Source organism: Micromonospora sp. CPCC 206171 (assembly GCF_036906755.1).
Classification (GTDB): Bacteria; Actinomycetota; Actinomycetes; order Mycobacteriales; family Micromonosporaceae; genus Micromonospora; species Micromonospora purpureochromogenes.
The window spans coordinates 56608-112991 of the sequence record NZ_JBAKHT010000020.1 but is presented as its reverse complement, the minus strand read 5'-3'; the positions used below and the strand labels follow the sequence as shown (position 1 = coordinate 112991).

The following is a 56384-nucleotide window of genomic DNA, read 5'->3' as shown; positions in this document are numbered from 1 at the left end:
CGCCGCGTAGACGGTGATCGAGGTGTTGACCGCGAGGTTCACCCCGTCCGGGACGTTGACCAGGTCGGTGAAGAACGGGTTCTCCCCGTGGGTCAGCGCGTGCCCGCCGAAGGCGAGCAGCCACTCGAAGAGCGCCTGGTCGCTGGAGTTGACCGTGATCGCCCGGCTGCTCGGGTCGCGCCAGAGGCCGCTGGTCACCCAGACGGCCAGCAGCACGGCGGCCAGCAGCACGCTCAGATCGGCCCGGCGACCCCGGCCGGTGGCGGGTGCGGCGGCGGGCGGCTGGTCGGCGGCCAGGGTCGGCGAGGTCGGCACGGAGCGGACGTTACCAACCGGATCTGGTGGCACCGCTCAGACACGAAAGCCGGTCGGGCGCGGAACCTTGATTACTTGTTGGAAATGACTTCCAATTGCAGAAGTCGCGCCATCGCGCAGATCGCGCGTCAGTGCGCAGATCGGAGGAGCACCATGTCTCTCGACGTACCCACCGCCCTGTTGGAGCGGGCCGAGGCCGGCCGGGTGGACGACGAGGAGTTCGTCGACTGTGTCCGGCGGTCCCTGCCGTACGCCTGGTCGGTGGTCGCCGACGTCGCCGCGCGCGCGGCCGACGGCGGCCGGATGGCCGAACACGCCGTGCCGCCGCCGTCGGAGGCCGAGCGCGGGCAGTTGCTGCGCGCGCTGGCCAGCGACGCCATCCGGGGCGGGCTGGAGCGGCACTTCAACGTGAAGCTGGCCTTCCAGAACTGTCACCGGGTGGCGGCCTTCCCGCCGGCGCTGGTCGGCGGCGACGCCCACCGGCAGTTCGTCTCGCCGCTGGCGCAGATCCGTAACCAGAGCCCGGAGCTGCGCAACTGCTGAGGGGTCGGTCGGGGGTCCGGGGTGCCGGGCCCCCGACCGCCACATCGGCATCGACGAATGTGTGAGCGGCGGCCATGTCGCTGGTCTGAAACACGGACGTAACGTCTCGGCAACTCGGGGGTGACCCAGTTCACACGCCGCAACAGGAGGTCGCCGTGCACCGTTCCTCATCCGTCCTCGCCCGGCTCGCCGGGGCGCTGGCCGGGGCCGTCGTCGCCGCGGCCGCCCTGGTCGCGGTCGCCGTGCCCGCCCAGGCCGCCACGCTGACCCAGGTCACCGGCTTCGGCTCGAACCCGGGCAACCTCGCCATGTACGCCTACCGCCCCGACGGGCTGCCGGCCGACGCGCCGGCCGTGGTGCTGCTGCACGGCTGCACCCAGAACGCCGCCGGCTACTTCGCCAACTCCGGCTGGCAGAAGTACGCCGACCAGTGGAAGTTCGCCCTGATCGTGCCCCAGCAGTCCAGCGCCAACCAGTCGCTGAGCTGCTTCAACTGGTTCGTCGAGGGGGACATCAGCCGGGGCCAGGGCGAGGCGCTGTCGATCAAGCAGATGGTCGACCACGCCAGGACCAACTACGGCCTCGACGGCAACCGGATCTTCGTCAGCGGGCTGTCCGCCGGCGGGGCGATGACCTCGGTCATGCTCGCCAGCTACCCGGACGTCTTCGCCGCCGGCTCGGTCATCGCCGGACTGCCGTACCGCTGCTCGCCGCCGGCGTCGACCAACACCTGCCAGTACACCGGGGTGGACAAGACCCCGGCGGCCTGGGGCGACCTGGTCCGCAACGCCTACTCCGGCTACACCGGCCGCCGCCCCCGGGTCGCCATCTGGCACGGCACCTCGGACACCACCGTGGTGCCGATGAACGCCACCGAGTCCCGCGACCAGTGGACCAATGTGCTCGGTGTGTCACAGACCCCGACCAGCACCGCGTCGCTGACCGGCGGCACCAGCCTGGAGGTGTACGGCAACGACGCCGTCCGGCTCTACCGGGTCTCCGGCATGGGCCACGGCACGCCGGTCGACCCCGGCTCGGCCGCCGACCAGTGCGGCACCGCGACCTCGTACTTCCTGGACACCATCTGCTCGACCTACCGCGACGCCCTCTTCTTCGGCCTCGGCGGCAGCGTCACCCCCACCCCCACCGCGACCGCGTCACCGACCCCGACCACCGCCCCCACCTGCGTCACCGCCAGCAACTACGCCCACGTGACCGCCGGCCGCGCCTACCAGTCCGGCGGCTACGCCTACGCCCTCGGCAGCAACCAGCGCATGGGCCTGTACAACACCTTCAACACCAGCACCCTCAAGCAGACCGCCCCCTCCTACTGGATCATCGGCTGCTGACCCCCGTCCACCCCGTCGATCATGAAGTTGTTGCCCCGCGCACCGGCGGGTCGGGGCAACAACTTCATGATCACCGGCGTGGGTCAGTCGGTGAGCGCCGCGTGCAGGGCGGTGGGGAGGTCGGGGTGGGTGTAGGGGAACTTGGCCTTCGTCAGGACGCCGGGCAGGACGCGGGCGCTGGTCAGGGCCTCCTGGGCGAAGCCGCCCAGGGCGACCTTGAGGGCGAGGGCGGGGATCGGCATGATCGCCGGGCGGTGCAGCTGGCGGGCCAGCTCCCGGGTGAACTCGGCGTTGGTGACCGGGGCCGGACCGACCACGTTGACCGGGCCGCCGATGTCGTCCCGGTCGAGCAGGAATCGCGCGGCGTCCAGCCAGTCCCGCATCGAGATCCACGGCAGCCACTGCCGGCCGCTGCCCAGCTTCCCGGCGACGCCCAACTTGAACGGCAGCAGCTGCGGCTTGAGCAACCCGCCGTCGCGGTGCAGCGGCAGCCCGGTGCGCAGCCGTACCACCCGCACCCCGGCGTCCTCGGCCGGCCGGGTCGCCGCCTCCCAGACCCGGCAGACGTCGGCCAGGAAACCCTCGCCGGCCGGCGAGTCCTCCTCGACCGCCCGGTCACCGGTGTTGCCGTACCAGCCGACGGCGGAGGAGTTGAGCAGCACCATCGGCCGGTCGGTGGCCGGCAGACCGGCGATGGCGATGGCCAGGGTGGTGGTGGTGTCCACCCGGCTGGACCGGATCAGCTTCCGGTAGTCGTCGTTCCAGCGCTTGTCGCCGACGCCCGCGCCGGCCAGGTTGACCACCGCGTCGGCCTCGGCCACCACGGCCGGGTCGAGCTGCGCGGCGGACGGGTTCCACTGTCGCTCGTCGGGGGTACGCGGCGGCCGTCGCACCAGCCGGGTCACCTGGTGCCCGTCGGCGGTGAGGCGGTCGACCAGCCGGGTGCCGAGGAAGCCGGACGCGCCGGCAATGAGGATCCGCATGCTCATATCTTCGGGTACGAGGGCGGGTCCGGATGCGTTCAGCCCGTTTGCGGATCAGCTCGTCGGGACCGGCCCGCGACCCGGCCATCCGCCGGGTCGCGGGCCGCCCCCGGAATCAGGCGACCGGAACCGCGCGCAAATCGCTGAGCAGGCGTTCCACCTCGGCGAACGCCTCAGCCGGCAGCGGTCCGCGGGCGAGGGTGCCGAAGTTCTCCTCGGCCTGCGCGACGGTGCGGCAGCCCGGGATGGGCACCGTCCGTGGGCTGCGGGCGAGCAGCCACCCCAGCGCACCCTGGGCGAGGGTACGACCGTCGGCGGTGAGCGCCTCCCGGATCTCGGCGAGCCGGGCCGTCCACTCCGGTGCCGGGCGGCCGTCGGTGAACCAGACCAGCCACTCCGGTGCCCTCCCGCGCACGTCGTCCGCACCCACCGCCCGGGTCGAGCCGGTGAGCAGGCCCATGGCGAGCGGACCCCGGTTGAGACTGGCCAGGTCGAGCGCGTCGCAGACGGTGAGCAGCTCGGCGTTGTCCTTGAACACCGACTCGTCGTGCTGGATCGCCGCGCAGTGCGGACCGGCCTCGGCGAACGACCGCGCGGACGCCGGGTCGTCGGTGCTCCAGCCGTACGCGCGGATCTTGCCCTGGGCGACCAGGCCCTCCAGGGTGTCGACCAGGTCGAGCGCGGCGGACGCCGGCAGGGCGTTGATGTGCAGTTGGTAGAGGTCGACATGGTCGGTGCCGAGCCGGCGCAGCGACTGCTCCAGGCTGGCCACCGCGTAGGCCGGGCTGCCGTCCTCGCCGGTCCACCGGCGGGTCCGCTCGTCCGCGCGGTTGCCGAACTTGGTGGCGATCACCGCCCGGTCGCGGCGGCCGGCGAGGGCGCGGCCGAGGACCCGCTCGCTGTGCCCGGCGCCGTAGTTGCTGGCCGTGTCGAAGAGCGTGACGCCGAGGTCGAGGGCGCGGTGGATGGTGCGCACCGACTCGTCGTCGTCCACCTCGCCCCAGCCGAACGGCTCTCCGCCCGGGCCCCAGAGCGGTCCACCGATCGCCCAGCACCCCATGCCGAGGGCGCTGACGTCGATCCCGCTGCGGCCCAGTGTCCGTGTCATCGTCATGCGGTCAGCTTTCAACCTGGAGCGCGCTCCAGGTCAAGCCCTAGCATGGCGACATGCGCGGCTACACCCCCTCGGAAGCGGCGACCCGCAGCGGGTTCAGCCTCGACACCCTCCGGTACTACGAGAAGATCGGCCTGCTGAGCGACATCGGCCGCACCTCCGGCGGCCGTCGGGTCTTCACCGACGACGACCTGAGCTGGCTGCTGCTGTTCCGCTGCCTGCGGGACACGGGCATGCCGATCGCCGAGATGTGCCGGTACGCCGAGCTGGCCCGCGACGGTGAGCACACCGCCGGCCAACGGCAGGCCCTGCTGGAGCGGCACGCCGACCGGGTCGAGGAGCAGATGCGCCTGCTGGACCGCCAGTACGCCCATCTCCGCGAGAAGATCCGGTTCTACGAGCGGCTCCCTGGCACGCGCCTCGTCGACCATGGCGGCGACCGCGACGGCCGCACCACCCGTGCCCCCGGTGGGTCCGGCGCCGACGCCGGCGCCGGCCGATCGTGAGTCGTCCACGTCATCAGCTCGACAGCGGCGCGGCGACACCTGCGGCGCCCGGGCGGGAGTCGGCTCGCCGCTGACTCCCGGCCGATCCTGCCGCAGGTCAGGACAGCCGGGCGAGCACCGGCGCCAGCGGTTCGAGGGCGTCCCGGCGTACCACGAAACGGGTGACGCCCCAGCGGCGGCGGTGTTCGGCGACCGCCGCGACGATCTCGTCCGCCGTCCCGATCAGCACGAACGGCGTGGCCAGCACCTCGGCGACGGTCAGGCCGACGTCGCGCGCGGTCTCCGCCGCGGCGGCCTCCGCGTCGTCGGTGACCACCACCTTCTGTACCAGCGCCTCCAGCGCGGGCGGGTCGTCGCGACCGGCCGCGCCGGCCGCGACGTGGTCGAGCTGCGCCTCGATCTGGTCGGTCCGCCAGCGCACGTCGTGGGCATGGCCGTCGACGAGGGTACGCCCGAAGCCGGTCAGCCCGACCACCTCGGCGTGCGCGCCGGCCCAGCGCAGCAGCGTCGAGTTGGCGGTGCCCATGGTCAGCGGAATCCGGTCCTGCACCGGGCGCGGCGCGGTCAGCCGGGCCTCCCGCACCGTCAGCTCGGGGATGTCCACGGTGACCTCGTCGCCGTCGAGCAGGGCGCGGACGGCCTCGGCGACGGCCACGCAGCGTTGTACCCGACCGGCGACGTCCGGGCGGTCGCGGCCGACGGCGCGCCACTCGGCCGGGGTGTGTCCGGCGCCGACGCCGAGCCGGGCCCGGCCACCGGAGACCAGGTCGAGGGTGGCCACGTCGGTGGCGAGCAGCATCGGCTCGCGGACGCCGAGGTTCGACACGTACGAGCCGAGGCCGATCGTCGAGGTCACCGACGCGGCGGCGGCCAGCGCCACGAACGGGGACGTCACGGCTCCGGGGTGGTCGGCGGCGAGCAGCGCGTCGAAGCCGGCGGCCTCGGCGCGGCGGGCCAGGTCCAGCCAGCTCGCCGCGTCGGTGGGGGTGGCCTGGAGGGAGAAGACGGTCACCGGGCCAGCCTGCGCCGTCGGGGACCCCGCGGGCCAGCCCGGACGGGCCGATTCTGCTGACCGGCGAATCCTCACTCGGGCAGCGGCACGCCGAGCAGCTCCTCGGTCGTCCCGTCGCGTACCGCGTTCAGGGCGGCGACCAGCTTCTTCTCCTCGTAGACGAAGTGCGATTCGAGCAGCGCGCTCAGGCCGTCCAGTTCGGCGCGTACCCCGTCGAGGCCGGCCGGGTCGGCGGCCAGCTCCTCGACGCGGCGCAGGACGGCCGCGACCACCTCGTGGTCGGCGGCGAGTTCGTCGAGGACCGGGCGTAGCTGTGGCGCCTGCTCGGCCAGCACCCGGAACGCGCCGCCGTCCTCGCCGGTGTGGTGGCGGGTGAGCGCGGAGCAGAAGGTGAGGCAGTGGGCGCGCAGGTCGCGCGGACCGGTGGGGGAGTCGAGGCCGGCGCGCAGCGCGGCCAGCTCCTCGCGGAGCCAGAGGTGGATCTCGATCAACTGGTTGCCGAGGGCCGTCAGGCGGTGGCTCGGCTCGGTGGAGGGGTGCACGTGGATCCCATGCTGTCCCGCGCCTCCATGCCCTCGGCGGTCTCCTTGCCGGGTGCACTGCGACGCTGCCGGTGATCCTACGTCGAGGTGCCCATCTCGTCCGTCCCGCGCTCCTTCCACCGGGCCCGCCAGGCCGCCTCGTGCGCCTCGTAGGTGGTCTTCTCGTGGAAGACCAGTTCGTGCAGCGCGCGCCGGCCTTCCTCCATGGTCACCACCTCGACCACCACCAACCCGACGCAGATCGCGGTGAGCAGAGTCAAGGTGGCCAGCCCGGGCAGGTGGGAGCCGACCGGGATGCCGAGGGCGAGCAGGAGCACCGCGGCGACCCGGGTCCAGGACAGCGTGCGCAGCGTGCGCAACTGGAAGAGCATGTTCCCGCACAGGTAACAGATCACCCCGCCGAAGAGCAGCGGCACGCTCGGGCCGTGTGCCGGTTCCATGAGGGGCACGGACGGATCGGCGATCTCGTGGACGATCCCCTCCGCGCCCAGGGCGAACAGGATGATCCCGGCGATCATCGGCAGGTAGAGGTAGGCGTACGCGTCCCGCGCCATCGCCACCCGTTCTCGCCCCTCCGCGACGTGCAGGGCGATCCGGGCGGCCGGGCCGATGACGTCGTAGTGGGCCCACCAGAGCGCGGCGGTGAAGAAGATACCCAGCGTCGCCGCCGCGACCGCCGGCCAGGTCGGCGGCTGGCCGAGCAGGTTGCTGCCGACGCCGACCGAGATGACCGATTCGCCCAGCGCGATGATCAGGATGAGTTCGTAGCGCTCCGTCCAGTGCTCGGCCGAGGCCACCCCCCAGCCCCCGGTGCCGCCGAGGATTCCGGACCCGTACTGGAGCAGCACCACGCACAGCCAGAGGCCGTCGCGCACCATCCCCGCCATGTCGAGGTCGTCGATCCGGGTGGGGATCAACGCCGCGCCGAGCAGAAGGAGGGTGCTGAACACCAACTCCGGCGCGAACCGGATCAGCTGCTTGCGTTCCCGTGGGCTGTCCCGCACGACGTGCAGGTAGAGGATGAAGTGCACCGCGCGGATCACCACGTAGGTGACCGCCACGACCACCGGCCCGGCCGCGGCCGCGCGGGGGTCGCCGAACGCCTGCGGCAGGGCCAGCGCGAAGCAGAACAGCGCCGCCATCCCGACGACCATCAGCACCGGCACGAAACCCTCGCCGAGCCGCACCCGGGTGGCCACCACGCTGTGCACCACCCAGGCCCACCAGAGCACCGCCAGCACCAGCATGCCGTGCAGCAACGCCGAACCGGTGATCTGGACGGCGGTGGCCCGGGTGATGATGAAGAACGAGAAGACGAAGACCAGGTCGAAGAAGACCTCGAAGCGGTCCACCCGGGCGCCGGGGGCGACGGAGATGGCGGGCCCCAGCCGTCTGCGCCACCGCCACCGCCCGCTGCCCACCCGTCCACTCTCGCAGCGTCGGGTCGGCCCGGAGGCGATTCCCCTCAGCCTGCCCGGCGGGGCCGCAGACCGTCGCTCAGCAGGCCCAGCAGCCGGCCGGCGAGGTCGCGTTACCTCCGCGCCCTGGTGGGAAAACGCCCGCACCGCGGCGTCCAGCAGCCGCCCGCCCCCGCCTCGGACAAGGATGGATCATGAGCATCAGCACGCCGTTCTCCCGCGAGTCCACCGCCATGGAGGTCGTGCGCGGCATCGACCTCACCGGTCGGCGGGCCGTCGTCACCGGTGGGGCGTCCGGCATCGGCGTGGAGACCGCCCGTGCGCTCGCCGCCGCCGGGGCCGACGTCACCCTCGCCGTACGCAACCTCGACGCCGGCCAGCGGGCCGCGGCGGACATCACGGACACCACCGGCAACGACCGGATCCTCGTCGCCCCGCTCGACCTCGCCGACCAGTCGTCGGTGGCCGGGTTCGTGCGCACCTGGGACGCGCCGCTGCACATCCTGGTCGACAACGCCGGCATCATGGCCTCGCCCGAGATGCGCACCCCGCAGGGCTGGGAGATGCAGTTCGCGACCAACCACCTGGGCCACTTCGCCCTGGCCACCGGGCTGCACCGGGCGCTGGCGGCGGCCGGGGGCGCGCGCGTCGTGTCGGTCAGCTCGGCGGCGCACCTGCGCTCGCCGGTGGTCTTCGACGACATCCACTTCACCCGGCGTCCGTACGACCCGTGGGAGGCCTACGGGCAGTCCAAGACGGCCAACGTGCTCTTCGCGGTGGAGTTGACCAGGCGCTGGACCGACGACGGCATCACCAGCAACGCGTTGATGCCCGGGGCGATCCGGACCAACCTCCAGCGCTACATCAGCGAGGAGGAGCTGAACCGGATGCGCGCGCAGAGCGGCGGCGGCGCGGCCTACTGGAAGAGCACCGAGCAGGGCGCGGCCACCTCTGTGCTGGTCGCCACCTCACCGCTGCTCGACGGCATCGGCGGGCGCTACTTCGAGGACTGCCAGGAGGCCGGGCCGAACCAGCCGGGCACCCGCACCGGCTACGCGCCGTACGCCCGCGACCCGGAGGCGGCGGAGCGGCTCTGGACGGTTTCCGAGGAGACCCTCCAGGCGTGACGCGGGGGTGCGGCACCGATTTCCGGTCGCCGCACCCAGGGCGGAACGGCGCAGGGCGCCCCGGTCGAGGTGACCGGGGCGCCCTGCGGGCGTACGGGAGGATCAGAGACCGAGGTCGGCCTCGAAGTTGCCGGCCTCCAGGCGCTCCTTGACCGCGACCAGGAAACGGGCCGCGTCGGCGCCGTCGATCAGCCGGTGGTCGTAGGAGAGGGCCAGGTAGATCATCGAGCGGACCGCGATGACCTCACCCAGCTCCGGGTCGTTGACCACGACCGGGCGCTTGACCACGGCACCGGTGCCGAGCATCGCCGACTGCGGCGACGGCACGATCGGGGTGTCGAAGAGCGCGCCCCGGCTGCCGGTGTTGGTCAGCGTGAAGGTCGCGCCGGCGATCTCGTCCGGGCTGATCTTGTTGGTCCGGGTGCGCTCGGCCAGGTCGGCGACCCGCTTGGCGATGCCGCCCAGGTTGAGGTCACCGGCGTTGTGGATGACCGGGACCAGGAGACCCCGCTCGGTGTCCACGGCGATGCCCAGGTGCTCGGCGTCCGGGTAGGTGATCGTCCCGGCCTCGAGGTCCATGCTGGCGTTGACGATCGGGTACGCCTGCAGCGCCTCGATGGCCGCCAGCGCGAAGAACGGCAGGAACGACAGCTTGACGCCGTGCCGCTGCTGGAACGACTCCTTGGCCTGCGCCCGCAGCTTGGCGATCTTGGTGACGTCCACCTCGATCACCGTGGTGAGCTGCGCCATCTCGTGCAGCGACTCGTGCATCCGCTTGGCGATGGCCTTGCGGATCCGGGGCAGCTTCTCGGTCGTGCCGCGCTTGCCGCTCGGCTGCGGCTTCGCGGCCGGCTTGGCCGGGGCCGCCGCGGCGGGCTGCGGCGCGGGGGCCGGCGCGGCCTTGGCCGCCTTGGCCTTCTCCGCCGCCTCCAGCACGTCCTGCTTGCGGATCCGGCCGCCGACACCGGTGCCGTTGACCGAGGAGAGGTCGACACCGTGCTCGCCGGCCAGCTTGCGCACCAGCGGGGTCACGTAGCCGGCCGCCTCCTCGCCGCCCTGCGCCGGAGCGGTGGGGCGCTGCGGGATCGGGGTCGGCGCGGAGGGCTGCGCCGCCTGCTCGGCCTTGGCCGGCTCGGCGGCGGTCTCGGCCTCGGCCGCCGGCTCGTTGTACGACAGGCCCGGGGTCGGCTCCTCGACCTTGGGCTCCGGCTTGGCCTCGGCCTTCGGCTCCGGCTTCGGCTCGGGCTTGGCCTCCGCCTTGGGCTCGGGCTTCGGCTCCGGCTTCGGCTGGGCCGGTGCGGCCCCGGCGGCACCGATGATCGCCAGGTCGGCGCCCACCTCGGCGGTCTCGTCCTCGGCGACCTTGATCTCCAGCACGGTGCCGGCGACCGGCGACGGGATCTCCGTGTCGACCTTGTCGGTGGAGACCTCCAGCAGCGGCTCGTCCACCTCGACGGTCTCGCCGACCTGCTTGAGCCAGCGGGTGACCGTACCCTCGGTGACGCTCTCGCCCAGGGCCGGCATCTTCACCGGGGTGCCCTCGCCCGACGGCGCCGGGGCGGCCTCGGCCTGCGGCTGCGGCGCCGCGGGCTGCTCCTGCTCCGGCTCCGGGCCGGCGCCCGCCGCGGCGGCGGTGGGCTCGGCGGCCGGCTCGGCCGCCTGCTGCGGGGCGGCCTCGCCGCCACCGGCCTGCTCGCCCTCACCGGCGATGACGGCCAGCTCGCTGCCCACCTCGGCGGTCTCGTCCTCGCCGACCACGATCCGGCTCAGCACGCCCGCCGCGGGGGACGGGATCTCGGTGTCGACCTTGTCGGTCGACACCTCGAGCAGCGGCTCGTCGACCTCGACGGTGTCGCCCTCCTGCTTGAGCCAGCGGGTGACGGTGCCCTCGGTGACGCTTTCGCCGAGCCGAGGCATGGTGACCGATACCGGCATCTCTTACGACTCCTTCATTCCCCTGGTGCGATCTCGCCCGTCTGCCGCCGGACGCCGCGGAATCAGTTCTTGATCAGGCGTGCGCGTGCAGCGGCTTGCCGGCGAGGGCCAGGTGCGCCTCGCCCAGGGCCTCGTTCTGCGTCGGGTGGGCGTGCACGAGCTGCGCCACCTCGGCCGGGTACGCCTCCCAGTTGTAGATGAGCTGCGCCTCGCCGACGAGCTCACCGACCCGGGCGCCGACCATGTGCACGCCGACCACCGGGCCGTCCTCCACCCGGACCAGCTTCACGAAGCCGGCCGTCTTGAGGATCTGGCTCTTGCCGTTGCCACCCAGGTTGTAGTTGTAGGTCTTGACCTTGTCGGCGCCGTACTGCTCCTTGGCCTTCGTCTCGGTCAGACCCACCGACGCCAGCTCCGGGTCGGAGTAGGTGACCCGCGGGATGCCGGCCTCGTCGATCACGGCAGGGTTCTGGCCGGCGATCTCCTCGGCGACGAAGATGCCCTGCTGGAAGCCGCGGTGGGCGAGCTGGAGGCCGGGCACGATGTCGCCGACCGCGTAGACGTTCGGCACGCTGGTGCGCAGCCGCTCGTCGGTCAGCACGTAGCCGCGGTCCATCTTCACGCCCTGCTCCTCGTACCCGAGGTTGGCGGTGTTCGGGCCGCGCCCGACGGCGACCAGCAGCAGCTCGGCCTCGACGGTCTCGCCACCGGCGATCGTCAGCTTGACGCCGTTGTCGGTCTTCTCGACCTTCTCGAACGGCTTGCCGACCTTGAAGTTGATCTTCCGCTTGCGGAAGGCCCGCTCCAGCGCCTTGGACGACTCCTCGTCCTCGGCGGCGACCAGGCGGGGCAGCGCCTCGACGATCGTGACGTCCACGCCGAAGGACTTCCACACGCTGGCGAACTCGACGCCGATCACGCCGCCGCCGAGCACGATCACCGACGCCGGGACCCGGTCCAGGGTCAGCGCGTGGTCGCTGGTGATGATCCGCTCGCCGTCGATCTCCAGGCCGGGCAGGCTCTTGGCGTACGAGCCGGAGGCCAGGACGACGTTGCGGCCGGTGTAGCGCTTGCCGTCGACCTCGACGACGTTCGTGCCGACCAGCTTGCCGGCGCCGGCCACGAAGGTGATGTTCTTGGCGCTGCCCACCAGGCCCTGCAGGCCCTTGTAGAGGCGGGAGACCACGCCGTCCTTGTACGAGTTGACCCCCGCCATGTCGATGCCGACCAGCTCGGCCTTCACGCCGAACTGCTCCGACTCGCGGGTCTGGTCGGCGATCTCAGCCGCGTGCAGCAGCGCCTTGGTGGGGATGCAGCCGTTGTGCAGGCAGGTGCCGCCGAGCTTCCCCTTCTCGATCAGCGCGACCGAGAGATCCAACTGGGCGGCGCGCAGCGCCGCCGCGTAGCCGCCGCTGCCACCTCCGAGAATGACGATGTCGAAGGTCTCGTTCGGCTCGCTCACGTCCAACTCCCAGGTCGCGTCGCTGCATCGGGGGTCACGGTGGGGCAACAGGGACACACCCCACCTCGGTCATCTTGTCACTAGGGGATGCGCAGCGCGTACCGAGGTGCCCAACGACACGTCGTCGACACGTACTCTTGGCACCGTCTTCGATGACGGACGGGGGAGGAGACAGTCGGTGGGGCTCTTCCGGCGACGCAAGCAGACGGGCGCGGTCAGTCGTGGCCGCCCCGCCGACCGGGCCGATCTGGACCATCTTGAGAACTTCGTCCGGACCCGGCGGGGCGTCGAGGCGTACATCGAGCCGCGGACCACGGTCACCGAGACCACGGTCATCCTGATCGCCGACGACGGGGAGTGGACCCGCCGTCGCGTCGACGGCCCCGAGGGGGCCCGCCGCTTCGCCCACCGGCTGGCCATCCCCATCTACGACGTCCGCCTGATGGGCTACCCTCAGCGGATGCGCGACTACAACGAGCGCCGCAAACGCCGCCCCGAACTCTTCTGAGCCCCCGCCCCCGAGCGGGGTCGCCCCACCCCCACGCCGTGGGCGCATTTTCGTCGTGGGCGCACTTTCACGGAAAGCGTGGCTGTTCCGCGCCGGATAGCCACGCTTTCTCGGAAAGTGCGCGGATTTCGGGCGGGGTGTGGGGTGTGGGGTGGGCCGGGTGGGAATGCGGCGGGGCGCCTCCCGGGTGGGGGAGGCGCCCCGATCGTGGGGTGCGGGTGGGGGTCAGCCGTTGGCGGCCACGTCCTCGACGAGCTGCACGAGGGTGCGGACCGGGACGCCGGTGCCGCCCTTCGTCCAGTAGCCGGTCGCCTCGCCCGAGTGGTAGCCCGGGCCGGCGATGTCGATGTGCGCCCAGGCCACGTCCTCGGTGACGAACTCGCGCAGGAACACGCCGCCCTGCAGCATGTGCCCGGCCCGGTCCATGCCGGCGTTGACCTGGGAGATGTCCGCGACGTCGGAGTCCATGCCCTTGCGCACGTCGTCCGGCAGCGGCATCGGCCAGGCCGGCTCGCCGACGGACTCGCCGACGCTCCTGACCCGCTCGCACAGCTCCGGGGTGCCCATCACGCCGGCGATCCTCTTGCCCAGCGCGATGACCTGCCCACCGGTGAGGGTGGACGTCTCGAAGAGGTAGTCGGTGCCGTCCGCGCAGGCCCGCGCCATCGCGTCGCCCAGGATCATGCGGCCCTCGGCGTCGGTGTTGAGCACCTCGACCTTCTTGCCGTTGAACATGGTGATCACGTCACCCGGCCGGTAGCTGGTGCCCGACGGCATGTTCTCCGCCATCGGCAGGTACGCGGTCACCGCCACCGACGGCTTGACCGCGGCGATCGCCAGCATCGCGGCGCCGACGGCGGCCGCCCCGGCCATGTCCGACTTCATCTCCCACATGCCCTGCGCCGGCTTGATCGAGATGCCGCCGGTGTCGAAGGTGATGCCCTTGCCGACCAGCGCCACCCGCTTGCCGCTGCCGCCACCCGACGGGGTGTACGTGAGCTTGACCAGGCGCGGCGGGGCCTCCGAGCCCTGCCCGACGGCGACGATGCCGCCGTACCCGCCGGCGCGCAGCGCCTCCTCGTCCAGCACCTCGACGCCGAGCCCGGCCGCGCGGGCGGCCGTCGCGACGGCCTCGGCGAAGGCCGGCGGACGCAGCTCGTTCGGGGCGGTGTTCACCCAGTCCCGGCTGGTACGCACCGCGCCGGCCACCGCGGTGGCCCGGTCGATCTCGCCCCGGGCGGTCCCGTCGCCGGCGTCCGGCACGGAGATCAGCACCTCGGCCACCGGCGTGCGCCGGGTCGGCTGCGGCTTGGTCTTGTAGCCGGCGAACCGGTAGCCGCCGAGCAGCGCGCCCTCGGCGACCGCGCGCAGCGCGGCCGGGGCGTCGGCGTCGTCGGGCAGCGGCATGCTGAGCGCCACCCGGGGCGCGCCGGCGAGCGCCCGGACGACGGCGCCGGCGGCCCGGCGCAGCGTCTCCGGGGCCGGGGCGGCACCGGTCGGCTCGGGGCCGAGCCCGACCGCGGCGACGATCGGCGCGGTGACCGTGCCCAGCGTGGCCAGCTTGGTCACCTCGCCCGGAGCGCCGGTCGCGCCGAGCAGCGCCAGTGTCTCGGTCAGCTTGCCGTCGAAGGCGGCGGCGATGCTCTCCGCGCCACTGGCGAGCAGCAGGGTGCCGGCGAGGCCGCTGGTGGCGTCCTGCTCTCCGGTCTGGCTGTGCACGCCGATCACGATCGCGTCGACGGCAAGCTCGGCGGGGTCGGTGTCGACCAGGCTCAGGGTGGTGCTGGGCGATGTCACTGAAGCTACTCCGGGCGGGCCGGGCCGGTCGCGTCGTCGCGTACCGGCGATGAAGGTCTCCGGCGGAACCTACCCGCCGGAAGCTTGGCTGTCCCGCCGTTGGTGGTCGCGGCGGGTCCCGCCGATGCTAACCAGCGGCGGGTACCCCGGTAAGTTGCCACCCATGACGGACGTGACCTCCGACGCCGCCGCGACCCGGCTGCGCCGTTCCCCGCTGCACGAGCGGCACACCGCTCTCGGCGCCAAGTTCGCCCCCTTCGGGGGTTGGGAGATGCCGCTGGAGTACGCCGGCGGCGGTGTGCTGAAGGAACACACGGCGGTGCGGACCGCCGTGGGCGTCTTCGACGTCTCCCACCTGGGCAAGGCGCGGGTCACCGGGCCGGGTGCGGCGGACTTCGTCAACGCCTGCCTCAGCAACGACCTGGGCCGCATCGGCCCGGGCCGGGCGCAGTACACGCTCTGCTGCGACGACGCGACCGGCGGCGTGGTGGACGACATCATCGCCTACCTGCACGCCGACGACCACGTCTTCCTCATCCCGAACGCGGCGAACACCGCCGAGGTGGTGCGCCGGCTGCGCGCCGCCGCGCCGGCCGGGATCACCGTCACCGACGAGCACGAGGCGTACGCGGTGCTGGCCGTGCAGGGCCCGCGCTCGGCGGAGCTGCTCGGCGGGCTGGGCCTGCCGGTGGAGCACGGCTACATGAGCTTCTCCACCGCCGCCCTGGCCGGGGTGGAGCTGACCGTCTGCCGCACCGGCTACACCGGGGAACTGGGCTACGAGCTGGTGGTGCCGGCCGAGCACGCGGTCGCGGTCTGGGACGCGCTGTTCGCCGCCGGTGCGGCGGACGAGCTGCGGGCCTGCGGGCTGGCCGCCCGGGACACGCTGCGCACCGAGATGGGCTACCCGCTGCACGGGCAGGACCTGTCGCTGGAGATCACGCCGGTGCAGGCCCGCTCCGGCTGGGCGGTCGGCTGGGACAAGCCGGCGTTCTGGGGCCGCGACGCGCTGCTCGCCGAGAAGGCCGCCGGCCCGCGGCGTACGCTGCGCGGCCTGGAGGCCGTCGACCGGGCCATCCCGCGCCCCGGCATGACCGTCTACGCCGGCGACACCGAGCTCGGCACGATCACCAGCGGCACGTTCAGCCCGACGAAGAAGCAGGGCATCGCCCTGGCCCTGCTCGACACGGACGCCAAGCTCGCCGACGGCGACCTCGTCGAGGTCGACATCCGCGGCCGCCGCGCCCAGATGCGCGTCACCCGACCCCCCTTCGTAACGCCCTCGGTCAAGTAACCCCTCGCGTCAGCCTGTTGATCAAGAAGTTTGCGTCGGCCCGCGCAGCGGATCCGACGCAAACTTCTTGATCAAGAGGTCGCGGCGGGCGGGGTCAGGCGGTGGGGGGTTCGCCGGCGTCGAGGACGGCCTGGGTCCAGCCGCCCTCGATGACGCCGGTGCCGTCGAGGAGGGCCCAGTCGACCACGTCGGTGGCCTCGACCACGACGGGGGAGCCGATCCGGACGGTGGGGTCGGTGTTGGCGTCGCTGGCGCTGGCGCCGACGAGCCGCTCCGGCACCTCCCACGAGGTCACCCCGGCCCAGACGAACTCGGGGCCCTCGTCACCGGGCAGGCCGTACTTGACCACGAGTTGCGACTCGGGGGGCAGCTTGCCGGCGAGGAACCGGGCCCGGATGTCGTCCAGCCCGGCCCGGGCGGTGGCGATCGCCTTGCTCATCGCGTCACCGGGCCGGGCGTAGCGGACGTCGGGCTGGATGCCGGAGAAGAGCGTCGCGCAGGCGGCGGCGAAGTACTTCCCGGGCGGGCCCGGGTGCCCGGGCGGCGGGCGCAGGCTGAGGAACGAGTCGGCCTCCGGGTCGGTGGCCGGGTCCAGCTCCAGCCGCAGCAGCACCGGGGCCGTCGCGCCGTGCTGCTCCGGATTGCCGTACGCCACCGCGATGTCGTGGCCGGTCACCGTGGCCAGCACGGGGAGCTGCACGAACGCCGGCACCTCCTCGCCGGCCAGCCCGTCGGTCCAGTCCCGCAGCAGCCGCCGGGCGGCCCCGGTCATCACCGCGCCCCAGGCCCGGGTGAGGTGGTCCGGCACGCCCTGGGTCTGCAGCTCCAGCAGGCCGAATCGGCGTAGCCCCTTGGTGGTGAACCAGAGCCCCTCCGCGTCCGAGGAGTAGGGCACCAGCACCCAGTCGACCAGGCGTACCCGGCCCTCGGCGTCCGGCAGCGAGCGCAGCGCGGCCGCCGGGTCGAGGAACTGCAACCCGAACACGTCCACCACGTCGCCGTCGACGGACTCGGCGACCGCGGCGGCCACCGCGCGGGCCGCCCACTCGTGCGCCGGCGGCCAGCCCGGCCGGTACTCGGCCTGCACCACCACCAGGTGGCTGGCCGCGGCCAGCCGACCGAGCTGCGCCTCGGTGGCGCCGAACGCGGCGAGCAGGTCCGGCGGCAGCTGCGGGAACTCGTCGATCGACCGGGTGTCCACCGTCATCAGCGGGCTGTCCAGCATCTGCGTCGCCAGCCCGTGCACCGGCTCGGCCAGCCGGCCCTCCAGCGCCCGGACCGCCGTCTTCGGGCTCACCCGCGGCAGCCCCGCCATCGGCACCAGGTACGTCGCGCTCAGCGACTCCGGCACCGGGATGGGGAGGAAGTCGTCCGTGATGAGCAAGTCGTCCCCCGGAAGGCCGTGCCGGTGCTGTCGGGGCAAACGCTACCCGCCGCCCGGTGCCGCGTTCAGCCGGACAGCACCAGTCCCAGGTAGACCAGCGTGGTGACCACCTCGACGGCGGCGCCGAGCACGTCGCCGGTGACCCCGCCGAGCCGGCGTACCACGTGGCGCAGCAGCCCCACCGCGACGGCGAGCGCCGCCGCGACGGCGAGCGGCCCCTGCCACGGGCGGCCCGGCACCGCCGGCAGCGCCACCAGCGCGACGGCGACCGCGCCGACCGCCGGCGCCACCGGTCCCACCGTCCCGGCGACCAGCGCGCCCAGCCCCTCCGGCCGGGCCGCCGGCACCCCGCGCCGGCAGGCCACCGTCACCGCGAGCCGTCCCGCCGCCGTCGCGGCCACCACGCCCGCGAGCACCGCCGGCCACGACCGCCCCGCCAGCTCCGCGAGGGCCGCCGTCTGGAGCAGGAGTACGACCACCAGCGCGACCACCCCGAACGGCCCCACGTCCGGCTTCTTCATGATCTCCAGCGCCGCCGCCCCCCGCCGGTACGACCCCAGCGCGTCCACGGTGTCGGCCAGCCCGTCCAGGTGCAGCCCCCGGGTGAGCAGGGCGGCGCAGCCGACCGTCACCCCGGCGGCGACCAGCGGGGGAGCGAACGCGGTCAGGAGCAGCAGCACCGCGGCGAGCACCACGCCGAGCAGCGCCCCGACCAGCGGGGCGAGCGCCATCGCGGCGCCCGCCGTGGGACGGTCGATCCGGCCGGCGCGCACCGGCAGCGTGGTGAAGGTGGTCAGCGCCAGCCGCAGGCCGTCGGCGACCCGCGACTCAGCCGGCACGCCAGCCGGACGGGTCCGGCTCCGTGGTCGTCGGCCCCGGGCCGGCGGGCTCCGGCTCGCTGAAGTCGGGCTCGGTGCCGTCCGGCTCCACGGTGGTCGGGCCGGGGCCCGCCGGTTCCGGCTCGGCGAAGTCCGGCTCCTCGGAGTCGGGGTCCCCGCCGCCGAGCCGGGGGTGCGCCGGCAGCGCGGCGGCCAGCGCCAGTACCGAGCGCAGCAGCGGCAGCGCGGTCAGCGCGTTCGCCCCCTCGCCCAGGTCCAGCCGCAGGTCCAGCAGCGGGGTCAGGCCGAGCACGTCGGCGGCGAGCCGGACCGCCGGGTGGCGGCCGTGGTCGGCCAGCACGCACCAGTGCCGGGCCTGCCCGGCCAGGTCGCGGCTGATCATGCCCGCGGCCACGCCGACCGGGCCGTCGAGCATCACCGGCAGCCGGCGGGCGGTCGCGCCGAGCAGCACGCCGGTGGCCACCGCGATGTCGCCGCCGCCCAGCTCGGCCAGCACGTCCTTGGCGTCGCGCGGGGAGCGGCGGGTCCGGTGCAGCGCGTCCCGGACCGCCGCGCAGCGGGTCATCCAGGCCGCGTCGTCGATCTCGCCGCTGGCGGTGATCACCCGGCCGAGCACCGCCGGGGCCTCCGCGCCGGCCGTCGCCGCCAGCACCGCGGCGGCGGCCGCCTCCGTACCGGCGCCGCACGCTCCCAGCACCAGCAGCTGGACGCCCGCGTCGGCGGCCTCCTCGGCCAGCCGCCAGCCGTAGCGCAGGGCCGACTCGACGGCGGCGCCGGCCAGCGCCGGCTCCTGCTCCATCGGTGCCGAGGACGGGGTGTCCACCACCTGGAGGCTGGCGCCGTTCTCGCCGGCCAGCCGGGCCAGCGCGCCCCGGCCGGCCCGCGCCTGCCGGGCCCGCCGCGACGACTCGCCGGGGACCGTGCCGGCGGCGGCGCCGCCCTGGTGGTCTCCGTGCAGCAGCAGCACCCGCACGCTCGCCCACGGGGCCGGGGTCGCGGTGCCCTGGGTGGCGGCGGCGAACCCGACGACCCGTTCCAGCTCGCCGAACCCGGCCCCCGCCACGTCCAACGTGGCGAGCCGGTCGACGGCCTGCGGGCCGGCGTACTCGTCGGGCATGGGCAGCTCCATGCCGGGCTGGATGACCAGGCCGGTGGCGACCATCGGCAGCGCCATGGTCGGCGCCGCCCAGGCGGTCCCGTTGGTCTCCGCGGGCGCGGCGGGCGCGGCGGGTGCGGTCGGGGTCAGCACATCCGGCAGCGGCGCCTCGGCCGGCGCGGCGGCGGTCACGTCGTGGCGGGCCGGGCCGGCCTGGGCGGGCACCCCGGCCGCGCGCGGGGTGACGGCGGGCTTGAGCCAGGCCGGCTGGCCGGCGACCACCAGCACCACGGCGTCGCAGGCGTCCGCGACGGCCCGGTTCGCCGCCCCGAGCGCGTCGGTGAAGGCCCGACCCAGCGGGGTGGTCGGCACCAGCGACAGCCCCACCTCGGGGCTGACCAGCACGATCCGCGCCTCACTGGCACGCACCGCCGCGGCCAGTTCGGCGATGGTGGCCAGGTCGTCGGCGGGCTGGTGCGTCGGGTCGAGCAGCACCGTCACCCAGCCGCCCAGGTCGTCCACCAGCAGCGTCTCGTTCGGCCCGGCGGAGGCGATCACGTCGGCCAGCCGGCGCGGGTCGTCGGCGGTCTCCTCGGTGGTCCAGCTGCCCGGCCGGCGTTCCCGGTGCGCCGCCAGCCGGGCGGCCCACTCGGTGTCGTCCGGGTCCGCGTCCGCGGAGGTCGCCACGTAGCGCACCGTCGGGGCGTCACCCACCAGGGACTCGGCGAACTCCGACTTGCCCGAGCGGATACCGCCGAGCACCAGGACCGTGTTCCAGCCGTCAACGGACATGCCCGTACCTTAAAGCCGCCCGCGCCGCGGTCGCCGCCCGGCCCGGGCTCAGCCGCAGTGCTCGAATCCGCTGGTGTAGCTGGCGCCGCCGGTCGCCCCGCCCCACTTCACGCAGGCCCCACCGGCTCCGGCACGGACCGGGCCGGCGTAGTACTCGAACGCGCCGCTGTCCGTGGCGCGGGTCTTCCCCTGTACCTCCAGGAACGCGGACGCCGTGGTGCGCTCGCCGACCGCGGTCACCTTCATGGTGACCACGCAGTTGGCCTTGGCCGCCTCGTTCCACAGCAGGTAGACCCTGCCCCGCCGGACCCCGTTCGCGGTCAACGAGGCGGAGTCGATCACCTGGTAGCCGCTGCCGCAGACCTGGGCCGGGGTGTACGGGTTGGTCCGCGCCGGCGGGGTGGCGGTCGTCCCCGGCTGCGCAGCGGAGGTGGTGGGGGACGCGCTCGGTCCCGGGCCCGTCGTGCCGGTCGACGCGGCGGTCGGCGTCGCCGAGGCCGACCGGGAGCCGGTGGCGCTCGCGCTGGGCCTCGGCTTCCCGCCCCGGGTGCTGACGCTCGGACCCGGCAGCACCGGTGCCGCCGACTCCGACTCCGCGGTCAGCGCCGGACCGCCCCGGGCGGGCTCGTCCGGCTGGAGCGCCACCACCGCGGCCACGGCGGCCAGCACCGCCACCACCCCGCCCGCCGCGCCGGCCAGGGCGAGCCGGCGCCGTCGGCCCGCGCCGCCGGCCCGGTCCTCCCGGGTCGGGGTGCCCTCCGGTGCGGCGTACCGGCTGGGGTAGCCGGCGGGCGGGGTCGCCTGCTGGCCGGCCACCACGGCCGGGTACCGCCCGCCCGGATACGGCTGCCCGGGGGCCGGCAAGGGCGCGCCAGCCGGGTGCCCGGTCGGAGCGGGTACGCCTCCCGGTGTGGCGGGTGGGCCGCTCTGCTGCCACTGCGGCGCCACGGTCCCGGGGCCGGTGGGCGGGGTGGCGGCCGCAGCGGAAAGCGCCCCGGGCCCCGCGCCGGACGGCGTCGGTCCGGCCGGAAGTGATCCCATGCCGGTCCCCGCGCCGGTGTCCCGCGGCCCGGCGGACGCCGCCCCCGCCGGGTCGCCCGCCGGCCCGGTCGGCGTCGTCGGCCCGGTCGGCGTCGGCAGGGCCGGACCCGCCAGCGCCCACGGCGGACGCGGCGGCACCCGCAGCACGGCCAGCGTGGCGTCCCGGGCGTCCAGGGCGGCATCGGCCAGGGCGGCGGCGCTGGGCCAGCGGTCACCGGGGCTCTTGGCCAGGGCACGCGCGACCACCTCGGCCACCGCCGGCGGGGTGCCCGACGGCAGCGGCGCCGGCTCCTCCTGGGCGTGCCGCAGCGCGACCTGCAACGGGTTCTCCCCGACGAACGGCGGCTGCCCGGTCAGGCAGTAGTAGGCGACCGCCCCGAGCGCGTAGACGTCGGTGGCCGCCGAGACCGGCTGACCCACCGCCTGCTCCGGTGACATGTACGAGGCCGTGCCGAGCACCATGTGCGCGGCGGTCAGCGAGGCCATCGTGCTGGACCGGGCGATGCCGAAGTCGACCAGCACCACCGTCCCGTCCCGCTTCACCAGCAGGTTGCCCGGCTTGACGTCCCGGTGCACGATGCCGGCGGTGTGCGCGGCGTGCAGCGCGGCGGCGGCCTGCGCCACCACCGACATGGTCGACGTCGGGTCGAGCCGGCCGGCGCGCCGGATCCAGGTGACCAGCGGCTCGCCGTCGACGTACTCCATCACCAGGTAGCTGACCTGGCTGCCGTCGGCCAGCGTCGCCGAGCCGAAGTCGTGCACCGCGACGATGCCCGGGTGCCGCAGGGCCGCCATCATCCGGGCCTCGGCGTGGAACCGGCTGGTGAACTCCGGGTCCTCCACCAGCGCCGGGAGCAGCACCTTCACCGCCACCTCGCGGTCCAGCAGGGTGTCGACACACCGCCAGACCGCGCCCATGCCGCCGGTCGCCACCCGTTCGCCCAGCCGGTACCGGTTGCTGAGCACCACTCCTTGAGTCAGCACCGCGCCACCGTACCGGCCCGGGACACTCATGGTGATCACCGGCCGGGCGCCGCCGGGGGTGAGCGTCGGGCCGGCGCGCGGACGGCCGACTACGCTTGCGGGGGTCCGTCCCCGGGGGACGGTGTAGCGGCGAGGGGAGACGCGGCATGGCGTGGAGCTGGCGGTACGAGGGCGCGAACGGCGCGTCGGTCGATGGACCGGCGGAGTCGTTCGGCAGTCAGGCGGACGCCGAATCGTGGATCGGCCAGACCTGGCGGGAGCTCGCGGCGTCCGGCGTCACATCGGTCGCGCTCGTGGAGGACGACCGGGTGGAGTACCGGATGAGCCTGCTCCCGACGGCGGAGTGATGGGCTACGACCGCCCGGGCGGCGAGCCGCTGGTGCTCGGCGTGCCCCGGGCGGCGTTCCGGCCCAGCCCGGTCTTCCTGGCCCTGGTCGCGCTCTTCGTGGCCAGCGGGGTGATGGCCTGGAACCGGTTCGGCAACGTGAAGTTCGACGTGTTCCTCTTCGTGGTCTCGGGCTGGCTGGTCTCACTCTGCCTGCACGAGTACGCCCACGCGGTGGTCGCGTTCCGGGCCGGCGACCGGGACATCGCCCACCGGGGCTACCTGACGTTGAACCCGTTCAAGTACACCCACCCGCTGCTGTCGATCGTGCTGCCGGTGGTGGTGGTGCTGCTCGGCGGCATCGGCCTGCCCGGCGGCGCGGTCTGGGTGGACCGGCACGCGATCCCGGGCCGGCTGCGGCACACCCTGGTCAGCCTCGCCGGCCCGGCCACCAACGTGCTGTTCACGCTGCTGCTGGTGGCGGCGCTGCGGATCGGCACGGGCACCCTCGGCGGGCCGATCGAGTTCTGGGCCGGGGTGGCGCTGCTGGCGTTCCTCCAGCTCACCGCGAGCGTGCTCAACCTGCTCCCGGTGCCCGGCCTGGACGGCGGCAACATGATCCAGCCCTGGCTGAACCCGCAGTGGCGGCGGATGTACGACATGTTCGCCCCGTACGGATTCATCCTGCTCTTCGCGCTGCTGTGGAACCCGCGCATCGGTGGCTGGTTCTTCGACGCGGTCTTCGCGATCGGCGACCTGCTCGGCCTGCCGAGCTGGCTCTACGGCCTGGGGCTGGACCTGATCCGCTTCTGGCAGGGCTGAGTCCGCCGAGCCGCCGCGCAGCGGCGGGGCGGCTCCCGGTCGGCGTACCCGGGGGAGCGTCACGGCCGCTGGGCCGGGCTCTCGGTCTTCGCCGCGTCCCGCTCGGTGACCGGCTCGACGATCTCGTCGATCGCCTTGAGCAGGTCGGCGTCGAGCTTCACGCCGGCCGCCTTGACGTTGTCGTGCACCTGCTCGGGGCGGGACGCCCCGACGATCGCCGACGAGACGTTCGGGTTCTGCAGCACCCAGGCGATGGCGAGCTGCGGCATGGTCAGCCCGGCCTGCTCGGCCAGCGGCTTGAGCCGCTGCACCCGGGTCAGCACCTCGTCGGTCAGCCACTGGGCGATGAACCCGGCGCCGGACTTCTCGTCCGTGGCGCGGGAGCCGGCCGGCGGCGGCTGGCCCGGCAGGTACTTGCCGGAGAGCACACCCTGGGCCATCGGCGACCAGACGATCTGCCCGATGCCCAGCTCCTCGCTGGTGGGGACGACCTCGGTCTCGATGACCCGCCAGAGCATCGAGTACTGCGGCTGGTTGGACACCAGCGGGATGCGCAGCTCGCGGGCGAGCTGGTGGGCCTCGCGGATCTGCGAGGCCTTCCACTCCGAGACGCCGATGTAGTGCGCCTTGCCGGCGTGCACGATGTCGGCGAACGCCGACATCGTCTCCTCCAGCGGGGTGCTGTAGTCGTACCGGTGGGCCTGGTAGAGGTCCACGTAGTCGGTGCGCAGCCGGCGCAGCGAGCCGTCGATCGACTCCATGATGTGCTTGCGGGACAGGCCCCGGTCGTTGCGGCCCGGCCCGGTCGGCCAGTAGACCTTGGTGAACACCTCGAGGCCCGCACGGCGCTCGCCCGCGAGGGCCTTGCCGAGCACCTCCTCGGCGCGGGTGCCGGCATAGACGTCGGCGGTGTCGAAGGTGGTGATGCCGGTGTCCAGGGCGGCGCGGACGCAGGCCAGCGCCGCGTCCTCCTCGACCTGCGACCCGTGGGTGATCCAGTTGCCGTACGAGATCTCGCTGACCATCAGGCCGGAACGGCCCAGGTGTCGGAATTCCATGCCCCCGACCCTAGTCCGCTCCGATCATGACCACCCGGACGGCGCGGCGGCGGGGTGGTTCAGAGCACCGGATGCGCGTCGGTCAGCAGCAGGTCGATCTCGGCGAGCACCGCGTCCGGGCCGGGGTGCACCGGGTCGATGAGCGGCTCGCCGCGCCGGTCCAGCGCGCCCCACCGGCCGGTGCGGTCGTTGGCCAGGAACGCCACCGGGTGGATCACCAGCTCCGGGTGGGCCGGCGCGACCAGCACCCGGCCGGTGCGGTCCACCACACCCCGGAAGCCGCCCAGTTCCACCACGGCCAGCCCCTCGTCGGTGAAGCCGTCGAGCCGGCGGCCGTCGGCCAGCGCGGTGCGGAAGCCGTGATAGCGGGTGGGGACGACCAGCCGGCCGTTGCGGTCCACCGCGCCCCAGCCGCCCCGGCGCACCGCGGCGACCCCGGCGGTGAACGGCCGGGCGTCCTCGAAGCCCGCCGGCACCACCACGGTGTCCTCGGAGTCGATCGCCATCCAGTCCGCCTCGCCGCCGCGCGAGACCCAGGCCAGGCCGTCGGAGAAGGCCCGCACCGCCGCGTACGAGGGGCCGATCAGGGTGCTGCCGGCCTCGTCGATCAGCTCCCAGCCCGGCGTGTCCGGGCGGCGTACCCAGGCCAGGCCCTCGCGGAACGGCTGCGCCTCGGCGTACCGGTAGTCGAGGACCAGCTCACCGTCGGCGTCCGCGTACCCCCACCGGCCCAGGCCGCCGTCGAGCGTGGGCACCGGGGACTTGCGCCCGCGCAGCACCTCCTCCCGGCTGCGGGGGTACGGCCCGAAGCCGCCCCGGGCGGTGGCCCGGGTGTGCACCGCGTCCAGGCAGACCCGGATCCGCTCGGTCAGCTCCGGGTCGTCGGCCCGGCGCAGGTCCAGGGCGCGCTCGAAGTGCTCGCAGGCCTCCATCAGCCGGCCCTGGTCGTAGCAGGAGCGGCCGGCGTGCTCGTGCAGCGCCGCCCGCAGCCGGTCCGGCAGCTCGGCCGAGTTGGCTTCGGCGAAGAGCCGGTCCGCCTCGGCGAACTCGCCCTTGCAGCGCAGCACCTCCGCCAGCCGGGCCCGGGCCAGCGCGGTACGCCGCAGCTCGCCGGTCGCCTCCGCGTAGGTGAGGGCGAGCCGGCCGTCGGCGAGCGCGTCGTCCAGGTCGTGGACGACCCGGGAGACCACCGCGCGCAGGCTGAGCAGCCGCGCCCGGGCCCGGTTGTCCAGGGACGCGCCGAGCTTCTCGGTCAGCCGCCGGCGCAGCGCCCGCAGCTCGTCGGCGTCGTCGACGACCTCGCGCAGCGTCTCGGAATCCAGCCGCCACCGGTACGCGGCCAGGACCTGCTCCGGGTCGGCCGGCGGCTCGGCGGGCGCGGTGGGGGTGGTCTCCGGGGCGGGGGTCTCCGGGGCGGTGGTGGCCGGCGGCGTGGTCACGTCGGTCAGCGGGGTGGCCGTGTCGGCGGGCGGCGTCGTCGGGTCAGCCGGCGGCGTGGCCGCGACGGCGGGATCCGGGTCGGGTGCCGTGGCGGTGGTGGCGGCGACCGGGGGAATCGGAACGAGCCCGGCGGGCTGCTCCGGTGCGGTGGCGGGCGGCGTCGACGCCTCGGGCGAGGTCGGTCCCGCGCCGGTCGGCGACGGCGGAGCCGACACCGGATCGACGGGCTCCTCGGCGGTGTCGGCCCCGGGCGGCGCGGACTCCGGTTCGCCGGACGGGGCCTCGGCCACGGACGACGGGACGTGCGGCGCAGGCGGGGCGGACTGCTCGGGCGGGCCGGCCGGCGGTGCGGAGACGGGTCGGGTCGACGTGCTGACGGCCTCCGGTCCGACCGTTGCGGCCGGATCGGGCTCGGCCGGTGGGGCGGTGACCGGCGGGGCCGGTTCGGGGCCGTCGGGCGCGAGAGATCCGGCGGTCCCCGCCGCCGTGTCCCCGACCGGAGGCTCCAGGGTGTCGGCCGGTGCCGCGGAGACAGGTCGGGCCCGATCCATGGCGTCGGCCGGCGGGGCGGAGACGGGCCGGGCCGGCTCCGTGCCGTCGGGTGCGTCCGACGGCACCGAGTGCGGCGGGACCGCCGCCGCGTCGTGGCGGGCTGCGGGGACCGGTGCCGGCGTGGACACCGGCGGGGCGGGTGACACGGGGACGGCCGGCTCCCCGGCCCTGGACGAGGCCGGCTCGGCGGAGGTCTCCGGCGCGGACGCCGTGGCCTTGGCCGACAGTGGTGCGGCAACCGCGTCGGCGGTGTCCCGCTCCGGCGTCGGAGCGGCGGGCTCGACCGGTGCGGTGGCCGGCTCGGAGACGGGCGCGACCGGAGCCGCCGCCGGTGCCGTGCCGTCGGACGCGGCCTGGTCGGCGACCGGCCGGAACGCCGGCGGCGCGGAGACCGGCCGGTACGGCTCGGCGTCCGGGGACCGCACGGGGGACCGCTCGTCCGAGGGGTGGGTGGCCTCGATCGGCTGCCGAGCCGCCGGCGCGGACGTGCCCGCCGTGCCGGACGGGGCGGACACCGGGCGGTCGTCGGCCTCGTCGTCCGGGTTGGGCCGGGCGGGGCGGAACCACGCCTCGGAACTGTTCGGCTCCGTGCTGCGGGCCACCGGTGGCACGGGAGCGGCGGGCTCCGGCGCCGGCGGGATGTAGCGGCGCGGCTTGTCCGGCGTGATCTCCAGGGACGGGCCGGCGGCCGACGGGCCCGCGCTCGCCGGGGTGGCCGGTGCGGGGGCCGGGCCGGCGGGCCGCTGCGGCGCGACCCGGGCCTCGGGCGGCCCGGAGACCGGCCGGTGGCCGACGGACGGTCCCGGCACGGGCTGGTGCCCGACGGGCGCTCCCGACACCGGACGCCGGTCGGGCGTCGGACCGGGCGTCGGCTGCTGGCCGGGGGACGGCCGGCCGTGCGCCGGCGGCACCCGGTCGTCGACGGGGTACCGGAATCCGGCACCGGGGGCACCGGAGACCGGTCGCCCCTCGGCCGGCGGCGCGGCGGCCGGCCGGTGGTCGGCCGGGCCGGGGCGCTGGGCGGTCGGGCCGGTGTCGCCGGGCGCGGTGGGGCGCGGCGCGCCCTCCTGGCCGGGCCGGAACTCCGGCCGTGGCCGGGCCGCCGGGGGCGACGAGATCGGCGCGTCCCGGTCCGGGCCGGGCGGGGCCGAGGTGGGCCGGTCGTCGCGGGTCCAGCCCGGTGAGCCGCCGGTGGCCGGCGGCGCGGGGCGCGGCGGACCGGAGACCGGGGGCATGGTCCCGGCGAAGGGCGGCGTGCCGGCGGCGCGGGGCGGGAACTGGTCCCGGCCGTGCGGGGCACGCGGGTCGGCGACCGGGCGGACGGGGGCGCCGGAGACCGGCGCGCCCGAGGTGGGGGCGGGGGAGACGGGTGTGGCCGACGCCGGGCCGCCGGAGGACGGCGCTCCGGAGACCGGCGCGGGAGAGACCGGACGCACCGGACCGTGGGCGGCGGGCCGCTCCTCGTGCCAGGAGGGGCGAGCCGGCCGCTGCTCCTGGTGCCGGCCGTATTCCGGGCCGGGCCCGCCCCGGCCGTCGCGGTCCGCGCCGGGCCGGCTCCACTGCTCGCGGTACGCCTCCGCGGGCGGTGTCGCCTCGCGCGGCCGGCGGTCCGGGTACGCCTCGGCGCGGGCGGCCGCCTCGCGCGACGGTCCCCGCTCCTCGGGGTGGCGGCGCTCGTCGTACCCGCGTTGCCAGCGCTCGTCCGATCCTCGCGACGGCGGGCGGTGCCCGTCGTCGTACCCGTTCGGCGCGGGCCGCTGTTCGGCGTACCCGTTCGCTGCGGGCCGCTGTTCGGCGTACCCGTTCGGGGTGGGGCGGTCCGCGTACCCGTTCGGTCCGGGTCGGTGGCCGGCGTGGTCGCGGGCGGGCGGGCGGGCGTCGTATCCGTGCGGCGGGCGCTCCTCGGGGCGCGCCGGGCGGCGCTCGTCCGGCTCGCGGTACCGGCCGGGGGCCTCCTGGTCGGGGCGGGTCCGCCGGTCGGCCGGGAACTGCTCGTGACCGTCCCGCCGGCGGCGGCGGTCGTCGGCCGGGCGGCGGTCGTCGGCCGGGCGGCGGTCGTACCCGGTGCCGGGCCGGCGCGCCGGCGGCGCCTCGTCGGGTTCGGGCACCCAGCCGGGCTCGACGCCACGGGCCGGCTCGTGCCTCGGCCCGGGGGAGACCGGGGCGACGCCCGGGGCGGGGCGCTGCGGACGGCCGTCGTACCGCTCGGGGGCGCCCCGGTCGCGGTGCCACGCCGCCTCGCGCGGCCGGTCGGCACCCTCGCGCGGCCGGTCGGCGACCTCACGGGGCCGGTCGGCGACCTCACGGGGCCGGTCGGCGACCTCGGGGTGGCGGTCGGCCCAGGCGGTACGGGCGGCGCGCGGGGCCGGGGCCTCCGGCTCCGGCCGGCGGCGCTCGCGCTGCCAGGTCAGGTCGGAGGCCGGCCGCCGGTACAGGTCGTCGTCGCGGCGGTACGCCTCGTCGGCGTGGGGCTGCTGTTCGGCGACGGGGTGGCCACCCCAGCGCGGCGGCTCCTCGTCGTGGTCGTCCCAGGACCGCCCGAGGTACGTCCCGTCGGGACGGGTCGGGGCGAGCGGCGGCACCTCGGCCCGGCCGACCACGGCGGCCCGCCCGCGCGGGGGCGGTGCCGGGAGATGCCGGGTGCCGATGTCGCCGGGGTAGCGCTGGCCGGGGAACTGCGGCTGCCACTCGGTGGTCGGCTCGACGACCCAGGAGGGCTCGGCCGGGTCCTGCCAGCGGTCGCGATAGCCGCCCGTCATCGAGGGCCCTCGTCGGCGCCCGTGCGGCGCGGCCCGATGCCCGGCTCGCGTCGCTCGCTCACGGCGGTGTCACCTCGTTGGAAATTGTCGTGCCGGGGCCTCCACCTGCCGGTAGAGTCGCCCGGCCCGGCACGGCATGGCTGCGGATGGAGGGTAACGGCGTGGGCTCGGTCACCGCCACTGTGGCACCGCCCACGGACTCAAACGTTATCCTATGGTTTCGGACATTCGGGGCGATATCCCGTGCCGGCTTCCGACGATACGCCACCTATCGGCAGGCCGCGCTGGCCGGTGCCGTCACCAACTCCGTCTTCGGGTTCCTGCACTGCTACGTGCTGCTCGCGGCGGCCGGGACCGCCGGCAGCGTCGGCGGGTACGACCGGGCCCAGCTCGCCACCTTCGTCTGGGTCGCGCAGGGTCTGCTGGCGGTGATCCTGCTCTGGGGCTGGACCGACCTGGCCGACCGGATCCGCACCGGTGACGTGGCCGGCGACCTGCTCCGCCCGGTGCACCCGGTGACCAGCTACCTCGCCACCGACCTCGGCCGCGCCGGGTACGCCGTGCTGGCCCGCTTCCTGCCGCCGCTGCTCGTCGGCCCGCTCTTCTTCGACGTGTACCTGCCCACCCGCTGGTCGACCCTGCCGCTCTTCGGCGTCTCCGTGGCCACCGCGCTGGTGCTCTGCTTCGGCTGCCGCTACCTGGTCAACGCCACCGCGTACTGGTTGCAGGACGTCCGTGGCCCGATGATCCTCTGGACGCTCGGTTCGGGGGTGCTGGCCGGGCTCTACTTCCCGCTGCGCTTCCTGCCCGAGCCGCTCCAGCTCGCCCTCTGGCTCGGCACCCCCTTCCCGAGCCTGCTGCAGACCCCGCTGGACGTGCTGGTCGAGCGGGACCCGCCGGTCACCCAGCTCGGGCTGGTCGCTCTCCAGCTCTGCTGGGCGGTGCTGATCCTGGCCGCCTGCCGGCTGGTGCAGCGCCGGGCCGAGCGGCGGCTGGTGGTGCAGGGTGGCTGAGGCGGGCGGCGCGGCCACCGCGTACCGGGCGCTGCTGCGGGCGCAGGCGCGGTCGCAGACGGCGTACCGGACGTCGTTCGTGGTGGACCTGCTGGGCAACGTCGGGGCCACCGTCTTCGACGTGGTCACCGTCCTGGTGCTCTACGGGGTGACCCACGAGCTGGGCGGCTTCACCCTTCCCGAGACGCTGGTGATGGTCGGCCTCTCCTCCTGCGCCTTCGCCACCGCCGACCTGCTGGTCGGCAACATCGAGCGGCTGCCCCGGTACGTGCGCACCGGGCTGCTCGACGCGGTGCTGCTGCGACCGCTCGGCGCGCTGCCCCAGCTGCTGCTGATGGACCTGCCGCTGCGCAAGCTGTCCCGGGCGCTGTTCGGCCTGGCCGTGCTGGTGGTGGCGCTGGCCACCGCACCGATCGACTGGACGCCCGGCCGGGTGGCGCTGGCCGTCGTCGCCCCGCTGGCCGGGGTGGTCTTCTTCGGCTCGCTCTTCGTGGCCACCGCCACCGTCTCGTTCTACTGGGTGGAGTCGGGGGAGCTGGCCAACTCGGTCACCTACGGTGGACGGGACTTCACCACGTACCCGGTCACGATCTTCGAGGGCTGGTTCCGCGCGGCCTTCGCGTACGGGCTGGGATTCGCCTTCGTCAGCTACCAGCCGGCGCTGGCGCTGCTCGGCCGGGCCGATCCGCTGGGCCTGCCGGCCTGGGCCGGCTGGGCCGCGCCCGGGGTCGCGCTGGTGGCCGCCGCCGGCGCGGCGGCGGCCTGGCGCGTCGGTGTCCGCCATTACCGGAGTACGGGATCTTGACGTCTTCCACCGCTCACAGGAGCGGGGATCCCCGGGATCACTCCCGAGGTTTCCTGCTTCGGCGAGCCGTGCCAGCGCCGTATGAACGGCTGAGGTCTCACCAGCTCTCGACAGGCGTTTCACCTCTCCGCCAGCCCGGCGGCGAGGATGTTTCGGGCAGCGTTGACGTCGCGATCATGAACGGCTCTGCATTCGCATGTCCACGAGCGCGTGCTCAAGGGCAAGGATTCCCTTACCCTGCCACAGGTCGAACACCTCTTCGACGATGGTTGCCAGCGACCGATGACGAGTACGCGGCGTCCGTACCAGTCTGCCTTGTACTCCAACATGCGGCGCATCTGCCACCACGCAGCGTCCGAGATCCCGCGTGCCAGTCTGTGGTTGCGTTTCATGTTCCGGATGCTGAGATCTTCGATCACGACTGTTTGGTTCTCGCGGACGAGTCGACTGGTCAGCTGGTGGAGATGGTCGCGACGTCGGTCCGCGATCCGGGTCTGGATTCTCGCCACCGAAAGGCGAGCCTTCAGTTGGTTGGCGGATCCGTGCTGTTTTCGCGAGAGACGGCGTTGGGCACGACCCAGTCGTCGCCGCTCGCGGCCTTCATGGCGTGGGTCGGCGATCTTCTCTCCGGTGGAAAGGGTCGCCAAGGTGGTCAGCCCCAGGTCCACACCGACGGCCTGAGTCGTTGGTGGAAGTGGCTGCAGGGACGAGTCTTCGACCAACAGCGAGACGAACCACCGTCCAGCACTGTCGCGAGACACTGTGACGGTCGAGGGCTCGGTTCCAGCCGGCAGCGAACGCGACCACACAACGTTCAGCGGTTGCTTCATCTTCGCCAGGGTCAGGTTTCCGTCCCGCCAACGAAACGCGGATCGGGTGTACTCCGCGGCGGCTCGAGACTTGCGCTTGGACTTGAAGCGCGGGTGTTGAGCCTTCTTCCTCAGGAAGGCGCTGAAGGTGGATTGCAGGTGGCGAAGCGCCTGCTGAAGGGGGACCGACGAAACCTCGTTGAGAAAGGTCAGGTCCGTCCTCTTCCACTGGGTGAGTTCGGCGGAGGTCTCGGTGTAACTCATCGTCCGGCCGTTGGCTCGCCGAAGGCGAATGCACTCTTCGAGTGCTCTATTGAAGACCAAGCGAACACAGCCAAGCGTCCGATTCAGCTGTTCGGCCTGTTCGGGCGTGGGATAGAAGCGGTACTTGAAGCTTCGCTTGATCGCCCGGCCCACAACGATCACTGTAGGGGTCAAGTGTGACAGTATCTCGGAAGGACATGCCGTTTCGCGCGATCCGCCTGGCGTCTGCGCAGTGTAAGGGCGGGTCATGAGCCTGGTGATCGACGCGCAGGGGCTGCGCAAGGAGTTCACGGTCCGGGTCAAGGTCGGCCGGCTGCGCCGCGAGAAGCGGACGGTCACCGCCGTCGACGGCGTGGACCTGCGGGTGGAGCGCGGCGAGACGCTCGGCTACATCGGCCCGAACGGGGCGGGCAAGTCCACCACCCTGAAGATGCTCACCGGCGTGCTGACTCCCTCCGCCGGGCAGGTACGCGTCTGCGGGCTGCGACCGGTCGCCCAGCGCACCCGGCTGGCCCTCGGCATCGGCGTGGTCTTCGGGCAGCGTTCCCAGCTCTGGTGGGACCTGCCGCTGCGCGACTCGCTCGACCTGCTCCGGCACGTCTACCGGGTGCCGGCAGGCGACCACGCGACCCGGCTGCGCCGCTGCCGCGCGCTGCTGGACCTCGACGAGTTCCTGGACACCCCGGTGCGGCAGCTCTCCCTCGGGCAGCGGATGCGCGGCGAACTGACCGCCGCCCTGCTGCACGGCCCGCGGGTGCTCTTCCTCGACGAGCCCACCATCGGCTTGGACGTGGTGAGCAAGCAGGCGGTCCGCGACTTCCTCGGCGAGCTGCGCCGGGCCGGCGACACCACGCTGGTGCTCACCACCCACGACCTGGCCGACATCGAGCGGCTCTGCCGCCGGCTCGTGGTGATCGACCACGGTCGGGTGGTGCACGACGGCTCGATCGCCGCCCTGCACAGCCGGTACGGCTCCCGCCGGATGGTGGTCGCCGAGCTGGACACCGCGCTGGCCACCCCGCCGACGCTGCCCGGCGCGCCGCTGGAACGGGTCGAGGCGGACGGGCGCCGGCTGGTCTACGCCTGCGAGTCGGCCGGTGCGGCGGAGGTGGTGGCCGGGCTGGCCGGTCTGGCCACGCTCCGCGACATCTCGATCGTCGAGCCGGACATCGAGGAGGTGGTGACCCGGCTCTACCGATCCCCGGCGAGCCGGGCGGCCCCGGTCAGCGGCTGAGCCGCCGACCGTCGAAGCCGGCACGGCTCCCCACGCCCGGCCAGCGGCCCGCCGCCTCAGCCGGCACGCTCCCAGAGCTGTCTACCGGCATCGGCGTCAGCTCAGTGAGGGCGCGGGCCAGGAGAAGGCGCTGTGGTTGAGGCGCGCTCCGCCAGCAGCTCAGGGGTGCTCCATGACGAGGACCGCGAAGGTGCCGGGCGCCAGCGCCTCGTACCGGTGCGGCGCGTCCCCCGGGAACGTGGCGTAGTCGCCCGGGCCGAGTTCCACCAGGTCGGACTCCGGGCCGACGCGCATCCGCCCAGCGGCGACCACGATGTGCTCCACGCTGCGGGGGGTGTGCGGCTCGGCGACGCGGACGTCACCCGGTTCCAGCTCCATGACGTAGACGTCGCGCCGGGCGTGTGCCGAGCCGGCGGCGAGCAGGGTGGCGGTGAAGTCGGCGTGCTCCGAGCGGACCCGGGGGCCCTCGCCGGCCCGGATCACCCGGACGCTGGCCGGCGGCGGCTCGACCAGCCGGCTGAACGGTACGCCGAGCGCGACGCCCAGCGCCCAGAGCGTCTCCACGCTGGGGTTGCCCACGCCGGATTCGAGCTGGGACAGGGTGGACTTGGCGATGCCGGCGCGGCGGGCCAGCTCGGTCAACGACAGACCGGCCCGGTCGCGCTCGCGGCGCAGGGCCGCCGCGATGGTGGCCAGCAGGGGAGTGGTGTCCACGGCCTTGTTCGCTCCATCGTTCTTTTTGTTCGGTTTGACGAACGCGTCGAAGGTGTTCATCATAATGGACCATGCGTACGGCTCAGCGAACACCCGACGCCCGGATGCTCCGCGACGTCGCTGCGATCGGCGCGGCGATGATCGCGGTCGGCGCCTCCTTCGGCGCGGTCGCGGTGGCCGCCGGCCTGCCCCCCTGGGCGACCGTCGCGATGTCGGTGGTGGTCTACGCCGGTGGCGCGCAGTTCATGGCGGTGGGCCTGGTAGCCGCTGGCAGCCCGCTCGCCGCGGTCCTGGCCGGCCTGCTGCTCAACGCCCGGCACCTGCCGTTCGGCCTGACCCTGGGCGACAGCCTCGGCCGGCCGCGCTGGCGACGGCTGCTCGGCAGCCACCTGATGACCGACGAGACGACCGCGTTCGCGCTGGCGCGACCGGCCGGCTCCGCGCGCCACCGGGCGTTCTGGCTCGCCGGGACGCTGCTCTTCCTGGCCTGGAACGCCGGCACCCTGCTCGGCGTGCTCGCCGGCGGCGCGGTGGGCGATCCGGCCACCCTGGGGCTGGACGCTGCCTTCCCGGCCGGGCTGATCGCCCTGCTGCTGCCGACCCTGCGCGACCCGGAGACCCGGCGGGTGGCGCTGACCGGCGCGGGCCTGGCGGTGCTGTCGACCCCGGTGCTGCCGGCCGGGCTGCCGGTGCTGCTCGCGCTCGCCGCCTTGGCCCTGCCGGCCCTGCGCAGGCCCCGCCGATCGGCCGCCGATCGGCCCGGCGCCGACCCGTCCGGTGCGCCCGGCAGCGCCGCCCCGTCCGGTGCGCCCGGCGCCACCGGCTCGCCAGCGCGGGGTCGGGGCCGGGTCGGACCCCGGGAAGCCGGGTCGGGGCCGGCCCTCCGGACGGAGGAGAGGGCGTGCTGATCGTGGTGATCCTCGCCCTGGCCGCCGGCACGTACGGCTTCCGGGTCGCCGGAGTGCTGCTGCGGGACCGGCTGGACCTGCCCGAGTGGTCCCGGCGGTTGCTGCCGGTCGGGGCCGCCGCCCTGCTGGCCGCGCTGGCCGCGACCGCCGCACTGACCGAGGCGGGCCGCTTCGCCGGCTACGCCCGGCCGGCGGGCGTGCTGGTCGGGGTGCTGCTCGCCTGGCGGCGGGCACCGTTCGTCCTGGTGGTGGTCGCGGCGGCCGGCACCACGGCCCTGCTGCGCCTGCTCGGGGTGCAGTGACGAAGCCCCTCCCCGCTTACGCCGGGAAGGGGCCAGGTCCGGACCGGGTGGGGGTCAGATCTTGTCGCCGATGTTGACCTGCGGCGCGGGGGCCCGCATCCGGCGGAAGGTGATCGAGCGCATGATCGCGTAGAGGTAGAGCGACCCCATCCGCTCGCCGCTGTTCGGGAAGCGCTCCCGGACCAGCTTCTTGATCTTGCGAGAGATCAGGATCGAGTCGATCACCACACCGAGCGCGAGCGCACCCCAGATGATGTTCGAGGCCAGCCGGATCGCCGGTGGCATGGCCTGGTTGGAGCCGATCAGCACGATCAGCGCGCCACCGAAGAACCAGGTGCCGACGGTACGCCGGGAGTCGACCACGTTGCGGGCCAGCAGCCGCTCCGGGCCGCGGTCGCGCGGGCCGCCCTCGCGGCGGAACTCCGCCGCCGCCTCGGCGCGGGCCAGCCGGCGCTGCTCCCGCGCCTCCTCCTTGGTCAGCGGCTTCGTCGGCCCGGCGGGGCGACGACCGCCGACCGGCCGCTTCGGGGTCTGCAGGCCCAGTTCCTTCTTGCTCGGGGTGTAGCCCCGGGGGCGCGCGGAGGGCTGCTCCTCGGTCGCCACGACGGTGGCGGAGGAGTCGGGGTCGGCGGACTTGCGACGAAACAGCGACGGCACGAGGTGAAGGGTAGCCAAACGACGGCGCCCGGTGCACATCACGGTGCACCGGGCGCTCGTTCCGAGCTCAGGTGAGTTCGGTTACGGCCGCTCGACGTGCGCGCCCAGGCTGGCCAGCTTCGCCTCGAAGTCCTCGTAACCGCGGTTGATCAGGTCCACGCCGTACACCCGGGAGGTGCCCTCGGCGGCGAGCGCCGCGATCAGGTGGCTGAACCCGGCGCGCAGGTCCGGGATGACCAGGTCGGCCGCGTGCAGCTTGCTCGGGCCGGCGATCACCGCGGAGTGCTTGAAGTTGCGCCGGCCGAAGCGGCACGGGGTGCCGCCCAGGCAGTCCCGGTAGACCTGGATGTTGGCGCCCATCGTGTTCAGCGCCTCGGTGTAGCCCAGCCGCTGCTCGTAGACCGTCTCGTGGACGATCGACAGGCCGCGGGCCTGGGTCAGTGCGACGACCAGGGGCTGCTGCCAGTCGGTCATGAAGCCCGGGTGCACGTCGGTCTCCAGCGCCACGGCGTTGAGCTCGCCGCCCGGGTGCCAGAACCGGATGCCGCCCTCCTGGCCCGGGTCGCCGAGCTTCGGCGCGCGGGCGTCGGTCACCTCGTACGCGCCGCCGACCGAGCGGAAGATGTTCAGGAAGGTCATCATGTCGACCTGCTGGGCGCCGAGCACCTCGACGTGCCCGCGGGTGGCCAGCGCCGCCGCCGCCCAGCTCGCCGCCTCGATCCGGTCGGGGATCGGCCGGTGGGTGTAGCCGCTGAGCCGCTTGACGCCCTGGATCTCGATCACCCGGTCGGTGTGGACCTTGATGATCGCGCCCATCTTCTGCAGGATGCAGATCAGGTCGATGATCTCCGGCTCGACGGCGGCGTTGCGCAGCTCGGTGACGCCCTCGGCCATCACCGCGGTGAGCAGCACCTGCTCGGTCGCGCCCACGCTCGGGTACGGCAGCGCGAACTTGGTGCCGTGCAGCCCGTTCGGCGCCGACAGGTGCAGGCCCTCCGGGGTCTTCTCGACCGTCGCGCCGAACTCGCGCAGCGCCTGGAGGTGGAAGTCGATCGGGCGCGGCCCGATGTGGCAGCCGCCCAGGTCCGGGATGAAGGCGTGCCCGAGCCGGTGCAGCAGCGGGCCGCAGAACAGGATCGGGATCCGGCTGGAGCCCGCGTGCACGTTGATCTGGTCGGTGCTGGCGCTCTCGACGTTGGCCGGGTCGAAGACCAGCTCGCCCTCCTCGGCGCCGTCGGTGACCTTGACCCCGTGCAGGCCGAGCAGCCCGCGGACCACCTCGACGTCACGGATGCGCGGCACGTCGAACAGCCGGCTGGGGGTGTCGCCCAGCAGGGCGGCGACCATCGCCTTCGAGACCAGGTTCTTCGCGCCGCGCACGCGGATCCGCCCTTCCAGCGGCGTGCCTCCGTGTACGACCAGGACGTCGTCGGTCAACGCAACCTCCAGCGCGTCGGGTGGTGCTGTGTCGAGGGTGGGTCGAGCTGTCCAGCTCTTGCCGGCTGTTCAGCTACCCGGAATGGGACCGGCGCAAAACGGTCCGCGATGTCGTCGCCCCGGCAGCATAGCCCTCGGTGACGAAAATGGAATCGGTCACATCGCCAGGCACGGAACGAACCGGGGATTCCGGCATGTTTCCGTACCAGCGATGTGACCGTGGGTGATCAGCGGGGCGGCGGGGTGTCCGCGCCCGGCAGGGCGAGCATCTGGTCCAGCGCCACCCGCGCGTGGTGCGCGGTGTCCTCATCGACGGTGATCTGGTTGACCACCCGCCCGGCGACCAGCTCCTCCAGCGCCCAGACCAGGTGCGGCAGGTCGATCCGGTTCATCGTCGAGCAGTAGCAGACCGCCTTGTCCAGGAACATGATCTGCTTGTCCGGGTGGGCCAGCGCCAGCCGGCGGACCAGGTTCAGCTCGGTGCCGACGGCCCAGGCCGAGCCGGCCGGAGCCGCCTCGATGGTCTTGATGATGTACTCCGTCGAGCCGACGTGATCGGCGGCGGTGACCACCTCGTGCCGGCACTCCGGGTGCACCAGCACGTTGACCCCCGGCACCCGCGCGCGCACGTCGTTGACGCTGTCGAGGGTGAACCGGCCGTGCACCGAGCAGTGCCCCCGCCAGAGGATCATCTTCGCGTCGCGCAGCTGCTGCGGGGTGAGCCCGCCGTTCGGCTTGTGCGGGTCGTACAGCACGCAGTCGTCGAGCGAGTAGCCCATCTCCAGCACCGCCGTGTTGCGGCCCAGGTGCTGGTCGGGCAGGAAGAACACCTTCGACCCCTGCTGGTACGCCCAGTCCAGGGCCCGCTTGGCGTTCGACGAGGTGCAGACCACGCCGCCGTTGCGCCCGACGAAGCCCTTGATGTCGGCCGAGGAGTTCATGTACGTCACCGGGACGGTGTCCGCCGCGACGCCCAGCTCGGTCAGCACGTCCCAGGCGGTCTCGACCTGCGACAGCACCGCCATGTCCGCCATCGAGCAGCCGGCGGCCAGGTCGGGCAGGATCACCTTCTGCGCGTCCGAGGTGAGGATGTCCGCGCTCTCGGCCATGAAGTGCACGCCGCAGAAGACGATGTACTCCGCGTCCGGCCGGGCCGCCGCCTCCCGGGCCAGCTTGAACGAGTCGCCGGTCACGTCGGCGAACTGGATCACCTCGTCGCGCTGGTAGTGGTGACCCAGCACGAACACCTTGGTGCCGAGCGCGGCCTTGGCCGCCGCCGCCCGGGCCACCAGGTCAGGGTCGCTCGGCGCCGGCAGGTCGCCCGGACACTCCACGCCACGCTCGGTGGCGGGGTCGCTGCCGCGGCCGAGGAGCAGCAGCGCAGTGGCGGTGTTGGAGGGTTCCACCCAGGTCGAAGTCACGCCTCCCATGGTCCCACAGCGTGGCTGCCGCGCAGCCTCCGCCGGTGTGGGCTGCCACACTGCCAGGCATGCGCGTGCTGCTCTGTCCGGACAAGTTCGCCGGCACCCTCGCCGCCCCGGAGGTCGCCGCCGCCGTCGCCGAGGGCTGGCGGGCCGTCGCCGCCGGCGACGAGCTGCTGATCCGACCGCTCGCCGACGGCGGGCCGGGCTTCGTCGCGGTGCTCGCCGACGCCCTCGGCGGGCGGCGGATCCCGGTGCCGACCGTCGACCCGCTCGGCCGGCCGGCCACCGGTGAGATCCTGGTCACCGACGACGGCACCGCCTACCTGGAGAGCGCCCAGGCCTGCGGGCTGCACCTGCTCTCCGCCGCCGAGCGGGACCCGAAGGCGACCACCTCCTACGGGCTGGGGACGCTGGTCACCGCGGCGGTCGAGCACGGGGCCCGCACGGTGGTCATCGGGCTCGGCGGCTCCGGCACCAACGACGGCGGGGCCGGCCTGCTCACCGCGCTCGGCGCGACGCCGCTGGACGACGCCGGCCGGGCCCTGCCATACGGCGGGGCGGCGCTGGCCGCCGTCGCCACCCTCGACGGCGTGCCCCGGCTGCGCGGGGCCACCCTGGTCGCCGCCACCGACGTGGACAACCCGCTGCTCGGGCTGCACGGGGCGAGCAACGTCTACGGCCCGCAGAAGGGCGCCACCCGCGAGGACGTGCTGCTGCTCGACGCCGCGCTGGAGCGCTGGGCGGCGGTGCTCGAACGGGACCTGCCCGGCTGCCCGCCCGGACTGGGCGCGCTCCCGGGCGGCGGTGCGGCCGGCGGCCTCGGCGCGGCGATCCTCGCCCTGGGCGGGCGCTGCGAATCCGGCATCGACCTGGTGACCCGGGCGATCGGGCTGGACGCCGCGCTCGACGCCACCGACCTGGTGATCACCGGGGAGGGATCCTTCGACCACCAGTCGCTGCGCGGCAAGGTGGTCGCCGGGGTGGCCGGCGCCGCCCGCGACCGGGGAGTGCCCTGCGTGGTGCTGGCGGGACGGGTGAGCACCGGGCGGCGGGAGGCGGCCTCGGCCGGCGTCACCGAGACGTACAGCCTGGTGGAGCACTTCGGCGGGGAGGAACGCGGCGGGGTCGAGGCCGCGATGGGCCGCCCGGCCGAGGGGCTGCGGGCGCTCGGCGCGCGGCTGGCCCGGCAGTGGAGCCGCTGAGCACCCGGCCGGGGGCGGCCGCCGCCGATTCGGTGGCGCCGGCTCCGGTCGCTCCGGTCCGGGGCATGACACCACCCACGAGCGTGATACCTCAGAGGCATATTGATACCTCTGAGGTATCACGCTCGTTCGGTAACGGCCGTGCCGAAGAGACCGGTCGGGATGCCGGGGCGCGCGGCGCGGTGCCGCCCCGCTGCGGACCTGCGGCGCGGGTGACGCCCTTCCGGTCACGCCCCCGGGTCGCGCGGGCCGGGACGGCGTACGATCGGATCTGGACCACACCGGGAATCACTGGACGACGCGTGACGTTGGCCAGTGCGTCCGGACCCATACCGCGCAGGGAGATTTCCACGTGACCACGCCAGCGCAGACCGAGTCGACCGAGGCCCAGGCCCCTACTTCCGTCGTCCTCACCGACGTCGCGGCGCAGAAGGTCAAGGCCCTGATCGAGCAGGAGGGCCGCGACGACCTGCGGCTCCGGGTCGCGGTGCAGCCGGGCGGCTGCTCCGGCCTGCGGTACCAGCTGTTCTTCGACGAGCGGTCGCTCGACGGTGACGTCGTCACCGACTTCGACGGTGTCGAGGTCGTCGTCGACCGGATGAGCGCCCCCTACCTGGCCGGCGCCACCATCGACTTCGCCGACCGGATCGACGCCCAGGGCTTCACCATCGACAACCCCAACGCGGGCAGCTCCTGCGCCTGCGGCGACTCGTTCAGCTGAGTCGACCAGCACCTGCGTACGGCGGGGCCGTCCTTCGGGGCGGCCCCGTCGCCGTCTGTGCGCCGCAGTCGGGGGTGACGTCCGGATCAGCGCCGGGTGGCGCAGTGTCGAGAAGACCCTGGACCGGCTCCCCGGGCGGCCCGGTAGGCTGACCGGCGCCGTGCTCCCGACCCCGAGGGTTGACATGAAGATCGCCGTGACCGGCTCGATCGCGACCGACCACCTGATGAGCTTCCCCGGTCGCTTCGCCGACCAGCTCATCGCCGACCAGCTGCACAAGGTGTCGCTGTCGTTCCTCGTGGACGACCTGGTGCTGCGTCGCGGCGGGGTGGCCGCCAACATCGCCTTCGGCATGGCGCAGCTCGGGCTGCGTCCGGTGCTGCTCGGGGCGGTCGGCGCCGACTTCGCCGACTACCGCTCCTGGCTGGAGCGGCACGGCGTCGACTGCCAGTCGGTGCACGTCAGCGAGGTGGCGCACACCGCCCGGTTCGTCTGCACCACGGACACCGACATGTGCCAGATCGCCTCCTTCTACGCCGGGGCGATGAGCGAGGCCCGCAACATCGAGCTGTCCCCGGTCGCCCAGCGCCTCGGCGGTCTCGACCTGGTGCTGGTCAGCGCCAACGACCCGGAGGCGATGATCCGTCACTCCGCCGAGTGCCGGGAGCGCGGCTACGCCTTCGTCGCCGACCCGTCCCAGCAGCTCGCCCGGATGGACGGCGCGGACGTGATCGGCCTGATCGACGGCGCCGACTACCTGATGACCAACGACTACGAGAAGTCCCTGCTGCAGAGCAAGGCCGGCCTCACCGACGAGCAGCTGCTCGACCGGGTGAAGGTACGGGTCACCACGCTGGGCAAGCACGGCGCGGAGATCGCCGGCCGGGACTTCGGGACGATCCACGTGCCGATCGCCCGGGAGATCCAGGCGGTCGACCCGACCGGCGTCGGCGACGGCTTCCGGGCCGGTTTCTTCGCCGCGCTCTCCTGGGGCCTCGGCCTGGAGCGGGCCGCGCAGGTGGGCTCGCTGCTGGCCACCCTGGTGCTGGAGACCGTCGGCACCCAGGAGTACGAGGTCCGCCGCGACCTGTTCGTCAAGCGCCTGGCCGAGTCGTACGGCGACGCCGCCGCCGAGGACGTGCGGCCGCACCTGCTGCCGTGAGACCCGTCCTGGTCGCGTTCGCCGGCCTGCCGGCGGTGGGCAAGAGCACCCTCGCCCGGCGGCTCGGCGCGGCGCTGGGCGCGCCCGTGCTGCCGGTGGACCCGGTCGAGCGGGCGCTGGCGCAGCACGGGCTGGTCGGCGACGTGCCCGGGATGGCGGCGTACCAGGCGGTGGCGGGGCTGGCCGAGGTGCAGTTGGGGCTCGGCCTGGCCGTGGTGGTCGACGCGGTCAACCCGGTGGCCAGCGCCCGCGGCCTTTGGCACGACCTGGTCGCGCGGGCCGGGGTGCCGCTGCGGCTGATCGAGGTGCACTGCGGCGACGAGGCGGAGCACCGCCGCCGGGTCGAGGCGCGGCTGCCCGCCGAGCCCGACCCGCTGCTCCCCACCTGGGACCAGACCCTGCTCCGCCGCGCCGAGTACGAGCCGATCATCGGCCCCCGCCTGGTGGTCGACACCGCCGTGGACCTGGACCCCCTCCCCGCCATCCTCACCTACCTGACCTGACCCTCCCCGGGTACGCAGTCCCTGCGGGCGCACTTTCCGAGAAAGAGTGGCTATTCGACGTCGAACAGCCACTCTTTCCGTGAACGTGTGCGGATCTGGGGCGCGCGCCCGCGACGTGGGGGAGGGGGGAGGGGTCAGTGGGTGCGGCGGACGTCGTAGGCGGTGGTGTCGGGGTGGGCGGCGACGAATTCCTGGGCGCGCATGCGGCACCAGGCCGGGATGTCGACGGCGGCGGCCGGGTCGTCGGCCAGCACCCGCAGCACCGCGCCCACGGGCAGCTCGGGCAGGCGGCGGGCCAGCGCGATGACCGGCAGCGGGCAGCGCTGGCCCCGGCAGTCGAGCACCTCCGTGGGGTCGGTCACAGCCCCACCACCCCCGCCTCGGCGCGCAGCTCGGCGACGATCCCGGGCAGCTCGGCCAGGAACCGCTCGACGTCCGCCTCGGTCGTCTCCCGGTGCAGCGAGACCCGCACGTTGCCGTGCGAGAGCACCCCCATCGCCTCCAGCACGTGTGACGGGCGCAGCGTCGAGGAGGTGCAGGAGGAGCCGGAGGAGACCGCGAAGCCACGCCGGTCCAGCGCGTGCAGCAGCACCTCGCCGTCGACGTACAGGCAGGAGAAGGTGACCAGGTGGGGGAGCCGGTCGCTGGCGTCGCCGACCACCTCCACGTCCGGCACCTCGGCCGCCACCCGGGTCCGGATCCGGTCCACCAGCGGCGCCAGCCGGGCCGCCTCGGCCGCCGCGTCGGCCGCCGCCGCGCGCAGGCTCGCCGCCGACGCCACCACCGCCGGCAGGTTGATAACCCCCGGGGTACGCCCGGACTCCCGCTCGTCGGCCGGCCAGGGCGACTCCCACCGGGTGCCCTTGCGCACCACCAGCAGTCCCACCCCGGGTGGCCCACCCCACTTGTGCGCGCTGGCGGTCAGCACCGACCAGCCCGCCGGCACCGGCGCCCGCCCCACCACCTGGGCCGCGTCGACGTACAGCGGGACACCGGCGTCGGCGCACTCGGCCGCCGCCCGCGCCACCGGCTGGACGGTGCCCACCTCGTGGCTGGCGGCGATCAGCGCGGCCAGCGCGACCCCGGGGGCCCGTACCGCCTCGGACCAGGCGGACTCCTCGAGCCGGCCGAGCCGGTCCACCGGCACGGCGACCGCCGCGCCGCCACCGGCCACGTGCCGCTCGGCGGCGTGCAGCACCGCGGAGTGCTCGATCGTCGAGTGCACCAGCGTCGCCCCGACCCGCCGTCGACCGGCCAGGCCACCCAGCACCGCCCCGTGCGCCGCGGTCGTACCGCTGGGGGTGAAGGAGAGCTCGTCGGCGCGGACGCCGAGCGTGGCCGCGGTGGCCTCGCGGGCGGCGTCGAGGAGCTGGCGGGCCCGGCGGGCCTGGGTGTACAGCCTGGCCGGGTCGGCCCAGCCGTCGTCGAGGGCGGCCAGCAGCGCCTGCCGGGCGACCGGGTGCAGCGGCGCGGCGGTGGCCGCATCCAGGTAGACGGGGGTAGGGCTCACGACAGCCCACGCTATCGGGTCGGTATGCCCACGAGCCCCCCGATGGGGGCGCACAGTGACCCCAACACGGGCGAGCCCGTCATGGTCGAGTAATCTGCGACCGTCGGTGACGCCTTTGCCGTCGGTGCTTGAGGGAAACCCACCGCGGCGCGCTAGGGAGGCAGGACCAGGTGGTCGCAAGGAGTTCGGAGGTACGGCCCTCGGCCGTACGGCACAGCGCTTCCCCAGGAGCCAATGGGCGCCGGCGGCGTGGTGCTGGTCGACTCGCCGGGCTCGGTCTCGGCGGAGCGGCGCTGCTGGTTCTGCTCACCGGTTGCAACGTCGGCAGCTCGGTCGACGGTTTCGGCTGGCCGCAGGGCGGCATCTCGCCGGAGTCGCACCGGATGTACGACCTGTGGATCGCCTCCTGCATCGCCGCCCTCGCGGTCGGCGTCTTCGTCTGGGGCCTGATCTTCTGGTGCATCGTGCGCTACCGCAAGCGGGGCAACGAGCTGCCGGTGCAGACCCGGTACAACCTGCCGATGGAGTTCCTCTACACCATCGCGCCGATCCTGATCGTCTCCGTGCTCTTCTACTACACGGCGGTCGTGCAGACCGACGTGGTGCGGATCACGAAGAACCCCGACGTGACCGTCGAGGTCGTCGCGTTCAAGTGGAACTGGCAGTTCAACTACCGCGATGGTCAGGGCCCCGAGGCGAACACCGTGGCGTCGGTGCTGGGCACCAGCGAGGTCATCCCGGTGCTGGTCCTGCCGACCGACCGGTCGATCCGGTTCGAGGAGACCAGCCGCGACGTCATCCACTCGTTCTGGGTGCCGGAGCTGCTGTTCAAGCGGGACGTCATGCCGGGCAACGTCCGCAACGTCTTCGAGATCTCCAAGCTCGAGTCCGAGGGCGCGTACGTCGGTCGGTGCGCCGAGCTCTGCGGCAGCTACCACGCCTTCATGAACTTCGAGCTGCGCGTCGTCTCCCCGGAGAAGTACGACCAGTTCCTGGCGGCCAAGCGGGACGGCAAGTCGACGCAGGAGGCGCTCAGCGCCATCGGCGAGGACCCGTACGCGAAGACCACCGCGCCGTTCAAGACGCGGCGCAACGTGGGCACCTTCAACCCCGACAAGTCGCACTCCGACCCGAGGAACTGAGGGAACCGAGATGAAGACCGAGTGGCGTATCTTCCTGGTCATCGCCGCGTTCCTGTTCGGCGCGACGGTGCTCTACGGCGCCTGGACCTGGGGTGACTCGGGCGGCCGGGTCGAGTGGGTCGGCACGGTGGCTCTGCTGCTGTCGTTCCTGCTCTGCACGATGTGCGGTGGCTTCTTCTGGTTCGTGTCCCGCCGGATCGACCTGCGGCCGGAGGACCGGCCGGACGGCGAGATCGCCGACGGCGCCGGCGAGATCGGCTTCTTCAGCCCGGGCAGCTACTGGCCGTTCGGTCTGGCGCTGGCCGCCGCGGTGGCCGGCCTGGGCCTGGTGTACTGGCAGTTCTGGCTGGTGGGCGTCGGCCTGGTCGCGGTCATCTTCGCCGCGTGCGGCCTGCTCTTCGAGTACTACACGGGCACCCGGCGTACCGCCGAGCACTGATCTGACGGCTTCGCCCGCAGGCCCGCGTCCCGCTCCGGGACGCGGGCCTGCGTGTGTTTCCGGCCCCGTGAGTCGTCCACGACATCAGGTCGACAGGACCGGTAGACCGGGCGGTCGCCGGCGGGGCCAACGGCCCGGCGGCACGGCGAGCGGGAGCGCCGCGACGAGGACGGCGCCGCGGGTCAGGCCGCGCGGCGGTCCGACCGGGCGGTCGCCCGCGGGCGCCGGTCGGCCAGGCGCGGGGCGTGGAAGGCGAAGGTGGCGATCAGCACGGCCGCGCCGCAGCCGGTGCAGATCAGCTCGGGGCAGTCGAGGTCGTGACCGTCGACGCAGGGCGGGACCTCGAACGGCTGCACGCCCTCGCAGGTGTCGCAGTAGAGCTCGCGGTCCGACACGGGCGTCTCCTCTCGCTCCGGTGCCCGCCGGCGACCATCGGAGCCATCGGCGGAAAACGGAAAATTACTCCCGTGTAGTTTGGCACGCCCCTCCGACAGTTCCGCCGCGCCACCCGCTCAGCGGGTGCGGCCGCTCAGAGGGTGCGGGCCACCTCGACCCAGCGCTCCAGGGCGGCGGCCGCCGCGCCCGAGTCGATCGACTCGGCGGCCCGGTCCAGCCCGGCCCGCAGCGCCTCGGTCAGGTCGCCGTCCAGCGGCCCCTGGGTGGCCAGCGCGGCGGCGGAGTTGACCAGCACGGCGTCCCGCACCGGGCCGGTCTGCCCGGCCAGCAGCCGGCGGGCCACCCCGGCGTTGTACGCCGCGTCCCCGCCCCGCAGGTCGGCCAGGGTGGACCGGGGTACCCCGAGGTCCGTCGCGTCCAGCACGGCCTCTCTCACGGTGCCCTGCTGGGCCACCCAGACCCGGGTGGGGGCGGCGGTGGTGAACTCGTCCAGGCCGTCCTCGCCGCGCATCACGATCGCCGAGTCGCCCCGCCCGGCGAAGACGGCGGCCATCACCGGCGCCATCCGCGCGTCGAAGCAGCCCACCGCCCCGGCCCGGGGACGGGCCGGGTTGGTCAGCGGGCCGAGGAAGTTGAAGAAGGTGGGTACGCCGATCTCGCGGCGGACCGGGCCGGCGTGCCGCATCCCGGGGTGGAACCGGCCGGCGAAGCAGAACCCGATCCCGGCCTCCTCGACGCAGCGGGCGACCTGCTCGGGCGCCAGGTCCAGCGGCACGCCGAGATACTCCAGCAGGTCGGCGGTGCCGCAGAGCGAGGAGGCGGCACGGTTGCCGTGCTTGACCACCCGGACGCCGGCGCCGGCCACCACCAGCGCGGTCATCGTGGAGATGTTCACCGTGTGGGCGAGGTCACCGCCGGTGCCGACCACGTCCAGCGCGGTGCGCCGCAGCTCCTCGGGCAGCTCGACCGGCACCGCCCGGCCGAGCATCGCCTGCACCAGGCCGGCCAGCTCGGCGGGGGTCTCGCCCTTGGCCCGCAACGCCACCGCGAAGCCGGCGACCTGGGACGGGGCGGCGGCGCCGGTCATGATCTCGTCCATCGCCCACGCGGTGTCCGCGGTGGAGAGCTCGTCGCCGCGCAGCAGCGCGTTGAGCAGGTGCGGCCAGGTCCGTTCGCCCATGGTGGGCCTCCCGAGCGGGCGTGGGTGCGGGTGGGACGGGGTCGGCGCCCGTCAGCCCGGGCGCCGGAGGCGCCGCCGAGCGCGCGGACTCAGGCGGCGGCGTGCGTACGCAGCAGTTCGGCGACCGTGGTGCCGGTGGTCACCGGGTCGAGCGGGTGCACCAGCGTGGCGTCGACCTGCGCGTACGCGGCGAGCCATCGGTCGGCGGAGCGGGCGATGACCACGCAGGTGGGCGGGGCGTCGTCCCGGTCGTCCTTGATCTGGCGGGCGATGCCGATGCCGCCGCCCGGGCTGGCCTCGCCGTCGAGCAGCATGAGGTCGATCTCGTAGTCGTCGACCAGTCGGATGCACTCGGCGTACGTGGCGGCCTCGACGAACTCGATCTCGAGGCCGGGCGCCGGGCGGGTGCCGACGGCCAGCCGCATCCGGTCACGGACCTGCGGGTCGTCGCTGTAGAGCAGGACGGTGCACTGACGATCGCTCATCGCTGGACTGGCTCCCACCTCGTAGCTGCCCGCTGATGGTACCCGCCGGTGTGGCGTACCCGACATCCCGCCCGGCCGGCCCGCGTGGACACCGCGTCGGCGCAGCTCAGGCCGGGGTGCCCGGGGCGGGGGTCGCGGCCGCGGCGGTCGCGGCGGCGTCGGCGGCGCGGTCGCGGGCCTCCTGGCGGTCCAGCTCGCGGTCGAGCCGGCGGGCCTCCCGCTCGGACTGCCGGATCCACTGCACGACCAGCACCGCGAGCATCGTCACACTGACGAACTCGCCGCCGGCCCAGAGGATGCCGCCGGCGACCACCTGGTCGTTCCAGGGGTCCGACCAGGACAGGTTGAGCGACGGGTACCAGTCCCCGCCGAGCAGCGTGGTGCTCTGCATGATGGTGAGGCCGAGCACCGTGTGGAACGGCACGGAGAGCAGCATCAGCAGCGCCCGCGCCGGGTACGGCCACCGCCCGGGCAACGGGTCGAGGCCGAGCAGCGGCCAGAAGAACACGCAGCCGGTGGCGATGAAGTGCGCGTGCACCAGTTCGTGCGCCCAGGCGTGCTCCAGCGTGTAGTGGTAGAGACCACTGAAGTAGAGCGCGAACGGGTTCACCACGAAGATGCTGAACGCCACCAGCGGGAAGCTGTAGACCTTCGCGAACCGGCTGTGCACGACCGCCAGCAGCCGCTTGCGGGGGCGTACCGGCAGCGTGCGCAGCGCGAGGGTGACCGGAGCGCCCAGGGCGAGGAAGATCGGCGCGATCATCGACAGCACCATGTGCTGCACCATGTGCACCGACAGCAGCGCCGTGTCGTACGCGTGCAGGCCACTGACCGTGACCGCGGCGATGCCGCCCAGGCCCGGGCCGAGGAAGAAGATCGTCCGAAGGACCGGCCAGGCGTCCCCGCGCAGCCGCAGCCGGTAGACCCCGTAGAGGTAGAGTCCGGCGGCCAGCACCAGCCCGAGGGCGAGCCAGCTGTCCAGCCGGGTCTCGGTGAAGACCCGGGCGATGGTGAACGGCGGCGGGACGGCCTCGCCCCCGGCGGCGAGGACGGCCGACGGGCCCGCCGAGGTCGCGGCGAAGATCGAATCGACGTGCAGCACGCTTTTCAGGCTAGGCCAGGCGAACCGGACCACCACGATCGGGCCATCCCCCGCCCGGGTTTGGCCCCCCGCTGATCGCCCGCCCCGGTCAAGGGCAATAATGACCGCGTGACTGCGGCCCCAGCCATTGACAAGAGCCGGATCCACTCCCTGACCCGACCCAACATGGTCAGCGTCGGGACGATCGTGTGGCTCTCCAGCGAACTCATGTTCTTCGCGGCGCTGTTCGCGATGTACTTCTCCATCCGCGCGGCAGCGCCGGAGCAGTGGGAGAAGCACACCGAGCACCTCAACATCCCGTACGCGACCACCTTCACGGTGATCCTGGTGTTGTCCTCGGTGACCTGCCAGCTCGGTGTCTTCGCGGCGGAGAAGGGCGACGTCCACGCCCTGCGGCGTTGGTTCACGATCACCTTCGTGATGGGCCTGATCTTCGTGCTCGGCCAGGTGAACGAGTACCGCACCCTGGTGCACGAGGGCGTGAAGATCAACGAAGACGGTTACGGGTCGATGTTCTACCTCACCACCGGCTTCCACGGCCTGCACGTGACCGGCGGCCTGATCGCCTTCATCATCTTCATGATCCGCACCACCATGGGCCGGTTCACCCCGGCGCAGGCCACCTCGGCGATCGTCGTGTCGTACTACTGGCACTTCGTCGACGTGGTGTGGATCGGGCTCTACGCCATGATCTACTGGCTCCAGTGATCTTGGCGCGTCACGAACCGCGCCGCTGCTCCGTCCCCTGAGACAAGGTCCAACCGGTTAAGGACACAGGTCATGACTTCTGACAACGACCGCCGACGCGGTCTGCTCGCGCGCCTGCGCGGGCGGCCCGTAGCGCGCAGCAGGGGCCGCCGCCGGCTGGGCGCCGCGGTCCGGCTGATCGCCGCGCTGACGCTGGCCGGCGGCGCCTACACCGTCTTCGCCCCGGGCGTGCAGGCGCAGGAAAACCCGCCGCTGACCGGCGCCGCCGCCGAGGGCAAGGCGCTGTTCGACGTGAGCTGCGTGACCTGCCACGGTCGCAACGCGCAGGGTGTCGAGGGTCGTGGCCCGAGCCTGGTCGGCGTGGGCGCCGCCTCGGTCGAGTTCCAGGTGGGCACCGGCCGCATGCCGATGGCCCGACAGGAGGCCCAGGCCCAGCGCAAGCCCCCGGTCTTCACCGACGAGCAGGTGCGCCAGCTCGCCCAGTACGTCCAGGAGCTCGGTGGCGGCCCGCAGGTCCCCGAGGGGCACCTGCGTGAGGGCGCCGACCTGGCGACCGGCGGCGAGCTGTTCCGGATCAACTGCTCGCAGTGCCACGCCTTCGGTGGTGGCGGCGGCGCGCTCTCCTCGGGCAAGTTCGCCCCGAGCCTGCGCCCGGCCAGCGACCGGCAGATCTACGCCGCCATGCTGAGCGGCCCGCAGAACATGCCGGTGTTCGGCGACAACCAGATCACCCCGGAGCAGAAGGCGGACATCATCGCCTACATCCAGGAGACGCTGAAGCACGACCAGGACCAGGGTGGCTTCAACCTCGGCCGGTACGGCCCCTCCACCGAGGGCCTGGCGGCCTTCCTGTTCGGCATCGTCGCGCTGGTCTTCGCCAGCCTGTGGATTGCGGGCAAGTCGTGACCCGGTCGAACGTCAGTACCATTGCCGTGGTGCCGTGCGTCGGCACCGCCCGTAGCGAGGTGACGGCATGAGCACCCACACCGAGCACCAGGCCCCGCAGGGTCCGGAGCCGCTCGACGTCATGGACCCCCGGCTGTCCCGGTTCGACATCGTCCTGGAGGGCGCGCGTCGGGACGACATCGAGATCGTCCACTACGAGGAGCAGGTCGCGCCGGGCAGCAAGGCCGAGCGCCGGCTGACCCGTACGGTCGCCCTGTTCTTCCTCCTCACCGGCCTCGCGGCCACCGCCTTCCTGGTCATCTACATCTGGTGGCCGTGGAAGTGGGAGGCCGGCCGCGGCGGTGACAAGTGGTACACCCCGCTGCTCGGCGTCACCCTGGGCGTCGCGCTCCTGGCCGTCGGCTTCGGCATCCTCACCTGGGGCAAGAAGCTGCTGCCCAAGGAGGTCTCGATCCAGGACCGGCACGACCAGCCGGGGGCGCCGGAGGATCGCAAGATCACCGGGGAGACCATGCTCTACCTGGCCGACGAGATGGGCGTGCGGCGTCGTCCGCTGCTCGGCGTCTCGCTGGCGGCGGGCCTGCTGCCGGTCGGCGCGGTCGTCGCGGCCCCGCTGATCGGTGGCCTGATCTCGCACCCGCACAAGAACAACCAGATGTTCACCACCGGCTTCGCGCCGGCCGAGGGCGGCCGCAAGGTCCGGCTGGTCCGTGAGGACGGCCGGCCGATCCGCCCGGCCGACATCAGCGCCGGTGGCCAGCTGACCGTCTTCCCGGGCATCGAGCACGGCGTGAGCAACAAGCACGCCGACTCGCCGACCCTGCTGATCCACCTGCGCGAGACGGACGCCCAGGAGTCCCGCGAGGCCAACGCGCGGTTGGGCCGCCAGGACTTCATGTGGGGCAACTACGCGGCGTACTCCAAGATCTGCACGCACGCCGGCTGCCCGGCGAGCCTGTACGAGCAGCAGACCAACCGGCTGCTCTGCCCGTGCCACCAGTCGCAGTTCCTGATCACCGACAACGCCCGGCCCATCTTCGGTCCGGCCAGCCGTCGGCTGCCGCAGCTGCCGATCGAGGTGGACGAGGAGGGCTTCTTCGTGGCGAAGTCCGACTACACCGAAACCATCGGCCCCGACTTCTGGGAGCGGCCATGAAGCGCCGAAAGTTCGACGTAGCAGCGGTGCCGGCCAAGACGGCCGGGGCGGTGGACGACCGGTTCCAGGTGGCCACCCCGCTGCGCAAGCTGCTCAACAAGGTCTTCCCGGACCACTGGTCCTTCCTGCTCGGCGAGATCGCCCTCTTCTCGTTCGTCGTGCTGCTGCTGACCGGTGTCTTCCTGACCTTCTTCTTCGAGCCGGCGATGACCGAGGTGGTCTACGACGGCAGCTACGCCCCGCTGCGGGGCACGCCGATGTCGGCCGCGTACGCCTCCAGCCTGGACCTGTCGTTCGACGTCCGGGGCGGTCTGATCATGCGGCAGATGCACCACTGGGCGGCGCTGCTGTTCATGGCCTCGATCGTCGTGCACATGCTGCGGGTCTTCTTCACCGGCGCGTTCCGCAAGCCGCGTGAGACGAACTGGATCATCGGCTCGCTGCTGTTCTGGGTCGGCTTCCTGGCCGGCTTCACCGGCTACTCGCTGCCGGACGACGGCCTGTCCGGCACCGGCCTGCGGATCGCCTCGGCCATCATGCTGTCGATCCCGGTGATCGGCTCCTGGGTCACCTCGTCGATCTTCGGCGGGGAGTTCCCGGGCGAGATCATCATCAGCCGCTTCTTCATCGCCCACGTGCTGCTGATCCCGGGTCTGCTGGTGGCGCTGATCACCGTCCACCTGGGCCTGGTGTTCAAGCAGAAGCACACCCAGTGGCCCGGCCCCGGCCGGACCAACGAGAACGTGGTCGGCGAGCGGATGTTCCCGCGCTACGCGCTCAAGCAGGGCGGCTTCTTCATGGTCGTCTTCGGCGTGATCGCGCTGATGGGTGGCCTCTTCCAGATCAACCCGATCTGGTACTTCGGTCCGTACGAGGCGTGGGTGGTCTCGGCCGCCAGCCAGCCCGACTGGTACGTCATGTTCCTCGACGGCTCGACCCGACTCATGCCGGCCTGGGAGATCACCATCCCGATCGGCGACGGGTACGTCATCCCGCCGCTGTTCTGGCCGACGGTCGTGCTGCCGGGCATCCTGGTCGCGATCTCCCTGTTCTACCCGTTCATGGAGGCGCGGCACCTCAAGGACCGCAAGCACCACAACCTGCTCCAGCGGCCCCGGGACGTACCGGCCCGGACCGCGGCGGGCGCCATGGCGGTGTCGTTCTTCGTGGTGCTGACCCTCTCCGGCGGCAACGACGTGATCGCGGACAAGTTCCAGATCAGCCTGAACGCGATGACCTGGGCGGGCCGGATCGGCCTGCTCGTGGTCCCGCCGCTGGCGTACTACGTGGCGTACCGGCTCTGCCTCGGTCTCCAGCAGCACGACCGGGAGGTGCTGGCCCACGGTGTGGAGACCGGCATCATCCGGCGCCTGCCGGACGGCCGGTTCGTCGAGGTCCACCAGCCGCTCACCGCGGTGGACGGCCACGACGGGCACGGCGAGCTGGACTACGTCGGCTGGGTGGTGCCGAAGAAGATGAACCGGCTCGGGGCTCTCGGCCCGGCCATCCGGGGCTTCTTCTACCCGATCGAGAAGCCGGCCGAGGCGCCGGTCTCGCCGGGGCACCCGCCGGTCGAGCCCCGCCGCGAGCGCGAGGAGATCGGCAGCGGCGAAAGCCGTCGCTGACGACGTACCCGACCGTGGCGCCCGCCGGAGTTCTCCGGTGGGCGCCACGTCCATTTCCGCGACGTTCGTCCGGGTCCGCCCTGCCCACCCCGCAACCCGCCCACCGACGGGTGGAAACGCAGGAATAACCCCCGCCAGCCGGGTATCCGTGCGGTCCAACGTCAACGGGGAGGGAACATGTTGGGAATCAAACGCCTCGGCCTGCTGGCCGCACTGGTGCTGGTCGGTCTGGCGCCTGCCGCGGCCGTGCAGGCCGCGGCACAGCCGTCGACGCAGGACAGCCAGTACCTGCAGGCGGTGCACCAGTCCAACCTGTTCGAGATCAGAGCTGGTGAGCTGGCCCGGGAGAAGGGCCAGAACCAGGAGGTCAAGCGGCTCGGCGAGATGTTCAGGACCGACCACACCCAGCTGGACCAGTCGGTCCAGCAGACCGCCTCCCAGTTGGGTGTGCAACTGCCGAACGACCCGACCGCCGACCAGCGGCAGATCCTCGACCGGCTGAACAACGCCAGGGGCGAGGAGTTCGACCGCCAGTGGGTGACCGCGCAGCTCGCCGCGCACATCCAGGCGATCCAGGCCACCCAGACCGAGATCTCGCAGGGTCAGGAGCAGTCGGTGATCCAGCTGGCGCAGACCGCGCTGCCGGTGCTCCAGGCGCACTACGACGAGCTGGTGAACCTCGCGCGGCAGCTCGGCATCCCGGTGCCGGAGGCCAGCGCCACCGGCACGCCCAGCCCGAGCGGCACCACCACGCCGGCGCCGGGCGGCACCACCGAGTCCCCGGCCCCGGGCGGCACGCCCGAGTCGCCGGGTGGCACCACCGAGACGCCGGCTCCGGGTACCAGCTGACGTCACCGCACGGCCGACGGTGGCCGGTCCGCCCTCCGGGGTGGGCCGGCCACCGTGCGTTCACCGGTCAGTCGGCGCCGGCCAGCCCGATCGCGAACGTCTCCTCCAGGTCGTGCTGGGAGTACGCCCGGAACGCGATGTGCGACTCGGTGTTGAGCACGCCGGGCACCTTGGAGATGCTGCCGGCGATGACCTGGGCGATCTGCTCGAACTCGCGGACCCGGACCATGGCGATCAGGTCGACGTGCCCGGCCACCGAGTAGACCTCGCTGACGCCGGGCAGGTTGGCCAGGGCCTCGGCCACCTCGGGAATCGAGTCGGTGGCGCAGTCGATCAGGACGATCGCGGTGATCACTGGACGCTTCTCCGTTCGTCGACGTCGTGGCTCATGCTAGATGCTGACCGGTCGGCGCAGGACCGGACCGGCGCGGGCCGCTCAGCCCGCCGGCACGGTCAGCGCCCCGCCGGCCCGGATCACGTCGCACAGCCGTTCGCCCTCGTCGACGGTGGCGCCGGGCCAGACGACCACCCGCTCCACGTCGCCGCGGACCACCGCGCCCGCCCCGACCACCGCGCGGCGCACCCGGCCGGTCACGATGGCGCCGGGATCGAGCAGTTCGCCGTCGCCGGCGGCGTGCAGGTTGGCCGCCAGGTAGTCGGCCGGGGTGCCGGTGTCGTAGAACGTGCCGGGGTACGCCACCACCTCCAGCGCCCCGGCCGCCTCCGCCGGCCGCCACACCGCCCGGACCAGGTCGCCGAAGGTCGCCGGCAGCGCCCGGACCAGCCGCCAGGGCAGCAGGGAGAAGCCGGTGAACTCGTGTCCGTCGAACGTGCCGGGGGCCGCCGGGTCCGCGGCGGGCTGGCCGAGCAGGCGTACGCTCCGCCCGTCCCAGCCGTCGAGCAGCGCGGCGACGTCCGGCCCGGGGGCGGCCGCCGGGTCGGCGAGGTACGCGTCGGCGTTGCCGACCAGCACGCCGCGCCCGGCGATCCAGTCCCGCAGCCTGCCCACGCCCCCGGCGGTGCCCAGCGGGCCGTCCGGCTCGACGGAGAGGTGGGCCCGCGCACCGACGTGGGCGACCACCTGGTCGGCGAGGTAGCTGGCGTTGACCGCCACCGTCCCGGGACCGGTCAGGCCCAGCCCGGCGAGTCGGGCCAGCGCGCGGTCCAGCAGCGGCACGTTGCCGACCGGGCAGAGCGCCTTGGGCACCCGCTCGGTGAGCGGCCGCAGGCGGGTCCCCTCGCCGGCGGCGAGCACCACCGCGCAGATCCCCGCCGGCGGCACCGGCGCCGGGTCGCCGGCCGGCCGGGGCGACGGCCGGTCGGGGGTCGCGGTGACGCGGCGTGGCCGGTCGGGGATCGCGGTCACGCCGCGCGGCCGGTGGGCGGGATCTGCCCGGCCAGCGGCCCGATCCCGTAGTGGCCGAGCAGGAAGGCGGTGGCCCGGCTGAGCCGGGGCAGGTCGTCCATCGGGTGCCAGGCGGCCTCGTAGACCTCCGCGCCGTCCACCGTCAGCTCGGTGGTCGAGGCCGGCACCTCCACCTCGAAGACCATGTCGACCCAGCCCTTGGCGTGTACCAGGGCGTTCGGGACAGCCGGGCGGAGCCGGTCGGGGGAGAGCCGGATGCCCGACTCCTCGTACAGCTCGCGGGCCGCGCCGACGACCGGGGCCTCGGCGCGCTGGAGCAGGCCGGCCGGGAGGGTCCAGCTGTACCCGGGCGGTTGGCGCAGCAGCAGGAGCCGGCCGCTCCCCTCGGCCTCGCTGTCCCGGACCAGGGTGACCGCGCCGACGACGTACTTCGGCACGGCGAGCCGGACCAGGCGGCGGCGCATCCCCACCGGAAGGCGGTAGAAGACCTTGTAGGCGACGGCCCGGCCGGTGGCGCGCGAGCGGGGGATCATGACTCCAGGCTAGGCCCTCCGGCCCCCACCCGCCCCCCGGCCCCACCACCCGCGTCAGGACGGCCGGACCGGGCGGGAATCACTGGCGGTGGTCGACCAGATCGATGAGCTGCCGAACGACGGCGTCGGGCTCGACCGCCCGGTCGAAGACCGCCACCAGCAGGGTCTCCAGGTCGGGGTAGCCGAGCTCCTCGGAGAGCCGCAGCAGCGGCAGGTCACTGGCCAGCCCCCGGTCGTGCTTGCGCAGCGCCAGCCCGATCGTCGCCCGGCCGAGTCGTACCTTGTCGGCGATCGAGATGCCCGGCTCGGTGTGCTCGGCGAACCAGCGGCTGATCTGCATCTGCGCGTGCGGCGACTTGACGAAGCCCAGCCACTCGCGCCGCGGCCCGCGCGGCGCCGAGTCGGCCTCGAAGCCGCTCTCCGCGTCGTTCTCGGTGAAGATCTCCACCACGTCGCCCTCGTCCAGTTCGGACGAGAGCGGCGCCAGCCGGCCGTTGATCCGGGCGGCCAGGCAGTGGTCGCCCCACTCGGTGCCCAGCTCGTACGCCAGGTCGACCGGGGTGGCCCCGGCCGGGAGCACGACCTGCCGGCCGTCGGCGACCACCTGGATCTGGGTCTCGGCCAGGTCGCAGCGCAGCGACTGGAGGAACTGGGCCGGGTCGGGCGCCTCCTGCTCCCAGTCGAGTACCCGGCGCAGCCAGGCCAGCTGCTCGGCCTGGGCCGCCTCGCCGGAGGAGCGGGGGAAGCGGAAGTCGGCGGCGACGCCGTACTCGGCGGAGCGGTGCATCTCGCGGGTGCGGATCAGCACCTCGACGGTGCGGTCCTGCGGGCCGCA

General features: G+C 73.7%; 54 protein-coding genes (2 of these 54 only partly in view). 24 read left to right on the top strand and 30 right to left on the bottom strand.

Annotated features, from left to right (window positions below; all coding sequences use genetic code 11):
• Positions 1–315, bottom strand: partial view of a DUF2079 domain-containing protein gene (locus V6U89_RS21890; protein WP_334573211.1) — the 5' end (the start) only. The gene continues 1536 nt to the left of window position 1, outside the view; 315 of the gene's 1851 nt are visible here — the first part of the coding sequence; the start codon lies at positions 313–315; the stop codon falls past the left edge of the window.
• 153 nt (positions 316–468) lie between these two features.
• Here V6U89_RS21890 and V6U89_RS21885 point away from each other — a divergent pair, with 153 nt between their 5' ends.
• Positions 469–858: an SCO5389 family protein gene (locus tag V6U89_RS21885; RefSeq protein WP_334573210.1), complete on the top strand. Its 390-nt coding sequence runs from the start codon at positions 469–471 to the stop codon at positions 856–858.
• 155 nt (positions 859–1013) lie between these two features.
• Positions 1014–2207, top strand: coding sequence for an extracellular catalytic domain type 1 short-chain-length polyhydroxyalkanoate depolymerase (locus tag V6U89_RS21880; RefSeq protein ID WP_334573209.1), 1194 nt, complete (start codon positions 1014–1016; stop codon positions 2205–2207).
• Positions 2208–2290: 83 nt separating this feature from the next.
• Here V6U89_RS21880 and V6U89_RS21875 read toward each other — a convergent pair whose 3' ends face one another.
• Positions 2291–3190: a TIGR01777 family oxidoreductase gene (locus V6U89_RS21875; RefSeq protein WP_334573208.1), complete on the bottom strand. Its 900-nt coding sequence runs from the start codon at positions 3188–3190 to the stop codon at positions 2291–2293.
• A 115-nt stretch (positions 3191–3305) separates the two neighbouring features.
• On the bottom strand, positions 3306–4304 hold the full coding sequence (locus tag V6U89_RS21870) for an aldo/keto reductase (protein WP_334573207.1): 999 nt from the start codon (positions 4302–4304) through the stop codon (positions 3306–3308).
• A 53-nt stretch (positions 4305–4357) separates the two neighbouring features.
• Between V6U89_RS21870 and V6U89_RS21865 the strand changes: the two genes are divergently transcribed.
• On the top strand, positions 4358–4810 hold the full coding sequence (locus tag V6U89_RS21865; protein ID WP_334573206.1) for a MerR family transcriptional regulator: 453 nt from the start codon (positions 4358–4360) through the stop codon (positions 4808–4810).
• A 97-nt stretch (positions 4811–4907) separates the two neighbouring features.
• Here V6U89_RS21865 and V6U89_RS21860 read toward each other — a convergent pair whose 3' ends face one another.
• The 3 genes from V6U89_RS21860 to V6U89_RS21850 all read right to left on the bottom strand — a co-directional run bounded on the left by V6U89_RS21860 (position 4908) and on the right by V6U89_RS21850 (position 7785).
• Complete coding sequence (locus V6U89_RS21860; protein ID WP_334573205.1) at positions 4908–5822, bottom strand: LLM class flavin-dependent oxidoreductase; 915 nt, start codon at positions 5820–5822, stop codon at positions 4908–4910.
• 71 nt (positions 5823–5893) lie between these two features.
• On the bottom strand, positions 5894–6364 hold the full coding sequence (locus V6U89_RS21855) for a hemerythrin domain-containing protein (RefSeq protein ID WP_334573204.1): 471 nt from the start codon (positions 6362–6364) through the stop codon (positions 5894–5896).
• Positions 6365–6441: 77 nt separating this feature from the next.
• Positions 6442–7785: a low temperature requirement protein A gene (locus V6U89_RS21850; RefSeq protein ID WP_334573203.1), complete on the bottom strand. Its 1344-nt coding sequence runs from the start codon at positions 7783–7785 to the stop codon at positions 6442–6444.
• 191 nt (positions 7786–7976) lie between these two features.
• On the opposite strand from V6U89_RS21850, the gene V6U89_RS21845 reads away from it, so the two are divergent.
• Positions 7977–8909: an SDR family NAD(P)-dependent oxidoreductase gene (locus tag V6U89_RS21845; RefSeq protein WP_334573202.1), complete on the top strand. Its 933-nt coding sequence runs from the start codon at positions 7977–7979 to the stop codon at positions 8907–8909.
• Between the two features lie 102 nt (positions 8910–9011).
• On the opposite strand, the gene sucB is transcribed toward V6U89_RS21845, so the two are convergent.
• Entirely contained in the window at positions 9012–10844 is a 1833-nt protein-coding gene (gene sucB, locus V6U89_RS21840) for a 2-oxoglutarate dehydrogenase, E2 component, dihydrolipoamide succinyltransferase (protein ID WP_334573201.1), read from the bottom strand.
• 73 nt (positions 10845–10917) lie between these two features.
• Positions 10918–12306 (bottom strand): dihydrolipoyl dehydrogenase, encoded by a 1389-nt coding sequence (lpdA, locus tag V6U89_RS21835; protein WP_334573200.1) that lies wholly within the window; start codon positions 12304–12306, stop codon positions 10918–10920.
• 178 nt (positions 12307–12484) lie between these two features.
• Here lpdA and V6U89_RS21830 point away from each other — a divergent pair, with 178 nt between their 5' ends.
• Positions 12485–12814, top strand: a complete 330-nt coding sequence (locus tag V6U89_RS21830; protein ID WP_154943981.1) for a hypothetical protein — start codon at positions 12485–12487, stop codon at positions 12812–12814.
• Positions 12815–13039: 225 nt separating this feature from the next.
• Here the strand turns inward: V6U89_RS21830 and V6U89_RS21825 are convergent, their stop codons facing one another.
• The gene (locus tag V6U89_RS21825; protein WP_334573199.1) at positions 13040–14611 is read right to left on the bottom strand and encodes a leucyl aminopeptidase; all 1572 of its coding nucleotides are present in this window, start codon (positions 14609–14611) and stop codon (positions 13040–13042) included.
• A 163-nt stretch (positions 14612–14774) separates the two neighbouring features.
• Here V6U89_RS21825 and gcvT point away from each other — a divergent pair, with 163 nt between their 5' ends.
• On the top strand, positions 14775–15905 hold the full coding sequence (gcvT, locus tag V6U89_RS21820) for a glycine cleavage system aminomethyltransferase GcvT (RefSeq protein WP_334573198.1): 1131 nt from the start codon (positions 14775–14777) through the stop codon (positions 15903–15905).
• 94 nt (positions 15906–15999) lie between these two features.
• On the opposite strand, the gene V6U89_RS21815 is transcribed toward gcvT, so the two are convergent.
• The 4 genes from V6U89_RS21815 to V6U89_RS30235 form a co-directional block, all read right to left on the bottom strand.
• A complete protein-coding gene (locus V6U89_RS21815; RefSeq protein WP_334573197.1) occupies positions 16000–17289 on the bottom strand; it encodes a DUF2314 domain-containing protein in 1290 nt (429 codons plus the stop codon).
• Positions 17290–17354: 65 nt separating this feature from the next.
• Positions 17355–18128 carry an adenosylcobinamide-GDP ribazoletransferase gene (cobS, locus tag V6U89_RS21810; RefSeq protein ID WP_334573196.1) on the bottom strand — a complete coding sequence of 258 codons (774 nt, stop codon included), beginning with the start codon at positions 18126–18128 and terminating at the stop codon, positions 17355–17357.
• Entirely contained in the window at positions 18118–20016 is a 1899-nt protein-coding gene (locus tag V6U89_RS21805; protein ID WP_334573195.1) for a bifunctional adenosylcobinamide kinase/adenosylcobinamide-phosphate guanylyltransferase, read from the bottom strand. Before V6U89_RS21805 ends, cobS begins: the two co-directional genes overlap by 11 nt.
• Before the next feature lie 48 nt (positions 20017–20064).
• Positions 20065–22041: a protein kinase domain-containing protein gene (locus V6U89_RS30235; RefSeq protein ID WP_442933967.1), complete on the bottom strand. Its 1977-nt coding sequence runs from the start codon at positions 22039–22041 to the stop codon at positions 20065–20067.
• Positions 22042–22187: 146 nt separating this feature from the next.
• Here V6U89_RS30235 and V6U89_RS21795 point away from each other — a divergent pair, with 146 nt between their 5' ends.
• Positions 22188–22388 (top strand): hypothetical protein, encoded by a 201-nt coding sequence (locus V6U89_RS21795; RefSeq protein ID WP_088961023.1) that lies wholly within the window; start codon positions 22188–22190, stop codon positions 22386–22388.
• A complete protein-coding gene (locus V6U89_RS21790; protein ID WP_334573194.1) occupies positions 22388–23188 on the top strand; it encodes a site-2 protease family protein in 801 nt (266 codons plus the stop codon). The genes V6U89_RS21795 and V6U89_RS21790 overlap by 1 nt, the downstream gene beginning before the upstream one ends.
• Before the next feature lie 59 nt (positions 23189–23247).
• On the opposite strand, the gene V6U89_RS21785 is transcribed toward V6U89_RS21790, so the two are convergent.
• Both V6U89_RS21785 and V6U89_RS21780 read right to left on the bottom strand, forming a co-directional pair.
• Positions 23248–24246 carry an aldo/keto reductase family protein gene (locus V6U89_RS21785; RefSeq protein ID WP_334573193.1) on the bottom strand — a complete coding sequence of 333 codons (999 nt, stop codon included), beginning with the start codon at positions 24244–24246 and terminating at the stop codon, positions 23248–23250.
• 59 nt (positions 24247–24305) lie between these two features.
• Positions 24306–28997 (bottom strand): WG repeat-containing protein, encoded by a 4692-nt coding sequence (locus V6U89_RS21780; protein ID WP_334573192.1) that lies wholly within the window; start codon positions 28995–28997, stop codon positions 24306–24308.
• 161 nt (positions 28998–29158) lie between these two features.
• Here V6U89_RS21780 and V6U89_RS21775 point away from each other — a divergent pair, with 161 nt between their 5' ends.
• Both V6U89_RS21775 and V6U89_RS21770 read left to right on the top strand, forming a co-directional pair.
• The gene (locus V6U89_RS21775) at positions 29159–30010 is read left to right on the top strand and encodes an ABC transporter permease (protein WP_442933966.1); all 852 of its coding nucleotides are present in this window, start codon (positions 29159–29161) and stop codon (positions 30008–30010) included.
• On the top strand, positions 30003–30815 hold the full coding sequence (locus tag V6U89_RS21770; protein WP_334573190.1) for an ABC transporter permease: 813 nt from the start codon (positions 30003–30005) through the stop codon (positions 30813–30815). The genes V6U89_RS21775 and V6U89_RS21770 overlap by 8 nt, the downstream gene beginning before the upstream one ends.
• Before the next feature lie 119 nt (positions 30816–30934).
• On the opposite strand, the gene V6U89_RS21765 is transcribed toward V6U89_RS21770, so the two are convergent.
• Positions 30935–32041, bottom strand: a complete 1107-nt coding sequence (locus tag V6U89_RS21765) for an RNA-guided endonuclease InsQ/TnpB family protein (RefSeq protein WP_334573189.1) — start codon at positions 32039–32041, stop codon at positions 30935–30937.
• Positions 32042–32135: 94 nt separating this feature from the next.
• On the opposite strand from V6U89_RS21765, the gene V6U89_RS21760 reads away from it, so the two are divergent.
• Positions 32136–33122, top strand: coding sequence for an ABC transporter ATP-binding protein (locus V6U89_RS21760; protein ID WP_334573188.1), 987 nt, complete (start codon positions 32136–32138; stop codon positions 33120–33122).
• Positions 33123–33281: 159 nt separating this feature from the next.
• Here the strand turns inward: V6U89_RS21760 and V6U89_RS21755 are convergent, their stop codons facing one another.
• Entirely contained in the window at positions 33282–33896 is a 615-nt protein-coding gene (locus V6U89_RS21755) for a helix-turn-helix domain-containing protein (RefSeq protein WP_357618826.1), read from the bottom strand.
• 11 nt (positions 33897–33907) lie between these two features.
• Between V6U89_RS21755 and V6U89_RS21750 the strand changes: the two genes are divergently transcribed.
• Positions 33908–34744, top strand: a complete 837-nt coding sequence (locus V6U89_RS21750; RefSeq protein WP_334573186.1) for an AzlC family ABC transporter permease — start codon at positions 33908–33910, stop codon at positions 34742–34744.
• Positions 34738–35046, top strand: a complete 309-nt coding sequence (locus V6U89_RS21745; RefSeq protein ID WP_334573185.1) for an AzlD domain-containing protein — start codon at positions 34738–34740, stop codon at positions 35044–35046. Before V6U89_RS21750 ends, V6U89_RS21745 begins: the two co-directional genes overlap by 7 nt.
• Positions 35047–35100: 54 nt before the next feature.
• Here the strand turns inward: V6U89_RS21745 and V6U89_RS21740 are convergent, their stop codons facing one another.
• From V6U89_RS21740 to nadA, 3 genes are all read right to left on the bottom strand, one after another.
• Positions 35101–35742, bottom strand: coding sequence for a DUF3043 domain-containing protein (locus V6U89_RS21740; protein WP_334573184.1), 642 nt, complete (start codon positions 35740–35742; stop codon positions 35101–35103).
• A gap of 42 nt (positions 35743–35784) precedes the next feature.
• A complete protein-coding gene (gene murA / locus V6U89_RS21735; RefSeq protein WP_088961029.1) occupies positions 35785–37140 on the bottom strand; it encodes a UDP-N-acetylglucosamine 1-carboxyvinyltransferase in 1356 nt (451 codons plus the stop codon).
• Between the two features lie 227 nt (positions 37141–37367).
• Complete coding sequence (gene nadA, locus V6U89_RS21730; RefSeq protein ID WP_334573183.1) at positions 37368–38561, bottom strand: quinolinate synthase NadA; 1194 nt, start codon at positions 38559–38561, stop codon at positions 37368–37370.
• A 68-nt stretch (positions 38562–38629) separates the two neighbouring features.
• Between nadA and V6U89_RS21725 the strand changes: the two genes are divergently transcribed.
• From V6U89_RS21725 to V6U89_RS21710, 4 genes are all read left to right on the top strand, one after another.
• Positions 38630–39766, top strand: a complete 1137-nt coding sequence (locus tag V6U89_RS21725) for a glycerate kinase family protein (protein WP_334573182.1) — start codon at positions 38630–38632, stop codon at positions 39764–39766.
• 352 nt (positions 39767–40118) lie between these two features.
• Positions 40119–40487: an iron-sulfur cluster insertion protein ErpA gene (gene erpA / locus V6U89_RS21720; RefSeq protein WP_088961031.1), complete on the top strand. Its 369-nt coding sequence runs from the start codon at positions 40119–40121 to the stop codon at positions 40485–40487.
• Positions 40488–40671: 184 nt separating this feature from the next.
• Entirely contained in the window at positions 40672–41649 is a 978-nt protein-coding gene (locus V6U89_RS21715) for a carbohydrate kinase family protein (protein ID WP_334573181.1), read from the top strand.
• Complete coding sequence (locus V6U89_RS21710) at positions 41646–42152, top strand: AAA family ATPase (protein ID WP_334573180.1); 507 nt, start codon at positions 41646–41648, stop codon at positions 42150–42152. The genes V6U89_RS21715 and V6U89_RS21710 overlap by 4 nt, the downstream gene beginning before the upstream one ends.
• Before the next feature lie 134 nt (positions 42153–42286).
• Here the strand turns inward: V6U89_RS21710 and V6U89_RS21705 are convergent, their stop codons facing one another.
• Entirely contained in the window at positions 42287–42514 is a 228-nt protein-coding gene (locus tag V6U89_RS21705; RefSeq protein ID WP_154943966.1) for a sulfurtransferase TusA family protein, read from the bottom strand.
• Positions 42511–43662 (bottom strand): cysteine desulfurase family protein, encoded by a 1152-nt coding sequence (locus V6U89_RS21700; protein ID WP_334573179.1) that lies wholly within the window; start codon positions 43660–43662, stop codon positions 42511–42513. Before V6U89_RS21700 ends, V6U89_RS21705 begins: the two co-directional genes overlap by 4 nt.
• Before the next feature lie 170 nt (positions 43663–43832).
• Between V6U89_RS21700 and ctaC the strand changes: the two genes are divergently transcribed.
• Together ctaC and V6U89_RS21690 are read left to right on the top strand one after the other, a co-directional pair.
• On the top strand, positions 43833–44804 hold the full coding sequence (gene ctaC, locus V6U89_RS21695) for an aa3-type cytochrome oxidase subunit II (protein ID WP_334573178.1): 972 nt from the start codon (positions 43833–43835) through the stop codon (positions 44802–44804).
• 10 nt (positions 44805–44814) lie between these two features.
• Positions 44815–45243: a cytochrome c oxidase subunit 4 gene (locus V6U89_RS21690; RefSeq protein ID WP_238451558.1), complete on the top strand. Its 429-nt coding sequence runs from the start codon at positions 44815–44817 to the stop codon at positions 45241–45243.
• A gap of 182 nt (positions 45244–45425) precedes the next feature.
• Here V6U89_RS21690 and V6U89_RS21685 read toward each other — a convergent pair whose 3' ends face one another.
• From V6U89_RS21685 to V6U89_RS21670, 4 genes are all read right to left on the bottom strand, one after another.
• Positions 45426–45638 carry a hypothetical protein gene (locus V6U89_RS21685; protein ID WP_334573177.1) on the bottom strand — a complete coding sequence of 71 codons (213 nt, stop codon included), beginning with the start codon at positions 45636–45638 and terminating at the stop codon, positions 45426–45428.
• Between the two features lie 134 nt (positions 45639–45772).
• Positions 45773–46819 (bottom strand): anthranilate phosphoribosyltransferase, encoded by a 1047-nt coding sequence (trpD, locus tag V6U89_RS21680; protein WP_334573176.1) that lies wholly within the window; start codon positions 46817–46819, stop codon positions 45773–45775.
• 89 nt (positions 46820–46908) lie between these two features.
• The gene (locus V6U89_RS21675) at positions 46909–47304 is read right to left on the bottom strand and encodes a hypothetical protein (RefSeq protein WP_154943960.1); all 396 of its coding nucleotides are present in this window, start codon (positions 47302–47304) and stop codon (positions 46909–46911) included.
• 106 nt (positions 47305–47410) lie between these two features.
• Positions 47411–48406, bottom strand: coding sequence for a cytochrome c oxidase assembly protein (locus V6U89_RS21670; RefSeq protein ID WP_442933965.1), 996 nt, complete (start codon positions 48404–48406; stop codon positions 47411–47413).
• Between the two features lie 108 nt (positions 48407–48514).
• On the opposite strand from V6U89_RS21670, the gene ctaE reads away from it, so the two are divergent.
• The 5 genes from ctaE to V6U89_RS21645 all read left to right on the top strand — a co-directional run bounded on the left by ctaE (position 48515) and on the right by V6U89_RS21645 (position 53650).
• A complete protein-coding gene (gene ctaE / locus V6U89_RS21665) occupies positions 48515–49114 on the top strand; it encodes an aa3-type cytochrome oxidase subunit III (protein ID WP_154943958.1) in 600 nt (199 codons plus the stop codon).
• Between the two features lie 72 nt (positions 49115–49186).
• Positions 49187–50020: a cytochrome bc1 complex diheme cytochrome c subunit gene (gene qcrC / locus V6U89_RS21660; RefSeq protein ID WP_334573175.1), complete on the top strand. Its 834-nt coding sequence runs from the start codon at positions 49187–49189 to the stop codon at positions 50018–50020.
• 67 nt (positions 50021–50087) lie between these two features.
• Positions 50088–51176 (top strand): cytochrome bc1 complex Rieske iron-sulfur subunit, encoded by a 1089-nt coding sequence (qcrA, locus tag V6U89_RS21655; RefSeq protein ID WP_334573174.1) that lies wholly within the window; start codon positions 50088–50090, stop codon positions 51174–51176.
• A complete protein-coding gene (qcrB, locus tag V6U89_RS21650; protein ID WP_334573173.1) occupies positions 51173–52801 on the top strand; it encodes a cytochrome bc1 complex cytochrome b subunit in 1629 nt (542 codons plus the stop codon). The genes qcrA and qcrB overlap by 4 nt, the downstream gene beginning before the upstream one ends.
• Positions 52802–52978: 177 nt before the next feature.
• The gene (locus V6U89_RS21645; RefSeq protein ID WP_334573172.1) at positions 52979–53650 is read left to right on the top strand and encodes a DUF4142 domain-containing protein; all 672 of its coding nucleotides are present in this window, start codon (positions 52979–52981) and stop codon (positions 53648–53650) included.
• Positions 53651–53717: 67 nt separating this feature from the next.
• Here V6U89_RS21645 and V6U89_RS21640 read toward each other — a convergent pair whose 3' ends face one another.
• The 4 genes from V6U89_RS21640 to V6U89_RS21625 form a co-directional block, all read right to left on the bottom strand.
• Positions 53718–54005 (bottom strand): Lrp/AsnC family transcriptional regulator, encoded by a 288-nt coding sequence (locus tag V6U89_RS21640; protein WP_334573171.1) that lies wholly within the window; start codon positions 54003–54005, stop codon positions 53718–53720.
• An 81-nt stretch (positions 54006–54086) separates the two neighbouring features.
• Complete coding sequence (locus tag V6U89_RS21635; protein WP_334573229.1) at positions 54087–54932, bottom strand: sugar phosphate nucleotidyltransferase; 846 nt, start codon at positions 54930–54932, stop codon at positions 54087–54089.
• 80 nt (positions 54933–55012) lie between these two features.
• Complete coding sequence (locus tag V6U89_RS21630; protein ID WP_334573170.1) at positions 55013–55549, bottom strand: NUDIX hydrolase; 537 nt, start codon at positions 55547–55549, stop codon at positions 55013–55015.
• Positions 55550–55628: 79 nt separating this feature from the next.
• On the bottom strand, positions 55629–56384 hold the end of the coding sequence (locus V6U89_RS21625; protein ID WP_334573228.1) for a RelA/SpoT family protein. 1032 nt of this gene lie beyond the right edge of the window; 756 of the gene's 1788 nt are visible here — the last part of the coding sequence; its start codon lies beyond the right edge, outside the window; it ends in the stop codon at positions 55629–55631.

Coding starts and splice junctions, on each gene's coding strand:
- sucB (WP_334573201.1), bottom strand. CDS start 10,844: ATGCCGGTATCGGTCACCATGCCTCGGCTCGGCGAAAGCGTCACCGAG.
- V6U89_RS21630 (WP_334573170.1), bottom strand. CDS start 55,549: ATGATCCCCCGCTCGCGCGCCACCGGCCGGGCCGTCGCCTACAAGGTC.
- V6U89_RS21865 (WP_334573206.1), top strand. CDS start 4,358: ATGCGCGGCTACACCCCCTCGGAAGCGGCGACCCGCAGCGGGTTCAGC.
- gcvT (WP_334573198.1), top strand. CDS start 14,775: ATGACGGACGTGACCTCCGACGCCGCCGCGACCCGGCTGCGCCGTTCC.
- V6U89_RS21790 (WP_334573194.1), top strand. CDS start 22,388: ATGGGCTACGACCGCCCGGGCGGCGAGCCGCTGGTGCTCGGCGTGCCC.
- V6U89_RS21785 (WP_334573193.1), bottom strand. CDS start 24,246: ATGGAATTCCGACACCTGGGCCGTTCCGGCCTGATGGTCAGCGAGATC.
- V6U89_RS21645 (WP_334573172.1), top strand. CDS start 52,979: ATGTTGGGAATCAAACGCCTCGGCCTGCTGGCCGCACTGGTGCTGGTC.
- V6U89_RS21870 (WP_334573207.1), bottom strand. CDS start 4,304: ATGACGATGACACGGACACTGGGCCGCAGCGGGATCGACGTCAGCGCC.
- V6U89_RS21805 (WP_334573195.1), bottom strand. CDS start 20,016: ATGTCCGTTGACGGCTGGAACACGGTCCTGGTGCTCGGCGGTATCCGC.
- V6U89_RS21780 (WP_334573192.1), bottom strand. CDS start 28,997: ATGACGGGCGGCTATCGCGACCGCTGGCAGGACCCGGCCGAGCCCTCC.
- V6U89_RS21795 (WP_088961023.1), top strand. CDS start 22,188: ATGGCGTGGAGCTGGCGGTACGAGGGCGCGAACGGCGCGTCGGTCGAT.
- V6U89_RS21690 (WP_238451558.1), top strand. CDS start 44,815: ATGAAGACCGAGTGGCGTATCTTCCTGGTCATCGCCGCGTTCCTGTTC.
- qcrA (WP_334573174.1), top strand. CDS start 50,088: ATGAGCACCCACACCGAGCACCAGGCCCCGCAGGGTCCGGAGCCGCTC.
- V6U89_RS21755 (WP_357618826.1), bottom strand. CDS start 33,896: ATGAACACCTTCGACGCGTTCGTCAAACCGAACAAAAAGAACGATGGA.
- V6U89_RS21845 (WP_334573202.1), top strand. CDS start 7,977: ATGAGCATCAGCACGCCGTTCTCCCGCGAGTCCACCGCCATGGAGGTC.
- V6U89_RS21760 (WP_334573188.1), top strand. CDS start 32,136: ATGAGCCTGGTGATCGACGCGCAGGGGCTGCGCAAGGAGTTCACGGTC.
- V6U89_RS21750 (WP_334573186.1), top strand. CDS start 33,908: ATGCGTACGGCTCAGCGAACACCCGACGCCCGGATGCTCCGCGACGTC.
- trpD (WP_334573176.1), bottom strand. CDS start 46,819: ATGGGCGAACGGACCTGGCCGCACCTGCTCAACGCGCTGCTGCGCGGC.
- V6U89_RS21725 (WP_334573182.1), top strand. CDS start 38,630: ATGCGCGTGCTGCTCTGTCCGGACAAGTTCGCCGGCACCCTCGCCGCC.
- V6U89_RS21875 (WP_334573208.1), bottom strand. CDS start 3,190: ATGCGGATCCTCATTGCCGGCGCGTCCGGCTTCCTCGGCACCCGGCTG.
- qcrB (WP_334573173.1), top strand. CDS start 51,173: ATGAAGCGCCGAAAGTTCGACGTAGCAGCGGTGCCGGCCAAGACGGCC.
- V6U89_RS21675 (WP_154943960.1), bottom strand. CDS start 47,304: ATGAGCGATCGTCAGTGCACCGTCCTGCTCTACAGCGACGACCCGCAG.
- qcrC (WP_334573175.1), top strand. CDS start 49,187: ATGACTTCTGACAACGACCGCCGACGCGGTCTGCTCGCGCGCCTGCGC.
- V6U89_RS21885 (WP_334573210.1), top strand. CDS start 469: ATGTCTCTCGACGTACCCACCGCCCTGTTGGAGCGGGCCGAGGCCGGC.
- V6U89_RS21740 (WP_334573184.1), bottom strand. CDS start 35,742: ATGTGCACCGGGCGCCGTCGTTTGGCTACCCTTCACCTCGTGCCGTCG.
- V6U89_RS21715 (WP_334573181.1), top strand. CDS start 40,672: ATGAAGATCGCCGTGACCGGCTCGATCGCGACCGACCACCTGATGAGC.